Raw genomic sequence first — 57671 nt, forward strand, 5'->3', positions numbered from 1 at the left:
GGAAAATAGACTTTTGAGATCAAGAGTTGTGCCAACATGTACAAAGAAAAAGGGGATAAAGAATCCAAATCCGATGTAATTGAGTTTTTCATGAAGTTTGTGATGTGTGCTAAAAAATGTTGCGATAATCATACCAGCGATAAAGGCTCCTAGTGCGACTTCTAGCTTGAGTGAAACAACAATTGAAACAAAAAGAAAAAATAGCATTGCCCCAAAACGCAAGTCTTGATTATTGGGATTGTTATATGGGACGATGAGAGTTTTAAGTGTGGGAAACCACCAAAAAAGAATCTTCACAAGTTGGAAAATAATAGCAATTGCTAACAAAAATGCCAATAAGACACCAAAGGTTTGAAGCAATTCAAGACTGATTCCATGATTGTAGAAACCATTGATGGCAACGAGCATACAGATGCTAAGAAGCTCGCCAATGACTCCTACTTTGAGGGCAAGATTGAGCCAGATGTGATCCTTGCCATATTCTCTAATCAGTGCCATAATCATCCCAACACCCATGATGGGAAATGTCACAATATAGATAAAGGGTAGCTTTTGAGTGAGAACAATCAAGGCAGAGAGTGAGTAGAGGATACAAAAATAGAGAGCAATCTTTTTGAGCATTCCCTCACGCTTAAGCTGAATAAAGGATTTGAGATTGACTTCTGTTCCGCACAAAAACATCAAAATCAAAAATCCAATTTCTGCAACACTGCGAGCTGCTTCATTTCTCTCAAAGAGTCCAAGATAAACTGCGAGTGAGCCTAGAAGCATCTCAACGACAACAATGGGGAATCTTGAAAGATTGCTGATAAAAGGAGCAATCGCCATGAGCCCCACAATGACTGCAAGTGAAGTGATCGTCATAGATTATTGGCCAAAATGCTGGGGGTATTTGTTTTGGAGGGTTTGAATGATCTTGATCATTTGATCTTGATTGTAGGGAAGATTTTCATCCATCCTATCTAGCTCATGCATATAAAGATCAATCAGTGTTTCAATTTGATTTTTTTTGGCACCTGCAAAATATAAAGCCACGCCCAATAGATCCATCACTTCTAGGGCAAGATCTTGGATTTCTAAATCTTTATTCATTACATTCTCCTTGTTCTAAAATTTGCTCGATTTGACATTTGATATGTGTATAAAAAAAGTTCTCTTTAAATCCATCTATTCGCCCACCAGATGCATTTTTGTGACCCCCTCCACCAAAAAGTTTTGAAGCCATAAGACTGACATCAAGCTTATTATTTGCTCTAAGACTTACATTACCGCGTGCATTGACATCAAGAAAAAAAGAAAAATCTGGATTCCTTGTAAGGAATTGATTCCCCACAACGCTAACATTGCCCAATGTATAAGTCAGGATACCCTTGTGGCCTTGATAGAAAATCGATAATTTGTCTTTTTGATTTTCTAAAAGATGGACAATGTAGTGTGAGAAAATATTATCCATTGTTTGTTTTTGGGGATCTCCATTGAAGGCAAGTTTTTTGAGTCTAAAAAGATCATTATCAAACTTTACATCTCCATCTTCTAAGTGCAGATAGTCCTTGATTTGGGAAAGCATAAAAAATTTAATCAAGCGATTTTCATCTTCAAACATCACACGATTGGGGTCTTTGAGGGAGGCAATCATCCCCATCGCAACTTTTCCAAACTCAAAGCAAAATCCATCCATTTTCCATATATCAACAGAATTCACCATATTGGAAAAATCACTGAGCCATTGTCTTTGGGTTGGATCAAGGAGAGTGTAGCGCTCTATGAGTGTTTCAAATGTGATTTTGCATGCACTTCTTGTGGAATCTAAAAAATACCAATGAAATTTCTGTGCGCTTTCAATCCCACTAATATGATGATCCAAAAGCATGAGTGTTAGCTCAAAGCCCTGCATTTTGAGTTCTGTGATTTGTTCTTGCAAAAACTCTGCTTCACTCAAAGAGAGATTGAGATCGGTAACAAGAAAGAGTAGATGCTTGTCTTTGGATTCTTGTTTGATGAGAGAGATCATTTCTTTGAGGCGGATAAGAATCTCTTTGCCATAATTGGCATTGAAAAATACAATATCTTCAAAAAAATGTTTAGCTACAAACTGAGCTCCGTATCCATCTAGATCGATATGAGAGAGGTGAAAAACTTTCATTATTTATCCCTTAAAATCAATTTCAATAGGTTTATCAATAATCTCAAAATTCACATTGGGATCAAGCTCTGTGTGGCTTAAGACTGTGATCTCGATTTTGAATTGTTCCATCTTGTCATAGAGTGGGCGCCTAAGCTTGCTATCAACCAAGAAAATAACAGGAGAGATGCCATTTTGCATCACCTTAATCATAGATTCCTCAATTGCATCTTTGAGTTTTTGGGTTTCATTGATGGTGAGAAGTAGGGCTGGTGTTGAGCCTTGATCTTTGATTTTTGAAAGTAGTGCTGCTTCTGTATCGTTGCTAAAGATGAGAAGTTTGAGAATCCCATCATCGGATTTGAAGAGATTGGTGATGCTTCGACTTAGTCTTGAGCGCACTTGCTCAACAAGAATGGAGACATTGTTTTGGACAGCATTTGCTAGATCTGTAATAGTTTCAAGAATAGTGAGCATATCTCTGATGGGAATCTTTTCTTTGAGAAGCTCTTGAAGAACTTGACGGATGATTCCTGTAGGAATCTTATTGGCTTCTTCAATAATGGCAGGATAGCTATCGCTGAGGCGAGAGAGAAGTTTTTTGACTTCATCTTTGGTGATAAATTCTGGCGAGTATTGTTTGATGAGCTCTGAGATATGCGTTGAGATGACTGTAGAGGGATCGATGATCGTATAGCCTTGGATGATGGCTTCTTCTTTGTCTTTGGGTTCAATCCACAATGCATCCATTCCAAAAGCAGGTTCTTTTGTAGGTATTCCATCAATTGGAGCTCCTACATAGCCAGTATCCATAGCCAAGAAGTGATCAGGCATCACCTCACCCTCCCCGATCTTAACCCCTTTGAGCAAGAACTCATAACGCGTGGGAGTGAGTTGAAGATTGTCTTTGATTCTAATCTTTGGTACCAAAAATCCAAAATCACTAGCAATTTTTTTGCGAATCCCACGAATTCTCTCGATGAGATCGCCATTTTGTTTAATATCAGCTAGTTTAATGAGTTGATATCCAAGATAAAGTTCCAAAACTTCCACTTTCAGGACATCATTGATGATGGCTTCTTCTTCTTTTTCGATCTCTTCTTCACTTTTTTGTGGGCGAGGCGGTGCTGCATGAGAGGAGATATCATGGATTTTTTTTGTTTCATGTTTGGGAGTATTTTTGTTGAAAAATTGTTTGATAGAAGAGAAGATGCTTTTCTTTTCTCCCTCTCCCATGAGGTAGGCAATCCCAAAAAATACAAAACTCATAAAAAATAAAGAAAGCTTAGGGAAGCCAGGGATGAGCGCACCAAGAAAGAGAATCGAACCCAAAATTGTGACGATTTTTTGATTATTGATGAGCTGTGTGACGAGATCTTTGGCAAAAGTTTCGCCTTCGGTTTGTGTGGTTCGAGTGATGATGATCCCTGTTGCTGTGGAGATGATAAGTGCTGGAATCTGTCCGACAAGTCCATCTCCGATTGTGAGAATTGTGAAAGTAGAAGCGCTATCTGCAATGCTCATGCCATGTTGGAATACACCGATGAGAAAGCCACCAATAATATTGACCAAGGTGATAATGATCCCAGCGATCGCATCTCCTTTGACAAATTTGCTAGCTCCATCCATAGATCCATAGAAATCCGCCTCTTGTGCCAAAGCTTCTCGGCGCTTTTTGGCTTCTTGTTCATTGATAAGTCCAGCATTCATATCTGCATCAATTGCCATTTGTTTCCCAGGCATCGCATCAAGCGTGAATCTTGCTCTCACTTCTGTCACGCGTGTTGAACCATTGGTAACGACCATTAGATTGACAAGAACCAAAATACAAAAGATGATGATTCCAATGACATAATTTCCCCCCACGACAAACTCCCCAAATGCCTTGACGATACTACTCACAGCTTCTGCTCCATTGTGTCCTTCGCTAAGAATCATCCTTGTTGTAGCAACATTGAGTGCAAGGCGATAGAGTGTGACAATAAGCAAAAGAGTAGGGAAGGCTGAAAAATCAGTAGGTTTATGAATATAGAGTCCGATGAGAATGATGAGGATTGAGAGAGCCATTGAAATGCTGAGCATAAAGTCTAGCACTCCGCTAGGAAGTGGCACAATGATGATCATTAGGATCGCAATCACAAAAAATACAACACTTAAATCTTTGGAGGCTAAAATACGAGCCAAACCACGCTGTAGATTGAGCTGGAGTTGTTTGAATCGATCTGTATTTTGTGAAGCCAATCTTTCCTCTTTTATATACATTGAGATCTTGCTAGAAACTGAGAATTTTACATTCTTTTGATGTAGCTTTCAGGTAAAATTCTAGCCCTTCTCAAGGAAAAAATTGAGTTGAGAAATACCAATCTAGGAGGTCAAAATGGCTCAAGATGTGGCGAAAAAAAGAGAGATTATCTCTAAGTTTGCTCGAGATTCTAAGGATACTGGATCAACAGAGGTGCAAGTTGCGCTTTTGAGTGATCGTATCGCAAACCTGACAGAACACCTCAAGTCAAACCCAAAGGATCATTCCAGTCGTTTGGGGCTTTTAAAGCTTGTAGGACAAAGACGAGGATTGCTTAAGTATCTCAAAAGAACACAATATGATCGCTATGCCAAGCTAATCGCTGAGCTTGGGATTAAAGATCGCTAATCTCTTGCCCTCTCTTACTTTTAAGAGAGAGGGTTTGTCTTATCTCTCTAAGTCACCCCCCCCCCCCTTTTTTTTTCTAGTTTTATTTTATTTTTTGATTTCATCAAGCATTAGATTGAAAGCTTGTTTTGTCCCTTCTCTGAGTGTTGTTGCAAGACTAACGACTACAATAGCGATGCTAGCGCAAATAAATGCTGGGACAATTTCATAAATTGGAAAATATGCTTTGAGGAAGTTTTTGTGCAAAATCACAACGACTGCTCCTGTAATGATTCCAGCAACAGCTCCATAGCGTGTCATTCTTGACCAAAATAATGAAAAGAGAATCACGCTTCCAAAACTTGCCCCAAAGCCTGCCCAAGCGTATGCGACGATGGAGAGGACGCTAGAGTTGCGATCAGTTGAGATGATAAAAGCAATCACTGATACAGCCAAAACCCCTAGACGACTTGCAAGCATGATGGATTTTTCTGAAGCTTGCTTGTGGAAGATCATGTGGTAGAAATCTTGAGCAATTGTTGAGCTTGAGACAAGAAGCTGTGAGCTTGCTGTGCTCATGATCGCAGCTAGAATTGCACTCAAAAGGATACCCGCAACCCAAGGGTTAAAGAGTGTTTGACTCATCACAATAAAGATTTTTTCTGGATCATGTAGGGCAAGATTAAATTTATTGACATAGGCGATGCCAAGAAGTCCGATCATACAGGCGCCAATCAATCCCAAAACCATCCAAGAGATTCCAATCGTTGTAGCAAGAGGAATATCTTTGATGGAGCGAATCGACATAAAGCGCACAAGAATATGGGGCTGACCAAAGTATCCCAATCCCCAAGCTAGAGCAGAGATGAGTCCAATAATGGAGATATCAGAGAATAGACTTAGGCGATCATGTTGGGAAAACTGTGTTGCTTTGAAGTCTTCTAAAAGTTGAATTAGTTTAGGGGTATTGTGTGAATCTTGTGCTTTTTGGAGCTCTGCTGTAAAAGTCTGCACTGCTTGGTTGTTGATCTTGAGATCCTTGCTCTCTTTGAGAAGCAAAATGAGCTCATCGATTTTGATTTGGATATCTTGGTGTGGATTAGTTTTGAGATCTTGGATGAGAGAAGGGATGGAATCTTGGAACTTGATTAGTTGTATTTTAGCCTTGTCGGATTGCTTGATATACTTAAGCGCTTCTTGGGTCCCCCCAAGATGTGTGAGCATAACGATTGGGACGACGATTAGGGCAAGCATCATTAAGAGACCTTGAATGAGATCTGTCCAGCAGACCGCTTTATATCCGCCAAAAAATGTATAAATAACAATTACCAGTGTGCCAATCGTCAAGGCGTAGTTGTAATTGAGTCCAAAAACAGCTTCAAAAAGTTTGGCTCCTCCTACAAGTCCACTAGAGATATAAAAAATAAAAAAAATCAAAATCACGATCGCACAAAGTAATCTTAAGATGTGTTTATCATCACTAAATCTTGTTTCAAGATAGTCAGGAATAGTGAGAGAATTGCTCACAACTCCTGTATAGATTCTTAATCTTTTAGCGACAAAAAGCCAGTTGAAAAGAGCTCCAAGTGTCAGACCAATGGCGATGTGAAATTCGATGAGACCCCCGACAAATAAGGCTCCAGGGAGTCCCATGAGCAGCCATCCGCTCATATCCGAAGCTCCCGCAGAAAGAGCTGAGACAACAGGTCCTATCCCCTTATCTCCCAAGAAGTAGTCACTGCTTGTTTCATTTTGTTTGAAAAAATAAAATCCAATGCCAAGCATCACAAGCGTATAACACGCAAAAGTCGTAATAATCGGAACATTTAGGGCAACTGTTTCAAGATTCATTGTTTCCTCCTTTAGTTTAGGGCTCTCTCGCCTAGATTTCCATAGCGATGGAATGAGATGCTTGTCGATTTTTCATTGAAAAAATACAAAAGTTCAAATCGTCCATTGATGATTGGATGATCTCTGATGATAATTTTTGCATATTCTGCGGCCTTAGCATCAATGAGCTCATCTTCTCCCAAAAATCGAATCCTCTCATATTGGATGATAGATTGAGCAAAATCCTGTGTGCTTTCTTGTTTGAATCTCACCTCTGGGAAGAGTTGTTGGGCAAGCTCTATCGCAGTATTTTTAGAATCAAAACTGATGCAAAGCGGAATATTGGTCGTAAGGCTTGCAAGAATGGTTCCAAACAGATCAAGATATGTATCTTCCTGTGAGTATCGATATCCTAGGGAATGAATCTTTTGATAAGAGAAGAGATTGTCTTCTCCCCGCACATGGACAAATTCTCTGCTTGTGCTAAATTCATTTTGATAATGATAGCTATAGCTTTGAAGCATTGCTAAGAGTTTGCTCAAATCTTCCTTTGGACATTTATCCTCTAAGCGTTTTAGACGGCTTTCTAGGATAGAGGGCCAGAGATTGGTATCTTCTGCATCTTGGGAGAGATTGAGGAATTGTGTGATGTAGTTATATGTCCCCACTTTTCGCCCAAATCCCACAGCACTTTTTTTGATCCCACCAAAAGGCTGACGCAAAACAATTGCACCTGTTGAGGGCTTGTTGATATAGATATTACCTGCCTGAATGTTTTGGATGTAGTATTCCCACTCTCTTGTATCAAGAGATTCAAGAGCGCTTGTGAGACCATAGCCTGTAGAGTTGGCAATCCGTATAGCATCCTTCAGATCCTTAGCGCGCATCACGCTAAGAATTGGTGCAAATAGTTCGGTGGTATGCATGAATGACCCCTCTTTGACGCCATATTTGATGCAAGGACGCAATAGATTTGGATTTTCTGATTCAAACTTTGGCTCTAAGACCCAATATTCCCCATCATCCAAAGTCTCAATCGCCCTTTGGATTTTGTCATTGATTCCATTAGCAAGTGTGCCTAGTTTGTTTTTGAAATCAAATGGATTTCCTACAAGGAGGGAATTTGCTGCATCCACAAGCGTTTTTTTGAAATTTTCATCTCTATACACCTCATCCTCAAGAATCAAAAGCGATGTTGCAGAGCATTTCTGTCCAGAGTTTGAAAAAGCAGAGTGAATGATGTTTTTGATCGCAGAATCTCGGTCTGCCATTTTGGTGACGATTGTCGCATTTTTGCCCCCAGTCTCAGCACTTAGAAGAAGCTTGGGATTGTTTTTGAGAATCTCATATGCCGTCTCTTCTCCTCCTGTAAGGACACAAAAATCCACTTTACCTAAAAGATGAGATGAGATATTTTGTCCAGATGATGGGAGATAGATAAGAAAATCTTTATCAAAACCAGCATCCCAAAAACACTCACAGATTTTATATCCTGTGATGGGACTTAGACTTGATGGTTTGAAGATGACTTTATTTCCAGCAGCAAGAGGAGCGGCAATTGTGCCCACAGGGATCCCTATGGGGAAATTCCATGGAGCAATTGTAACCCCTATGCCTTTTGGATTGAAGTGAGTCTTTGGATTTTGTTCTTGTAAGACTTTGAGGGAGTGTGGATAAAACTCAAGAAAATCGATCGCTTCACTCACCTCTGCATCGATTTCTAAAAATGTTTTTCCTACCTCAAGGGCTGCGATTCCGATGAGATCTCCTCGTCGATCACGCATAATTTGAGCTGTTTTTGCTAAGAGATTTGCAAGTTCTTCAAATGAGTAAATTCTGGCATTTTTGGCTAAGTGAAAAGCTTGTGTGATCCCTTCAGTGTTTGCTAGATAGACTTTTCCAATCTCTTGCTGTGTGATTTTGTTTTTGATTGAGATATGTTGATCGTGGGGGAGTTGCTTGTGAGCTGTGGGATAAATAGATAGATTTGAGAGATTCTCAAATTTGCTTTTGATTTCCTGTGCCCATTGCCTATTGGCAGACAAAATAAAATCTGTATCAGGCTCATTGACAAAGTGATGCTGTGTGGAGGGTAGGGGTTGTTTGCATCTGCGATCTTGAGTTCTCCTTGGTTGGTTATCGATTTGATTGATTCCAGCAATTGAATTAAGAAAGATTTCCTTTTGTTTTTTCCAATTGAGATCATTGACTTTTAGATTGAAAAAGTGACGCATAAAATTATCTTGACTTGTATTCTCATCAAGGCGTCGCACGAGGTAGGCAATCGCATTGTTGAAATGCTGCATATCACAAACTGGGGCGTAGAGGATGAGTTTGTGCATTTTGCTTAGCTCCTGACTGGCTTGCATACTCATTCCCTCAAGCATCTCAAATGTGAAGTAATCTTGTGCGCATTTTTCTTGGATCCTATTATAGGCATAGGCGATTTCAAAGAGATTATGGCTTGCAATGCCTATATTGATGTATTTGAAATTATCACCCTCAAGAATGAAATCAAGCATCTTTTTGTAATTAGAATCTGTATCGACTTTGTTTGTGAAAGTTGGGAGCTCCCATCCTCTCTGACTAGCGATTGTCTCTTCTGCTTCCATATTTGCTCCCTTGACAAAGCGAATCTTGATTGGTTTGCCTCCTTTGATCACTCTTTCTTTGGAGAATTGATGCAGGATTTTGAGATAGTGGAGAGAATCTGGGATATAGGCTTGAAGCACGATACCAGCTTGGAGATCTTCAAACTCGCCAATGGCCTCCATAAAAGAAGCGACCGTGAGCTCAAGGTCTCGATATTCTTCCATATCAAGATTGATAAATTTAGGAATTTTTTGTTGGTGAGCTAGGGCGTATAGATCTTTTAGTCTTGAGACAATTTCTTTTTTGGAGTAATCAAAATCGATAATATTGATTTGGCTAAAAATAGTTGTAATCTTGATAGAGATATAGGTGATATCTGGAGATAAAATTGCCTCTTTGTATTTTTGGATTCGGTATGAAGCTTCATCTTCACCAAGCACTTCTTCCCCAATGAAATTGAGATTGATTGTGATGTTTTCTTCTAGGCGTTTATGGATATGAGCTTTAAGTTTGTTTGGATCGGCATCCAAAACCATCGCTTTTGTGTCATTTCGGATTTGTGAGACAAAGAATCCAACGCTAATTTGAGGAAGATATTTGCCAAAAGTTAAAAATAGCAAGAGCAAAACTTTTTCTGAAGGAGAAAAGAAATCAGCGATTCCGTATTTTTGGAGCGTGAACTGAATCAACTCAAAACTTTTGGATGCATCAGAAGAGCGGAAACTTTTGTCTAGTAACTCAATAAGCATGACTTTATTTTGTGGATTTTCTAAGAGTTTTTGCATTTTGTGCTGAAACTTTCTCTCTTCATGTGACATTTTTTGAGAAATTGTATTTTGCAAGTTCTCTGCCATCTGTAGCGATTGTTGAATAATGTTACTCATGGGGACCTCCAAATGTTAAAAATAAACACAAGTTTTACTTATTTTATCAAAAGGTAAAGAAATATTTTTCTTAAAGTGCTAATAAACTGATTTTGTATTTGTAGATTTCATTGGAGAGTTTGGGGTGATTTTGTGATTGTGATGAGTAAATTTTATTTTTGGAGTTGAAGCCAATTACTCTGTATGATTGATTGGATAAAATCAAAGTTTTGAGTTTAAAGGATAGTGTTATGGAAGAGATTGTTGAACAGCGTGTGAGAGAGGCTATTGAAGCTTTTAAAAGAGGCGAGATGCTGATCGTGATGGATGATGAAGATCGTGAAAATGAGGGGGATTTGGTCTATGCTGGGATTTTTAGCACCCCTGAGAAAGTGAATTTTATGGCTAGGGAGGCTAGGGGATTGATCTGTGTCTCTATTACTCAAGAGTTGGCATCATCTCTTGAACTTAATCCCATGGTGAGCTGTAATGATTCTAATCATCATACGGCTTTTACTGTGAGTATCGATGCCAAAGAAGCAACGACTGGAATCTCAGCCTATGAGCGAGATATGACCATTTCTTTGATGTGTAACCCCAATTCAAAACCAAGTGATTTCGTTCGTCCTGGACATATTTTCCCCCTTGTTGCAAAAGAGGGGGGTGTGCTTGTGCGCACTGGACATACTGAGGCGAGTGTTGATTTGTGCAAATTGTCAGGACTTGCTCCAGTTGCTGTGATTTGCGAAATGATGAAAAGTGATGGAAGTATGGCAAGAAGAGGAGATCGCTTTTTGTTTGATTTTGCACAAGAGTATCAGCTTAAGATTCTTTATGTGTCTGATTTGGTGCAGTATCGCCTTCATTTTGAAAATCTTATTTCTTGTGAGCATGAAGAAGAGGTGAGTTTATGTCTCAAGCCATGCAAAAAATATCTTTTCAAGGATCATTTAGATCGTATCTATGAAGTTTTTGCATTTGAGGGTCAAGGAAAGCTTCCTTATGTGCGTTTTCATCATATCAAGCAAGACATTCAGATGATGCAAGAGGATTTTGCTAGCTTTATGAAAGTTTTGAATATGATTGAGGAGGAGGGTGGCTTTTTGGTGTGTTTGTCTGAAAAGTCAGAAGATAAAAGCTTTGGAATCGGAGCTCAGATTTTGAAGCATTTGGGAGTGAGTGATTTTAAGTTATTGAGCTCTAGGCGCGCTATTGATTATAGTGCATTGGGCGGATTTGGTGTCAATATTGTTGAAGTGATATGTATCTAACTAGGAGCAGAATATGAAGAAGTCTCTTTTTTTGTTTCTTGTGCTATTGGTTTGGGGAGTGGCAACACCAAAAGATACATTGGTAGTTGCAATTGAAAATGAGCCTAGTCGTCTCAATCCGATCTTTAGTGAAGATCATGATGTAGCGATGAGTGCGATTTTTTCTGGTCTTGTGCGTTTTGACAAAGATATGAAAGTCTTGCCAGATTTGGCAGTTGCTTGGAGTGTGAGTCAAGATGGTCTGACTTATGTGTTTGATTTGAGAAAGGGGGTGAAATGGCAAGATGGTGCTCCATTTGGTGCAGATGATGTGATATTTACACTTCAAAGTCTTAAAAATCCAAAGATAAATTCACCTCTTGGTGTGAATTTTGAAATGATTCAAAGCATCAAAAAAATAAATGAAAACAAAATCAAAATCAAGCTCTCAAAGCCATTTCCAGCATTTTTAGATGTGATGAGCGTGGGAATCTTGCCCAAGCATTTGCTAGCTAGAGAGGATCTCAATACATCTAGTTTCAATCAATCCCCTATAGGCACAGGTCCTTATAAACTTGTGCAATGGAAAAAGGGGCGATATATGAGTTTGGAGGCAAATCCATTTTTTTATTTGGGCAAAGCCAAAACCACTAAATTGATTTTCAAAACGATTGCAAATCCTAGTATCACATCTGTTGAGCTCAAAAATGGATCAGTAGATGTGGGGCTTGTAGATTTTGAACTTGCTCATTCTTTTGTCCGTGATTCTCGCTTTGGATTTACACTTCTTCCCTCAGCAGATTATCGTGCCTTGATGTTTAATGTCAAAAATCCTCTTTTTAAAGATCCAAAGGTGCGTGTAGCGCTCAATTATGCGATCAATAAAGAAGCAATGCTAAAAACTTTGATCCACTCTCATGGGTTTGTTGCAGATCATCCCTTGCAAGCTTCTTGGGCAAATCCAGCGGTTTATCCAGCCTATAGCTATGATCCCAAGAAAGCTTTGATTTTACTTGAAGAGCTTGGATGGAAAAAAGGAGAGGATGGGTATTTGTATAAAAATCAAAAAGTTTTTGAGTTTGATATCTATACAATGAATAACGATCCTTTGAGAGTTGCATTGGCTTCTGTGATTCAAGGCGATCTTGCCAAGATTGGAATCCGCACAAAAGTTGTAGCAAAACCTAGTGGAAGTTTTGATTATACGCGTGTGGATAGCTTCTTGATTGGATGGGGGAATCCAATTGATCCTGATTTGCATACCTATCGTGTATTTTCAAGTTTGGAAGATACAGATATCAATGCTGGGGGATGGAATTTTGGACATTATGCAAATGCAGAAGTGGATTTGGCACTGAATCAGGCAAGAAATACCCTTAGTCCTGAAAAACGCAAGGAAGCTTATGCACATTTGATCTCTGCACTCTATCAAGATCCTCCTTATATTTTCTTGCTGTATTTGAATTTTCCCTTGGTGTATCGCGCCAATGTCAAGGGGATTGAGCCAAATATTGTGGGACATCATGGTGTAGGTTTTACTTGGAATATTTGGCAGTGGAGCAAATGATTTGCGAGCATTGAGACGCTTAGTCTTTGGATTGTTTGGTCTTTTGGGATTGAGTTTTTTGAGCTTTGTTTTGATTTATTATTCTCAAGGGAGTGTTGCATTTGCCAATGTTTCACAAGGGATGAGCTCTGCGTTGAGATATCAAATTGAAGAAAACCTCAATCTTCATCAACCAATGCTTAAACAATATGAAACTTGGCTGTTTAATGCATTGAGGGGGGATTTTGCAGTTTCTCTTGTGAGTGGAGAGGATGTGCTTAGTATAATCAAAGAGAGATTACCCAATACTTTGATTTTGGGAGGAGTTGCTTTTGGCGGACTTGTGATTCTCTCGCTATTTTTGGGTCTTGCATCACTATTTTCTCCGACTTTAGATCGTTTGATGAGTATTGTTGGATTGGGGTTTGCTGCCTTGCCAGCCTTTTCGATTTCATTATTATTGATTTTATTTTTTAGTGTACTTTGGCCCATATTTCCAAGCTCTGGAGCGAGTGGGATTGGTGTGGAAGAGAATATTTGGGATCGCATACTTCATTTGGTTTTGCCTGTGAGTGCTCTGATCCTCTCGCATTTAGGGATTTTTGTCCAATTTGTGCGCACGACATTAAATGATTCTCTCAATCAAAGTTTTATTCAATTTGGTCTAGCACGAGGTTTGAGTTTCTTTTATATTGCCACTCGTTGGATTTTTAAATATTCTCTCCCACCAATGATTTCTTATTTTGCAGCTTCATTTGTGAGTTTTATGGTGGGTGTGTATGTTGTCGAGGGGGTTTTTAGTTATGGAGGGATTGGATCAAGTCTTATTAATGGGTTAATATTCAAAGACTATCCATTGATTTTGGCAATTTTGACCTTAAGCTTTCTTGCTGTGATGATTGTGAATTTTGTAGCTGATTGTTTGTGTGAGTGGCTAAATCAGGGGCGTGTGTGAGAAAAGTTTTTTTATTTTTGCCCTTTTTTGTGTGTTTGATTTGTGTTTTTATCCCTATCGATGACAATCTCATCTCTCTTGCTCAGAGTAAACTTTCTCCAAGTCTTACTCATTGGTTTGGCACAGATTTATTGGGGAGAGATTTGTTTTGGCGTATCATCGCTTCATTCAAAATTTCTTTTGTGGTGGGATTTGGAGCATCAAGCTTGTCGCTTGTGTTTGCACTTATCTTTGTTGTGTTTTTTTATTTTGTTTGTCCAGCACTTGGATATCGAATCATTGAGCTTTTCTTGGCATTGCCTTCTTTGATTTTTGTTATGTTTGTGCAGAGTTTTTTCCATGGAGGGGTTTTGACGATGATCTTTGTGATCGCGCTTGGACATTGGGCAATGATTGCAAAAGTATTGAGTGATGAAATACACAAAATCCATAAACAAGATTTTTATCAATGCTCCAGAATGCTTGGAATCTCAAAATTTAGAGCGCTTTGGAGTGAGGTTTTACCAGCTTGTCTCAATGTCCTTGTTATTTTGTGGATACTAAATTTTTCCCATGCCATTGGTAATGAAGCGACACTTAGTTTTTTTGGACTTGGGATTGAGCCAAGCAAGGCAAGTCTTGGAAATATTTTGGCAGATTCGGCAAAAGCAATTTTTGTGGGTGGATGGTGGATGATTGTTTTTCCAATTGCGGCTTTGATGTTTATGATTTTGCCTATGCTCTTCTCAGCACACCATTTTCAACGAAAAGAGGGATATTGGAATGCTGGAAATTGAAAATCTAAGTCTAAGTATCCAAGATCAAATCCTACTTGATCATATCACATTCTCTTCCTATGGGAATCTAGGCGTGCTTGGGGAGAGTGGAAGTGGTAAAAGTTCTCTTCTCAAATCTTTGGTTGTTTTGTTTTCATCCTCTTTTCTCCTGCAAGCAAAAACCTTGCGTGTCAATAAATTTAATGTTTTGCACTTGAGGGGAAAAGCATTGCGTAAATTTAGACAAAGAGTTGGTTTTATCTCTGCTGATTTGTATGGAGGATTTTATCCTCTAAGTTCCATTGGCAGTGTATTTGATGCTTTAATGATGTATAGCGATATAGGAGGATCAAAAAGAGATCGCAAAAAATTGGCTTTTGAGATGTTTGAACAAATGGGGTTAGAGCAGCTTGATCGTATCTGGAATAGCTATATCCGTGAACTAAGTGGAGGGATGGCTAAACGGGTGCAAATTGCTCTATGTCTTATATGTGGTGCAAAAATTTTGCTTTGCGATGAAATCACAGCATCTTTGGATGAAGAAAATGCTCAAAAACTAATAGCTCTTTTGAAATCTATGCGTATTCCTTCAGTGTTTGCTACTCATCAAATCTCGCATTTGAAGGCATTGTGTAATGAGGCAATTGTGTTGAAAGATGGGCGATTGATCGCTCATGGTTTGATTGAGACACTGCAAGATTTGCAAAATGATTATGTGCAATCTTTATTTGGAGGAGCGTCGTGCTAAGGGTAGAGAATCTCTGCTTTTCTTATGAAAAGCGATCGGGATTTGGTTTATCAAAGATCTCTACTCCTATTTTGGATCACTTAAGTTTTTCATTGCAGAGTGGAGAAAATATGATGATCTATGGATCAAGTGGGAGTGGGAAAAGCACACTAGGGAAGATTTTGGCTGGATTGATTAGTGCTCAGGCAGGTGAGATTTGGTTGGATGATGAGAGGATTGTCGGACTTTCACCTCTAAAGATTCAATATATCTTTCAAGATCAAAAAACAGCACTTAATCCTCACAAAAATGTCAGACAATTGATTTTGAGTGTTGCTTGGGCTTTGGAAGAGAAAGTTGATTTGCTCCAACTTCTTGATCTTTATGGTTTGGATGAGAAGATTTTGGATCTTAGGGTTTCAGCCTTGAGCAGTGGAGAAGCTCAGCGCATAGGAATCTTAAGAGCTTTGATAGCTAAGCCAAAGATTTTGATTTGTGATGAGGTATTTGCATCCCTAGATCTTGGAGTATTGGAAAAGATCCTCTCAATCCTCAGAAGCTATCAAAAGGAGCATTCTGCAAGCTTTATTTTTATCTCTCATATAAAAGAAGCATTGGGGGGGATGTATCAAAAAATTTTACGATTAGATTAGCGCAATAGAGGATTTTCCAAAAAAAATGGTGTTGGATTGGGTTTGAGTTGGAGAGGGGCGCTAAAATCAAGTGGATTGAGAGATGTGTGGCAGTTGATGCATTGTTGGATCACTTTATGTGCCTCTGAAAGCTCTGGCTTGAGAAGTTTTTGAGCATCATGACAGGCAAAACAGTCTTGCCCACATGCACCCATATCAATTTGAGACATTTTCTCTTCTGTGTGACAGTTTTTGCACTCTTGCATGGGCTGATGTCTAAAATCATGTTTGTAATCAAGGGTTGTATGACAGCTTGCACAATCTCCTTGACAAGCCCAAACTGCAATAATCAAAAGACAAAAAATCCCAAAAAAGCGCATCACCAATCCAAGCTAAAATCATAAAAGCTAAAACCAAGCATAATGGTTGAAGTGTGAATCTTATCCAGCCTTAGCTTATAGGCATATTGATAGCCATAGTTGTAGGATAGATTGATTCCATAGCCTTTGGCTACATCAAAAAATAATCCAAAAGCAGCATCTAGACCATAGGTATTGAATTGATAACCCTGATATTCAAATGGAAAGTGTTTGAGACTCATTCCCAGCTTAATAAATGGGATCACGCGTCCTTCCCAGAGCCTACCTCCGACTTTAACTCCTGTAGAGAGTGCATATAGAGCATTGCTTTTGCCTCCTCCAGCTGCACCATCCAGATAGAATCCTATGAGAGTTGTATGATCTTCCCCAAGAAGCCATCCCATATCAAGAGTGAAAGCAAGGCTATTGAGAGAACGGGTATCAAAAAGTGGATATCGCCAAAAATTGGCATAAGTGAGATGAACACCAAAGGAAGCATAATATGGAGAGGAGACAATCGCTGGATGAAATCGATTTATTTCTTTTGGAGTTTGCTCTTCTATCTTTTCGGATTTATTTTCTGAGGCAAAAGCAATCAAGCAACACAGCATACATCCATAAAAAATTCTCAAGCCTTAAATCCTTTTTTGGCAAATTCAACTATTTTTCCATGAAATCTTGCATAGATCTGAGCAAGGGAGATATTCCAAGAATAGAGTGATTGGATTTTATCCAAAGATTCTATAACGCCTCGCGTGATCCATTCTTGAATCTCATCATATTCTTGTATTTCATATCCATAAAGGCAGAGGAGCTTATAGGTGTATTGATCAACTACCATGACGCTTTGAAGGCATGCATAGTTTAAAATCGCATCTCTTGTCTCACGACCGATCCCTTTTTGATCTAAAAGCCATTGGGAATCAGCGTTGTTTTGAAACATTGCATAAGAATCATAGGTGTGAAGTATATTTTGAGCCAGAAGGATGAGGCGTTTGGCTTTTTGGTTGGCAAATCCACTAGGATATATGAGTGATGCAAGGAATTCTGGGGTGCATTGAGCAAGATTTTGTAGATTTTTCTCATTTTGATGTGGGGTAAAGATCTTGGAGTTTTGGAGATTTTGAAGTGATTTTTGGACATTTTCCCATCGTGTATTTTGTGTGAGAATGGCGCTAATCACCACTTCAAAATCACCATGATTTGGCCACCACCAAGATGGAGAATGATCCAAAAGGTGCAATGAATGAAGATAAGAAAAAAGCTGATAAGAATCTCTCATAGTGGTTTATCCCCCCACCCTCTAAAAGAGAGAAGGGAAGTCTGATCTTTTTAGCTAAGCAATCTTAGGATATTTTGTTGCAAAGCATTGGCTTGTGATAATGCATAGCTACCAGATTGGGCAAGAATGCTGTATTTGTTAAAGTCTGATGACTCAGCAGCAAAATCAACATCTCTAATCTGAGATTCAGCAGCTTTGACATTGACTTGAGTAACAGCGATATTATCCATTGTGCTAGTCATTTGATTTTGCACCGAACCCATATCGGCTCTAACTTTATCAAGTGTTTTTTGAGCAGATTCTGCAATATTCATAACAACCATCGCACCAATAAGAGTTGTCACACCTGCACCAAGTCCTGTTGCACCACTTGCAACCACTGCATTGTAATTACCACCAGCAGCAGATCGAACATTTGCACCAAATTCACCCATAACATCTCTGAGATTTACTGTAGATTCTGCAACTTGCCCTACACCAAATCCGATAGCAGCAAAGTTTGAACCTCCAGAAATCCCAGGAGCTGAAACAACTTGAATGTCTCGTGCATCAAGTCTTGTCAAAGACAATCTTCCATAGTTGCTTGATCCAGCACCAAGTGTTTGACCACCATTGAGTGAAGTGACAGCAGCATTTGGATCTTCAGAAGCTTTGATATAGATTCCGCGACCATCAATACTGCGGAGGTTTAATCGTCCAAGACTATCGACAAAAGCCTCAACTCCAGTATCAGAACTTACTGCATTGATTGCCGCAGCCAATCTTCCATCAGCATCATTATCTTGGATTCCTATAATGTCTCCAAATACAACTCCATTGATTGAAAGTCCCTTGATGTCTCCTGCTTTGATTGCTTTGTCTGAAGTAGATTGAACATTGGCTTGAGCTTTGATTCCAGTTTTATCAGAATTCTTATTGATTGTTTCTGCTAGTGCTCCAAGACCTGTTCCAGCGGAGTGAGAGACAATAACACTCTGAAGTGTAATATCGTTTGCTCCATCAGCTTGTTTGAAGGTCAGAGATACAACACCTGATCCAGAAACATTGGCTCCAGTTTCAACGCGTACTTGTCCAATTTTGTCTGATGTTGTAGCACCAATGGATGCACGGATTGTTTGATTGGAATATGCGCCAACTTGGAATTCTTTGTTTGTAAAGGATCCTGAAAGCAATGAGACTCCATTATAAGTCGTTGTATTTCCAATATTGTCAAGTCCCTGAATCAGTCTTGCAATATCATTTTGGATTGCTCGTCTTGACTGCGTTGATTGACCATCTTGGGCGGCTTGAGTTGCTTTGACCTTGATGGTTTCTAGGATTTTGATTTGCTCATCCATTGCCTTATCTGCAATTTGAATGATTCCAATACCATCATTTGCATTTCGGATTGCTTGACCTAAGCTTGCGGCTTGTGATCTTAGACTGTCAGCGATAACCATACCCGATGCATCATCGGCTGCCTTATTGATTCTGAGACCAGAACTCAACTTTTCTAGTGAGTTTTTAAGCTTACTTTGTGTAAAAACAGATTGAACATGTGCATTCATAGCACCAATGTTTGTATTGACTTGAAAAGCCATGTAAAACTCCTTTTTGTATTTTTGATCTAAACTTCCCTGTTTAGCTTTGGAAAGATCGACAGAGTCTAAAAATCTTTAATTATTTTCTTGACTTATCTAAATCAATTTTTGAGAGTATTTTGCAAAGTATTTAAGAAATACTGAAGAAACAAAAAATAAAGAAAACTAAAAGATAAGAGAAGAGAGAAGAGCTATAGAGTTTTAAAATCTCCATAGTTCATTAGTTTCTCATACCGTTTAGAGAGAAAATCTTTTTGAGATTTGATTTCATTTAAAGCAGTAAGAAAATAATCTTTGATCGCTCTTGCAGCAGCTTGCTTGTTGCGATGAGCACCATTGAGTGGCTCTTCTACAATATCATCAATGAGATTGTAGTGTTTGAGGTCTTGAGCAGTGATTTTCATAGCTTTCATGGCAGATTCGATTTTGCTTGGATCATTCCAAAGGATTGCTGAACATCCCTCGGGAGAAATCACACTGAAGACAGAATAGCTCATCATTGCCAAGCGATCGGCTACAGCGATTGCCAGTGCCCCCCCACTACCTCCTTCACCGATAATGATCGAGATTGTCGGTACTTTGAGGTTGGCAAACTCTTGTAAGTTTTTTGCAATCGCTTCACTCTGTCCTCTTTCTTCTGCACCAATCCCTGGGTAAGCACCAGCAGTATCAACAAGCATTAGTATAGGAATATCAAATTTTTCAGCAAGCTTTGCTGCACGCAATGCTTTTCGATATCCCTCAGGGTTTGGCATACCAAAGTTTCGCTCAAGCTTGTTTTTTGTTCCTCGCCCCTTTTCTTCTCCAATGATCATGGTTTTTTGCCCATCGATATATCCAAGAAAACAAACAATTGCCTTATCGTCATGAAAATGTCTATCTCCATGAATTTCATGCTTTTGATCCAAAATGAGATCAATATAATCCATCGCATAAGGGCGATCTGGATGGCGTGCAATCTGAATCTTTTGATAATCACTCATTTGCGAATAGATTTTTTGGGTTTCTTTTTGGAGAGATTCTTCTAGAATCTCTTGGGCATGAAAATCCCCCTTAATTCTTGCAGATTCAATCTCATCTTGGATATTTTTGAGTTTTTCTTCAAAATCTAAATAAGTAGCCATATTAGATCTTTTTGAAAATTACTACCCCATTGGTGCCACCAAAGCCAAATGAATTGCTCATAACAGCCTGTGGATTGATTTCTCTAGCTTGGTTGGGGATATAGTCAAGATCACACCCTTCATCTGGAGTTTCTTGATTGATAGTGGGTGGCACGATTCCCTCTTCCATAGCCATGATTGAAATCACAGCTTCAATCGCTCCAGCAGCGCCCAAACAGTGACCAATCTGTCCCTTTGTTGAGCTCACCATTGGCACATTATCCTTGCCTCCAAATACATTTTTGAGTGCAAGGGTTTCATAGAAATCATTGTAGTATGTACTTGTTCCATGGGCGTTGATATAGTCAATTTTGATATTGGCCATTTTAAGTGCGGCTTTCATCGCACGATAGGCTCCCTCGCCGTTTGGAGCTGGAGTGGTGATGTGGTTGGCATCTCCACTTTCACCAAATCCAACGATTTCAGCATAAATTTTGGCCCCCCTTTTTTTTGCACTCTCATAATCTTCTAAGACCAATGCACCAGCCCCTTCACCCATAACAAATCCACTACGATCTTTATCGAAAGGGCGACTTGCTTTTTGTGGTTCATCATTACGATCGCACAACGCCTTCATCGCAGCAAACCCACCAATCCCAACTGGACAGATTGAAGATTCTGATCCAATCACAAGCATATGATTTGCTCCTCCAAGCATGATTGTTTTGGTGGCTTCAGCGATTGCATGAGTGCCAGCAGCACAAGCTGTTACGCTTGAGAGATTGGGACCCTTGATCCCAAATTCGATCGATGTGAAGCCCCCAAGCATATTGACAAGAGCTGAGGGGATAAAAAATGGTGTAATTCTCCTAGGACCTTTTTCGTGGCAAGTGATTGAGTTAGTCTCGATATTGGCAAGCCCTCCAATTCCAGAAGCAGAACTTACGCCAAACATTTCTGAGATTTCATCTTGACATTTACCACTCTGATCGATCAATCCACTATCAAGCATCGCTTCTTTGGATGCTTTGAGAGCGATTTGGATAAAACGCGCTGCCTTTTTGACTTCTTTGGGTTCCATGACCTCCTCTGGATTAAAGCCTTCAATCTCTCCAGCAATCTGAACTGGGAAATGATCAGCATCAAATGAAGAAATTCTTCTAATCCCACAGTTTCCTTCAATAATGGATTTAAAAGAACTTTTTTTATCTAATCCCAAAGAATTAATCATACCAAGACCAGTCACAACGACACGACGCATTTTTTCTCCTTCAATTTTGATATCCCTCACTCTAAAGTGAGGGAAGAATTATTTTTTCTCTTCAATATAGGCAACAACATCACCGACTGTTGCCATCTTTTCTGCTACCTCATCAGGAATCTCAATCCCCAACTTTTCTTCCAATGCCATTACAAGCTCAACAACATCCAAAGAATCAGCATTCAAATCATCTACAAATTTAGACTCAAGTTTGACCTCATCGGCACTTACACCAAGTTGCTCTACTACGATTGCTTTAACATCATCAAAAGTTGCCATTTATATCTCCTTACTTATGGTTAAGTTTTTCAATCTCAAGTGAGAATCAAAGCCGCGATTCTAACAAAAATATTTTAAGAATAATGCGTGACTTCAACCTACATATAAAGTCCGCCATTGACTTTAAGTGTTTCTCCGGTGATATAAGAAGCACTATCACTTAGCAAAAAGGCCACTGCCTCAGCGATCTCTTTGGCTTCACCCAATCGCCCAAGTGGAATATTTTGGAGGTAATAATCCTTGATTTCAGGCTTTAGATGCTCTGTCATTTCTGTTTGGATGAAACCAGGGGTGATTGAGTTGAAGCGTACATTACGCGCCGCTCCCTCATAAGCAAATGATTTGGTCATTGCAATCATTCCTCCTTTGCTTGCAGCATAATTAGTCTGACCAGCATTTCCTCGCTCACCGATAATGGAGGCAATATTGACAATAGAACCTTTTCTTTGCTTGCTCATGACCTTTAGGGCCTCTCTGCACCCAATAAAACAAGAGGTGAGATTGGCATCAATCACACTTGTGAAATCTTCTGTTTTCATTCTAAGGGCAAGCTTGTCATTTGTGATTCCAGCATTATTGACAAGATAAGCAAGCTCTCCATCGCTATCTACAATCGCTGAGATTGCATCACTAAAAGCTTGATCATTTGAGGCATCAAAGCAAATTGTAGCAGCTTGCCCCCCAAATGCTTGAATCTCTGCTTGAAGCGCATCAGCAAGTTCGGGTTTGGAGCGATAATTGATCCACACTTTGAGTTTGTAGCCTGCCAAAACTTTAGCTATTTCTGCTCCAATTCCTCGGCTTGAGCCTGTGATGAGTACATTTTTTCCACTAAATTTCATGAAACATTCCTTGTAGAAGATGATTAAAGGTAGGATTGTAACAAGTAAAACCAGAGAAGTGATTGGCTTTGCTAAGAATAGATGATAAATTTATGTAGGTGATCAATTCAATCAAATAAAAGTCATAATCCTGAAAACTCTAAGAGTTTTCAGAGATTTTTTAGAGTCGAGACTCATAGCGTCGCAACATATAGAGACGCTTAAGCATTTTTTTCTTCGCGTTGATCTTTTGTTTTTTGCGCTTTTCTGTATTGGATTCAAAAAATCTTCTTGCTCTGCACTCAGTGACAACTAAGTTGCGGTCAGTTTGTTTTTTGAATTTTCTGTAGCCCTCATCAAAAGATTCGCTCTCGCGCATTTTAATGCCTGGCATAAAATCACCACCAATCATAATGAAATCTTCTCTTATCGTCTTTCTTGATTTGATCTGACCTTATGAGATAAACTCAAATTTGCTCAGATTTAATAAAAGTAAGAACAATAATAGAGAGGTGAGATTTTACATGGATTTTTGATTGTTTTGGCTTGAAAATTTCGTTTAGCTGCTATAATTCCGATTTTTAATCCATAAGTGTCCATAGCTCAGCTGAATAGAGCAACAGGTTGCGGTCCTGTAGGCCGGGGGTTTGAATCCCTCTGGGCACACCATTTATGCTTCTACTCTATTTTTTCCATTATTATCTTGCGTTGTTTGTCTTGTGTTTTTCAATGATGTTTTTGTGTGTTTTTGTAGTTTGTGCATTTTGATAGAATCCAAACTTTTGAATTTACTCAAAGGATAAACAAATGATGAGGAGATTTCAGATCTTTTGTTTGATTGCTGTACTTGCATCTGGACTTCAGGCTTCAAACAAGAGTGTTCAAGTAGTAGAGGGGATAGGCGATATGTTGCAATTTTTGCCAGCAATTGCTGCTATTTATGCCCTTCATATTAAGGATTATGAAGGGCTTAAAGAGCTTGCTATCGGGGTGGGATCCACGCTTGGAACTGTGATTATCTCCAAACAGGCATTGCATGCAATTAGTAAAAAAGATCCAAATCTTGTGAGATTTGCAGAACGCCCCAATCATTCCAATTTTGAAGGATTTCCATCTGGACATACTGCTTCTGCTTTTAGTGCCGTGGGATTTCTCCAGAAGCGCTATGGTTGGAAATTTGGACTTCCTACAGCGATTTTGGCCACTTTTGTGGGATATTCTAGAATCTATGCTAGAAAGCACACTCCATTTCAAGTTGTTGCAGGAGCGATGCTTGGATTTGGAGTGAGCTATCTTGTCGCTTCAAAATATATCGATCCCACCAAGCACAATCTATCTATGGATACACAAACAGACATCAGAGGAAGGAGTCAATACTCCATTAGATATTCTCACTTTTTTTGATTCTTAATTCAAGTAAGAGAGAAGCTATTTGAGGATTTTTGGGAGAGTGATGCCTCTTTGTCCTTGATATTTTCCTGCCTTATCCTTGTAGCTTGTCTCACACATTTCATCTCCTTGTAGAAATAAAACTTGAGCGATTCCCTCATTTGCATAGATTTTTGCAGGCAGGGGAGTAGTATTGCTGATCTCAATTGTGATATGTCCTTCAAATTCTGGCTCAAAGGGTGTGACATTGACAATAATCCCACAACGCGCATAGGTGCTTTTACCTAGACAAATGGCCAATACATCTCTTGGCATCTTGAAATATTCAATCGTCGTGGCAAGTGCAAAAGAATTGGGTGGAACGATACAGATTTCACCTTTGTATTCCACGACATTGGCACAATCAAAATTTTTAGGATCAACAACTGTGCTATTGACATTTGTAAAAATCTTAAACTCATCACTGACACGAATATCATACCCATAGCTACTAAGACCATAGCTCACCACGCCTCTTCCAATTTGTTTTTCACAAAATGGCGAAATCATTGCATGCTCTAAACTCATTTTGCGAATCCATTGATCTGATTTGAGTCCCATTGTTTTGTCCTTATAAAAAAGAAAGATTTTGTTTTATGTTATGATAGCAAACTTGCAATATCAAGCAAATCATGACTAGATGATTCCCTATTTTTGGTGTGTCTAGCTTTTGATTCTTAACTCAATCAGCGAGGATAAAACCATGAATTTTAAAGAAATAGAAAAACTAATTGAGCTCTTTGCGCAAAAAGAAATATCAAAGATTTCTCTCAAGGATGGAGAGTTTGAATTGTGCCTTGAGAAAGCCTCTTTGCAACCATCACTTCCTCAGATTCCTCTTCAGCAGGTTACTACACGCCCAATGGATCAGATCACTACTCCATCTATAGAAGTCACTCAAGAGACTCCAAGTGCTACAAGTGGTGAAAGTGGGTTGTTTATCGAATCCCCAATGGTTGGGACATTTTATCGTTGTCCATCTCCCAATGCTGCTCCTTATGTCAATGTGGGAGATAAGATCAAAAAAGGACAAGTGATTGGAATTGTTGAAGCGATGAAAATCATGAATGAAATTGAAGCAGAATTTGATTGTAAGATTGTTGAGATCGTTGCTAGTGATGCACAGCCCGTGGAGTTTGGCTCAAAGCTGATTAAAGTGGAGAAATTATAAATCCATGGAGACAAAAAAATTACAACGCATTTTGATTGCAAATCGTGGCGAGATTGCTTTGCGAGCGATACGAACGATCCAAGAAATGGGGAAAGAAGCGATTGCGGTTTACTCAAAGGCAGATAAGGATGCTCATTATTTGGATGTTGCAGATGCCAAGATTTGTATAGGGAAAGAGAAATCAAGTGAGAGCTATCTCAATATCCCTGCCATCATTAGTGCTGCTGAGCTGTTTGGTGCGGATGCGATTTTCCCTGGCTATGGATTTTTGAGCGAAAATCAACATTTCGTTGAGATTTGCAAACATCATGACATTGAATTTATTGGTCCAAGTTCTGAAGTCATGGTTTTGATGAGTGATAAATCCAAGGCCAAAGATGTGATGAAACAGGCTGGAGTTCCTGTGATTATGGGGAGTGATGGTGCACTCAAGGATTTGGATGAAGCAAGAGAAGTGGCCAAAGAGATCGGGTATCCCGTGATTATCAAGGCAGCTGCTGGAGGAGGGGGAAGAGGGATGAGAGTGGTTATGTCAGAAGAGCAGCTAGTTAATTCTTATCTTGCTGCTGAGAGTGAGGCTTTGAGTGCTTTTGGTGATGGAACTATCTATATGGAAAAATTCATCAATAAGCCCAAGCATATTGAGGTTCAGATCTTGGCAGATAAGCATGGTAATGTGGTGCATATTGGTGAGCGAGATTGCTCTGCGCAGAGAAGGCAGCAAAAATTGATTGAGGAATCTCCAGCTGTTGTGCTTTCTGAAGAAGTGCGTGAGAGATTGTTGCAGACAGCTATCAAGGCAGCTAAATACATTGGTTATGTTGGTGCTGGGACTTTTGAATTTTTGCTTGATTCCAATAATAAAGACTTTTACTTTATGGAAATGAATACGCGTTTGCAAGTTGAGCATACTGTCAGTGAAATGGTGAGTGGATTGGATTTGGTTGAATGGATGATACGCATTGCCGAAGGAGAGAGATTGCCCAATCAAGAGGAGATTTCTTTCAATGGTCATTCAATCGAATGTCGAATCACTGCTGAGGATCCCAAAACTTTCTTTCCATGTCCAGGTAAGATCACACAGTGGATTGCTCCTGGTGGATCACATGTCAGATTAGATAGTCATGCTTATTGCAACTATGTGGTTCCTATGCATTATGATTCTATGATTGGGAAGCTCATTGTATGGGGGAAAACAAGGGATGAGGCGATTGTGCGTATGAGAAGAGCGCTTAAAGAATTTAAGATTGAAGGGATTAAGACAACGGTTCTTTTTCATATCGCTATGATGGAGAATCAAGATTTCAAACGATCACTTATCTATACAAAATATCTTGAAGAGGCATTTAAGGGATGAAAATCCAATCCCAGCCTCCATACCATCTTCCAAATATCACTTCAAATATAGACAAAACAAACCAGAAGCAAGAAAAATCTGATCAGCTGAATCGCTTTCATAATTCAGCATTTGTTGAGCTTAAAAAACTCAATCAGCAGATCGCTCAACTTCAGGCATTTAATGTCTCATTTTCTAAGATTCAAAAAGAACTTGATGAACTAAAAAATCTCAATATGCAAGTCAAACAATCAGATGCTAGGGTGGATTTGGTGCAGCAACGCCTTCAAAATCTTCAAAGTAGATTGGATCCCTTGTTGCGCGATGCAAGAAAGCAAGATGGACTTTCATCTCTGCCCTCAGTGATCCCTCTTGATCTCAAAAAAGCCTCCAATCAGATCAAGGATCTCAAGCTAAAGATTGATGATGCGCTTAATAAAGCTTCAGACAAAATTGAGCATTTTTTTGAATCTATGGGAGAATTTGCACTGGATGTAGAAAAATTAAAAGATCCGCGTTTGAAGGTAGCCCATAATCAAAAGTGGCTAAATTCATCTTTGCATAATCTCATCGCATGAATCCCTATAGTCGACAATCTCTCAATGAGGCTGATATCCAAGCAGTTTTGGATGTGTTGAAATCTGATTTGTTGACTCAAGGAGAGCAAACAGAATTATTTGAGCAAGAGCTAGCAAGTTATTTGGGTGCGAAATTTGTGCTTGTTTTTAACTCAGCTACATCAGCACTTTTTAGTGCATATCGGGCACTAAATTTAGGAGGTACTGAGGTGATCACTTCACCTTTGAGCTTTGTAGCCACTGCCAATATGCTCCTTGAGAATCAGGCAATTCCTGTGTTTTGTGATATTAAAATTGATGGAAATATTGATGAAAACAAGATTGAATCATTGATTACACCCAAGACGCGTGCGATCGTAAGTGTTGATTATGCAGGAAAGAGTGTTGAGATCGATCAGATTTATAAACTTGCACAAGCTTATGATCTTGCTTTGATCTCGGATAGTTCACATAGTTTTGGAGGTCAATATCAAGGCAGAAAGATTGGAACTCTAGCAGATGTGACAATTTTTAGTTTTCATGCCCTTAAGCCAATGACAACAGGTGAGGGTGGGGCATTGGTTACAGATAGTGAAGAGATTTATCAAAAAGCCAAACTGATTCGCTCTCATGGTGTGGTCAAAAAAACTTTATGGAATAGCGATGTAGCTCATAGTGGCTTTAATTTTAGATTGAGTGAATTTGCCTCTGCCCTTGGAAGATCTCAACTTAAGCGTGTAGATGACTTTATTGCTCAGCGTGAAAAGATTGCTAGATTTTATGATGAAGTATTTTTTGAGAATCCTTACTTTGATTTTTTGCCTATTCCTGTGCATATTAAAAGCTCTAGACATCTCTATCCGATTTTTTTGAAGCAGAAATATTGGTGTGCCAAAGAAAGTATTTTTGCATCCTTATTGGAGCGTGGTTTGGGTGTTCAAGTCCATTATAAGCCTATTCATCTTTTATCTCTGTATCGCTCTTATGTTGCATCACCGCTCTATTGTGCAGAACGCTTTTATCATGCAGAGCTCTCTATTCCTTGCCATCAGTTGATGAGTTTGGAAGATGCTAGAAAGAGTGCAGAGAACATCTTAAATCTATTTAATACACTTTAGGAATTCTTTTTGCTTTTTCTCCAAAAAAGGAGAAAAAATGCAGATTCAAACTTCATATCAACCTTTTTCATATAGTAATCAAGCCCTTCAATCACAATATCTTAAAGATGCTGATATTAGTGACAAGGTAAAGATTCAAGAAGATAAGCAATACAATCAATCCCTGCCTGCTCTGGGAGAAGTTGCGCGGCAAACTTATGGATTATCAGTTTTGGAAAATATGAGTGATGATGAATATCGTGCATTTTTGAGGGCAACTGCTGAGATGACAGAGAGTGAAAAGATTTTTGCAGCTCAATCTCTTTATCGTCTTAATGAGGTGTATGAATCTCGCTTTGAAAAAAATAAAAATCCCTATCAAGCGAACAATCAAGATTTTTTGAAAGCATTTTCTAATGCTCTCCAAGACATAAAGCTCTCATAATATAGAATCTGAGTCCAAAAGATGTTGAATGAGGATTTTTATCCCCAATAGGATCAATAAACTTCCCCCAAAGATTCCAAGGATTTTCTCAGGTAGGGAATTTAGAATTTTGGAGAGATAATAACCAGCCATAACAAGTGCAAAGGTAATGATTCCAATCATCGCTGTACTGTGGAGAATTGGAAGGTTTTGAGCATAGATCATAATCCCCCCAGCAAGAGCATCAATACTTGTCGCGATGCCAAGAAGCAGTAGTGCACCCAAAGACAAAGAAAAATCTTCTTTCTCTTGATTGAGAGAATCTTTGATGATTTTTCCTCCAAGTAAAGTAAAAATCACAAACACAATCCAGTGATCTATATTTTGAGCATATTGTCCAAAGGCAAAACTTGTGCTCTTAAAGAGAAAATATCCTACTAGAGGCATCAAGAATTGAAAAAATCCCATGACAAAGGAGAGTTTCAGTCCTTGATTGATTTTTATTTCTTTGCTAACCAATCCGTAAGAAAATGCAACCAAAAAGGCATCCAAAGCCAAAATACAAGATAAAACAAAAATTTCAAACCATTGCATAAGAGAGCCTTGAATCAAGATGAATTTGAAGAAAATTTTGTAAGAGTTTGCTTCCACCTTGAGAGAGGATGGATTCTGGATGAAACTGCACCCCATAGAGAGGGAAGATTTTGTGTCTCAGTGCCATGATCACTTCATCCTCACTCCAAGCAATCGCTTCTAGCTCATTTGGTAAATTTTGCACAACTAATGAGTGATAGCGCATCACTTCTAGATTCTGAGACAAGCCTTCAAAGAGAGGGTTTGATTTGAAGGTAATTTGTGAAGTTTTGCCATGGATGGGTTGTCTGCCTTGGATGACTTCTCCACCGAAGGCATGCGCGATGCATTGGTGCCCTAGGCAAACTCCCAAAATTGGTTTTTTGATATAGAAGTTCAAAATCACTTCTTGATTGATAGGGGTATCCCTAGGGTGTCTTGGACCTGGGGAAATGATGATATGAGTTGCTTGCTCTAAGATATCCCATACAAGATCTTGAGGGAAAAAGACGCAGATTTCTTGAGACAGTTCTTCTAAGAGATAAATTAGATTGTAGGTAAATGAATCGTGATTGTCAATTAGAGCGATCATGGATTGTTTTGAAAAACCTCTGATAGCCAAAATGCGAGTTCTAGAGATTGAGTTGCATTAAGTCTTGGATCGCATTGAGTGATGTAGTTTTGATAGAGCGCTTCTTGCGTTACGCTCCCACCAATACACTCTGTGACATTTTCACCTGTCATTTCAAGATGAATTCCTCCAGCATAGATTCCAAGATCTAAAGAGAGGGCAAAGAAATGCCTAAGCTCCTCTAGGATACTTTCAAATTGGCGTGTTTTCAGGCCTTGAGATGTCGTTGTATTGCCATGCATTGGATCACTGAGCCAAATCACCTCTTTGCCATATTGCTTTATTTTTTCAACGATAGTGGGAAAATATGTTTGAATATTGTCTTTTCCCATACGCACGATGAGTGCAACTTCTCCTTGGAGATTTTGAGGATTGAGAATATCAAGGAGTTTGAGTAAATCATCAGGAGATGTGCGTGAGCTTATTTTGAGACCTTTTGGGTTTTGAATCCCACGGATAAATTCAATATGTGCAGGAGAACTCAATGTGCGCTCTCCAATCCAGAGAAAGTGGGATGAGCAGTCATAAATCTCTCCACTTAAACTATCTTTGCGACAGAGTGCCTCTTCATAATTGAGAAGTAGAGCCTCATGACTGATAAAAAACTCACAAAAATTACCCATAGATTGGAGATTGATCCCACAACTTTGTGCAAATGCAAAAGCTCTAGAAATGTGATTTGCTAGCTGTTTATAGCGTTTGCTGAGGGGATGGGTATTGGCAAACTCTAGATTATATTGAGGAAAGAGATGAAAATCTGCCATCCCTCCCTTGGAGAAAGCTCGCAAAAGATTGAGTGTCGCAACTGATTGATGATAGGCTTGAATCATTCTTTGTGGATCATGTTCGCGACTTTTGCTATCAAACTCACTTGCATTGATCATATCTCCTCGAAAACTTGGAAGAGATTGTCCATCTCTCTCTTCAAATTCTTGACTTCTTGGTTTGGCAAATTGACCAGCAATTCTTCCAATCTTGATGATTTCTTTGCCACTTGCAAAGCCTAATATGATGCTCATTTGCAATATAAGTTTGTAAAAATCTCGAATAGAGCTAGCACTAAAGCGTGCAAAACTTTCTGCACAATCTCCACCCTGCAAGACAAAAGCCTTTCTTTGAGCAACTTGCTTTAATTTGTCTTTGAGGAGATCGACCTCTTTTGCAAATACAAGGGGTGGATATGAGGCGAGTGTTTCTTCTGTGTTGTATAGATATTGAGTATTTTTATAATTTGGAGACTGTTTGATGGGGTATCGTCTCCAGCTTGCTGGAGACCAATTAGACAAATCGTCTTTCTCTTCTTTCTTTGGCTTCTTGATATCTGCGTTTTGCTTCTTCTGTTTGAGGTGTGAGAGGAGGGATTGAAGCTTTTTTGCCTTCAGCATCAAGTGCAACCATTGTGAAATAAGAGCTATTACAATGAGTGATCTCCTGCGTTTTGATATTTTCAAACTCCACACGGATTCCAACCTCACAGCTTGATGTGCCTGTGTAATTGACAGAAGCATAAAAATGCATCAAAGATCCAATAGGAATTGATTTTTTGAAATGAACTTGATCGACAGCGAGAGTTACGACGCCTACTCCACAATATCGTGTCGCACAAGCATAAGCAACTTGATCTAAAATCTTAAGTAGTTCTCCTCCATGCACAACACCACTAAAATTGGCCATACTGGGTGAGGCAAGGATAGACATTTGCAAGCTTTGTCTATTGTCTTTCATTTTTTGTCCTTGACTTTTTTTGTGATTATAACAATATAATCCCTTCAATCTTTTTATCATCTTTTAGGTGTTAGATGATGTATTTTGAAGGAGGGATTTTGCCAAATCTTTAGCTCCTTTGAGATCAAGTTTGCCTGATCCAAGTAGGGGGATAGAATCCACTTTGAAATAATGTCTAGGTTTGGAGATTGCTGGAAGCGAGGAGTGTTTGATGAGCTGAATCACATGGAGATACTCTTCATCTTTGGGAGTTTGAATTAAGAGGGCGATGATTTCTCCTTTTTTACCATCTTCTAGAGCGACTGCGACGCATTTACACTCATGGATAAGATTAGCTTTTGTGATCATTTGAGTGATTTCTTCTTCGATTCCGCCAAGACTTACCATCTCTCCACCAATTTTGGCAAATCTTGAATAGCGATCGATGATATAGAGGAATCCATCCTCATCTAAATAGCCTTTATCACCTGTTTTATACCATCGCATATGATTGAACTCTACGATCACCTCATGAGTTTTTTGAGGATCATTGAGATATCCGACCATGACTTGATGCCCACCTACAAGCACAAGTCCTTCATGGCGATGAGGAAGTTCTTCCATCGTCGAGGGATCAACAATCTTGAGTGTTGTTCCAGGGAGGGGCATCCCAACGCTTCCAATCTTATTGGCTTGATGGATTTCCTCATTGAGTGCATCAAATTTACAAGGGAGATTGACGCTTACAACAGGAGTCGTTTCTGTTGTTCCATAGCCTTCCAAAATCACACATTGGAATTTATTTTCAAAAGCCATGCGTGTTTCACTTTTGAGTTTTTCTGCTCCAGAGACCACAATCCTTAGGCTTGCAAACATAAGACGATCGACCTTGGGATGTCGAGCATAGATTCCCAAAAATGTTGAAGTTCCACACATAATGCTCACTTGGTGTTTTGCTATGGTTTGAGCGATCCCCAAAGCATCTGTAGGATCAGGATAGGTAATACTTGGAATCCCAGAAAGAAGTGGAAGGAGGGTTGTGGCAGTGAGACCAAAGGCATGAAATGGAGGAAGTGATGAGAGAATAGAGTCGTGATCTTGCACACATAAGACATCTGAGATTTGAGCAATATTGCTCATGATGTTTTGATGATTGAGCATAACACCTTTGGGATTCCCCTCACTTCCGCTGCTAAAGAGAATACATGCAATTGCTTGGGTATTTCTCTCTGGTGAAAATAATTGTTTGAGGATAAAGCTTGGTAGAACAAAGGCCATTGTGAGATAGGAGAGCAGTTTGAGTTTCTGAGATTTAAACTTTTGGACAATTTCTTCCATATAGAGTAACTCAACATCATTGAGCTCAAGATGGATTCCTTTTTCCTTGAGTTTGTCCATAAAGGTTTTGGAAGTCAAGATGCGTTTGATTTTGGCAGATTGAATAGCTAGATTGATTGCCTTGCTTCCTGCTGTAAAGTTGAGATTGATAGCTACCTTGGAAGCAATGAAAATGGAAAGATTGCAAAGTGAGGAAGCAAAAGAGGCTGGGAGCAGGATTCCGATACACTCTTGTGTCGGTGTAAAACCCTCATCGCTTTTATTTTTTGAAGTTTCTCTAAGCATTCTGGAGAGCAAAAGCGATAATCCCAATACTTTGCCAAAGCTAAATTTTCCATTGATTGGATCAATAATGCTTGTTTGAAAGAGATGAGATTTGGCAATCCCAATCCATGTGCGCCCTATAGTGGACATTGCCTGACATTGGCTAGCCCATGCAACAAAAGAGAGATCAAAGATTGCATTTTTGATTTTTTCTTTTGGAGTATGGGAGGGTAGAGCTTTGCCAAAGGCGATGGCGATATTGCGTTTGTTGAGAAATGAATGATTGCGTGCCTTAAAGCTTTCATTGGAGCGTGAAAAACTGCTTCCCCATAATCCGCGAATATAGAAAGGAATAATGAGCGTGTCATCATTGAGGGCGAGTGAAAAATCATGTTTAAATTCATTGAGGTGCCCATGTGTTGAGACTGCACCTTCAGGGAAGAAGCAAACAATTTGTTTTTGAGAGAGTAGGGTATTCATCTTTTGAAGTAATTCGCCATTGGAAGAGTGGGGAATCATACTAAAGTGTTTCAAAAAGAGTTTGACATACCACTTAGACTGTATGGTATGTTCGAGTGCGAAATACACTCTTTGAGGGATTGCCATTTGCACGATGGCCCAATCGATGAAAGACATATGATTTCCAATGAGTAAAACACCTTGATTTTGAGGGATATTGGAAAAATTTTCTACGATGAGGCGATAGCGCTGATTGAATGCAAAGGTAAGAAGGAGGCGTGTCAGAATAAAAGGCTGTTTTTTGAGAAAATAAATCATTCCAGCAATAGAAAGAACACAAGCAATCAAAAATCCAATAGATGCATCAAAATTGCCATAGATCAGCGAGGCAGATAGAAGAAGTGAGATCATCATTCCAAGTGCTTGGAAAAGTTGATAGAGAGCAAGGGACTGACCAAGATTAGAGGATTCTCTTAAGATAGAAGAGAGAAATGGTGTAAAGACAAGCATACATCCCAGTCCCAAAGCAAAAGCTAAAAATAATGAGGTGGTTGGTGAAGGATCAAATGTAAAGAGAGCAAGTGAGAAGGAGATGAAGAAAAATCCAAAGGGAATCACACCAAGTTCAAGATAGTTTTTGGTAAGCAAGAAAGTGAAATATGCTCCACAGATAGCTCCACCTCCAAGAGTTAATGCGATCAAAGATAAATAATGGACATTTTGGGTTTGGACATAATATGGGAAGAGTGTGATGCAGAGTTGAGCGATCCCCCAAAATAGAGCACTAGCCAAGATTGGATTTGCAACAGGAGCGTGAAGCATGAGATTTTTGAAATGCGTTAGATAAGATGAAGAAGATTGAGATATGTTGGGAGTGTGCTGATTGATCTGGGGTAGAGTATGGCTTAGAAAGATCTGCACTATGGCAAGAAAAACAAATAAAATCCCCATCAAATTTGAAGCTTCAAGAATCTCTGAGAGATTATGCGTCTCTAGTGTAAAAAGTTTGAAAACACTCCCAGAGATAAAGAGTCCAGCTAGCATGGCAGCAATTGTGATGGCTTGCGCGATGGCGTTTGCTTGTGCTAGATTGTGTGTTTGAATGAGATCGCGTAGATATCCAAGTTTGCTTGGGAAAAAGAGTGCATTTTGGATGGCCAAAAGAAAAGTGATAAAAAAAGCGGGCCAAAACGCACCCAAGCTATAGCATATGAGAAGCATACTAGAGAGCGTCAAAGAAAACCATGCTGAGAATCTAAGCATTTTGAGTCTATTGTACTGATCGGCAAAGAAACTAGCAGGATAGAAGAGCAAAATGGCAGGTAATAAGATGAGGATGTTTTGAAAGATTCCCAATAAAAAGCGTTGATTACCTTCAAAAATCTGATAAATGCTGCTCAAAATCAAAATTTTATGTCCAAGTTCAATAAATGATCCTATAAAAATCACACCCAAAAAAGTCTTAAATCCTAGAGTTTTTAGTATTTGACGCATTATTTTCCTTGAAATAGACTTAAAAACGCATTCTAACAAAAGCCTCAAGAATCACATAAAGTAGTTTCTAATATGTCAGAATGCCAGATCGCATTTGCGAAAATTTTTACTAGGAGCTAACTAATGTTGAAGAAATTGTGCCTTGTTGCTTTTGCCTTTATTGGATTGTATGCCAAGGGCTTAGAGGGTTATTACCTCACTCATAAAGATGAAAAAGGAAAACAAGTCGTCGTTGAGATTTTTGAACATGGGGGTAAATATCATGCCTATGGGTTTGCAAACACTGATGGAAGCAAAAGTGTGGATCAAAATAATCCTGATGCAAAGCTTAAGGGGAGAAGTATGAATGGAGTTGTTTTTGTTTGGAATCTTGCACCAAAAGGGAATGAGTGGAGTGATGGCAAGATCTATAATGTTGCTAATGGCAAAACTTATGATGCGAGTGTTTGGTTTGATAAGAGTGGGAATCTCGTTGTCAAGGCATCTGTGTGGGGATTTGGGAAAAAGTTTGTTTGGACAAAACTAAGTGAAGAAGAGGCGCAAAAATACTTTGCTACTAAACCTCCTATTGAGCAAGTGATCAAGACAATTCCTTGATTTTCTCAAAAGGGAGTGGATGGGGGGAGGGGGTGTTAAACCCCTTGTGGAGCTTGAGCAGAGATTTGGATATCTTCAATCAAATCTCCTTGCTTTAGGCTATCTAAAACCTCTACACCCTCTATAATCTGTCCAAAAACAGTGTGAGCACCATCAAGATGAGGTTGTGGAGCAAAGCAGATGAAAAATTGACTTCCTCCAGTATCTTTTCCTGCATGAGCCATTGAGAGAGCACCTTTGATATGTTTGTGAGGATTGTTTTGTGTTTCGCATTTGATTGCATATCCTGGCCCACCGCATCCATTCCCTATAGGGCATCCTCCTTGAGCGACAAAGTTTGGAATCACACGGTGAAATTTGAGTCCTTGATAAAATCCATCCTTGGCAAGTGTGGCAAAGTTAATTACAGCCTGTGGAGCATCTTCGCCAAACAATTCAAAAATCATATTGCCCTTAGAGGTTTGGATCATTGCGTATTTTGATGCTTGGATGGCTTCTTGTGTGATTTCATAGATTTTGAGTTCTTTTTCCATTTTTTTCCTTTTTGTGGTAATTTTACAGAATCCTTAATTTTACTTGATTTCAAGCTGCTTGTCGGGGAATAAAATGAGAAAACTTTTGTTATGTGTATGCTTGGGTTTGCTTAGCGCATCAGAGGATAAACTTCAAGAAGCTTATCCCCAAAAACAACTTCCACTCACCAAAGAGCAAAAAATTCTCTTACAAGAATCGCTCAAGCAAGAGCGGAACAATGAAGAAAGCAAAGCCTCTCCTAAAAATAAACCTATGATCAAAGGATCCACGCAACTTCAAAAGACTTCCAAAACAGAGCAACAAAAAAGAGGGGATAAGGCTTCATTTGAGAATCCTTATGAGGGATTTTCTACCAAAGAGCAACAAGAGGAGAATGCAAAGCCAAATTTAAGTTTTGAGAAGAAATGGATCTATGGGACGGCTGTGATTACTACTACTTTTTTGGATGGAAGTATTAAGAGAAGTTATGGAGTTTTATTGCGTGATGGAATGTTTGTCACATCAGCCAATATGGTCTATGATCGCAATGTCTATGCACGGGTGAGCTATGCTATGATGCAAGATGATTCATCTATTCCTTTTATCTGTGTGGCAAGTCTTTCAATCAAGGCATTGGATTTGCAAAAAGGTTTGGCGATATTAGAAACTTCTGCTTTTACTGATATTTATTGCAATCAGCGTAAGAAAAGCTATTACCATGATCGGATTTACTCTCAGTATTGGGTCAATGTCTTTGATGAGGTGCAGCAAAAGCAACAAGCTATTGTTTATGCACCTTACATCACAAAGCTCAATTCTTTTGCAACAGAGCAATACATCTTGCAAGAAAGTCTAGATCAGCTTGCCCAAAAAGAAAACCATGATTTTGAGGGGTATAAGTATGCATACGGCAAGGGGTTTTATACTCATGATGGGAGATTGCTTGGTATCATTGGGGCTAGCAGTGATTCTAAGCCCAAGTTTATCCCCTCAAGAGATATTGCTGATTTTTTATGTGAGTTAAAAGAGAGAAAGATTCTCAAAAACTCTTACTTGCAAGTTTTGTGTCCTTCTTCTAAGAAGAAGGAGTAGTTTTTCTGCGAATGTAGATATTGAGAAGTTCTACCACAAGAGAAAATCCCATCGCAAAATAAACATAAGCTTTGGGGACATGGATATCAAACCCATCTAAAATCAAAACAATTCCCACCATAAACAAGAAAGCCAAAGCAAGAGTTTTGATACTTGGATAAGTATCTACAAAATCCGCAATCCGCTTGCTAGCAAAAAGCATAACACCCACAGCAAACATAATCGCAATAATCATAATTTCTATATTTTGAGCCATTCCTACAGCCGTGATGACAGAATCTAGAGAGAAGACAATATCTAAAATCGCAATTTGGATTAAAACTGTCATAAAGCCTGCTTTAAGTGTGGATGTTTTTTCTTCATGGTGGGTTTGAGTTTGCTCATAAATTTCTATTGCACTTTTATAGATCAAGAAAAGCCCTCCAAGAATCAAGATTAAATCACGCCCAGAGATTTCTATGTTCCATAGAGTAAATAAGGGTTGGGTGAGTTTCATAATCCAAAACAAAGAAACTAAAAGTGCGATCCGTGAAAGCATTGCAAGAGAGAGACCAAAGATCCTTGCTTTGTCTCTTTGGTGTTCTGGAAGCTTATTGACCAAGATGGCTATGAAGATGATGTTGTCAATCCCTAGAACGATTTCTAGGGCTGTGAGTGTGATGAGTGTGACCCATGCCTCAGGCGATGTGATCCATTCAAGCATTGATACTCCTTTTTGTCAAATCAAAAGGGCGTATTCTAACAAAACTTAGTGGAGCCATCCTTTTTTCTTGAAATAGAGGATTGGGACGAGTGTGGAGAGTATCATTAAAAGAATAGAGAGAGGATAGCCAAAGCTCCATTCAAGCTCGGGCATGACTTTAAAATTCATCCCATAAATTGTGCCAATGAGTGTTGGGGGCATCATTGCAACTGTGACAACTGTAAAGAGCTTGATGATTTTGTTTTGTTCGATATTGATTTGATTTGTGAGAAGTCCTTGGATGTTATCTAGTGCATTCATACTGATATTGGCAAATTCGATGAGTGAGTTGATGTCTTTTAGGATAATGATCAGATTTTTTTTGACTTCTGGAGAGGGGCGGATGCTTTTGAGCATCGCAGCAATTGAACGCCTCTTGTCAAAGAGAGAATCGCGCACGGTCATATTTAGCTCTTGAAGCCTTGAGAGCTGATGTAAAACCTCATCATCCATATCATGTGTGAGGATTTTTTTCCTCAAAGCCCTTGTTGATCGAGCAAAATTTTCAAGCATATCCGCATCTTTTTCTACACGGATCTCTAAGATTTTGCTGAAGAGATCAAAGCCATCATTAAACATTTGAGGATTGGCAAGCATGATTCTCTGCACCTCATCAAAAACACGCAGATCAGAATATCTCACGGTAAATAAAATATTGTCATGAAGGATAAAAGTAATACTTTGGTTATCAAAGCGTTTTTCATCACGAAGAGGGATCAGGAAGTAAGTATTGATCGTGATGGATTGAGAATCTTCCCAATACCTCGCACTCTCTTCAATCTCTTCACGCTCCTCTTGTGTGGGAATCTCGATTTTATAAACCTGTGCGATCTCTGAAATCTCTTCATTGCTTGGACGAAAGAGATCAATCCAGAGGATATTGTGCTGTGTTTTTGTGTGAACATCTTGTTTGATAATCGTGGATTGATTTTGCTTCAAAAAGATGTTCATCAAACATTACTCCCTTTGATCCAAAACTTCAAAAGCAGGCAAAACCTTCCCTTCAAGAAGTTCCAAAGACGCTCCACCACCTGTTGAAATAAAGCTCATATTATCTCTTTCACCTGCTCGCTCAACAGCATCAGCAGTATCTCCTCCACCAATGAGGCTAAATGCATAAGTATCAGAAATGCTATGTGCTACATTGAAAGTACCTCTTGAAAATTGAGAGATTTCATAGACACCTAGGGGCCCATTCCAGACGATGGTTTGACTATCTCGAATCACTTGATTGAAAAGCTTAGTGCTTGCTGGACCAATATCTACAGCCATAAAATCCTGTGGGACATCTTGAGCTGGTGTAATTTTGATTTCTTGATGTGTTTTTAAATCATTTGTGCTTACAACATCAACAGGAAGATAGACTTTGACACCTTTTTGTTTGGCTTTTTCTAAAATATGATGAGCCTCATTGATCAGATTTTCTTCGACAAGGGATTTTTGCATATCATATCCTTGTGCTTGAAGAAAGGTATTGCTCATTGCCCCGCCAATGATGATTTTATCTACAAGATCTAAGATGTTATTCAATAGAGCTAGTTTTGAGCTTACCTTACTCCCTCCAACGATCAGCAAGACGGGCTTAAGAGGGTTTGTAAAGGCTTTGGCAAACGAATCGATTTCTTTTTTGAGAAGAAATCCAGCTACTTTTTGAGAAACGAATTGTGCGATCCCATGAGTGCTTGCATGTGCCCTATGACTTGTTCCAAAGGCATCATTGACATAGACATCACATAATTGAGCCAGTTCTTGAGCAAGCAATGGGTCATTTTTCTCTTCCCCAGCATTGAAGCGAATATTTTCTAGCAGGATGATATGCCCGCTTTTGAGTGTAGCTTGGATACTTTTAGCACTATCGATATCATCAGCAAATACGACGGTTTTGCCCAATAAGCGCTCAACACGCTTAAGCACATGCTTGAGTGAAAAATCAGAATCTTTTCCTTTGGGTCTTCCAAGATGGCTCACAAGTATAATGCTTTTTGCCTCACGATCAATGCAGTAATTGATCGTAGGGAGAGCCTCGCGAATCCGCGTATCATCAGAGATGTTAAACTCATGATCCATAGGGACATTGAAATCTACCCGAATTAGAACTCTTTTGTCTTTAATATCAATGTCTCTTACACTTTTTGTTTGTTGCATTCTTTCAATCCCAGCAACTTCCAACATTCCTTGCTCCTTCGTCTCTAAAATTCAAAATTATTGTATCAAATCTTTATTTGGTGGGGATTGGGTTTGGACTTCAAACATATCTCGCAAGCGTTTTTTGCCAAATTCAACCCCTGGTTGATCATAAGTGTTGATATCTAAGATTTTACCCACGCATGAGGTAAGAAGTTCAAAGTAAATAATCAAGATTCCCACACTCTCTTCACATAGATAATCAATATGAATCTGATCTGTGGGGATCCCTTCATCTCGTATTGTTTGCATCGTAGCAATTTGCTGATAGCTAATGAGTTTGGCAAATGATGTGCCATTGACAAAATCTGTAGATTCTAAAAAATCAACTTTGAGATTTGGAATCTTGGGTTCTGAGTAGTTTTTGCGATTGATATTGAGGAAGGTGACAGTTTTATCCATACTGCCTTGGGTGATAAGCTGGAGGAAGGAGTGCTGATCGATACTACCAATGAGTGAGATTGGTGTGAGTCCTACTTTTTTCCCATAAATATCGATTTTTCCAAGGCTCTCAGCCCAAAGCTGTACATACCATGCATTGAAATCTTTAAAAGAGCTTGAGTAAGAAAATAGGACATTATTGGGATAACGATCTCGGCTTTTGGCCAAGAAAATTGCCTTTTTGATGAGATGATCTTCTTGACGATGTAAAAAGCTCATCATAAACTCTTTGGCTCCCTTGAGGATAAGGTTGGTCTCATATCCCAAGATCATTAGAGGCAAGATTCCAACAGAGCTTAGGACAGAAAATCTTCCACCAACATTTTTGTCGATACAAATACAAGAGATCTGATGCTTTGATGCCCATTTGTGTAAAGGAGAATGCTCATCAGTAATCACTGCCAAGTGCTCCTTGTGATCGAGGAGATCGAAGCGTTTGAGGATATATTTCATCAAAGAAGAGGTTTCGATGGTCGTTCCTGATTTGGAAATAATGAGAAAAAGAGAATTAGCACAGGTGACATCTTGGAGGGTTTTGCAAATCTCGATGGGATCTGTGTGTTCTAAGAATTTGAGCTCGATAGGCTTGCGACATGCAAGATGGCAAAGCATCGTATCGATGGCTTTTGTGCCAAGAGAACTTCCTCCAACTCCAATAATGATGAGATATTTGATCTCTTGAAGGAGATCTTGATGGGTGGAGATATAAGTTTGTGCATCTAGGATCGCTTTTTCTTCAAAGGGAAGATTGTAATAACCACTTCTTCCTGCGATCTTTTCTTTGATAATAGCTTCATAAACATAATCAAGGGCATCCTTGGTGGGATGAGGGATTGATCTTGATCCTGTATGCTCTAAGAAACTCTCAAAAGAAACCATGCTGATCCTATTCTATTGAGATTAGATTTGCAGAGATTAGTGAGTGAGGACATAAACACTCATATCTACAAGTCTATGACAGTATCCCATTTCATTATCATACCAAGCCAAAATCTTAGCATGTGTATCCTGAAGAACCATCGTTTTATCAGCAATAATAATGGAGCTAAATTGTGTGCCAATAAAATCGCTTGAGACTCTTTTCTCAAGATCGACATCAATGATGCCATGCATAGAGTTTTCTTTGGCATTTAAGAAAAGATCATTGATCTCTTGAGCACTTGTGCTGGTTGCAAGATTGATGCTGAGATCAACAAGGCTGACATCAGGTGTTGGTACGCGAATGGCAAATCCATTGAGTTTTCCTTGTAGATGGGGCAAAACTAGACCAATTGCTTTAGCTGCTCCTGTGCTTGTAGGAATCATATTTAGAGCCGCAGCTCGTGCTCGACGCAAATCCTTGTGCTTGACATCTAAGAGATTTTGATCATTTGTGTAGCTGTGGATTGTGGTCATTAGGCCATCAATGATCCCAAATTTTTCATCCAAAATTTTAACGATTGGCGCTAGACAATTTGTCGTACATGAAGCATTGGAGATCACAGACTCTCCTTTGTAGTCAAGGTGATTAACACCATAGACAAAGGTTGGAGTTTGATCAGCTGGAGCTGAAATGATTACTTTTTCAATCCCATCATGAAGGTGAAGAGATGATTTGTCAAGAGAATTGAAAGCCCCAGTGCATTCAATCACTCCTTGGATTCCATGTTTTTCAAAGCCAATTGTTTGGGGATCCCTAGAGCTTAGAATCTTGATATTTTTTGAATTCCCCATCGAGATGGTGTTGTCATCTACCTTTTGGACTTGGAAAGTTCTATGAATTGAATCATACTTAAGAAGATGAATGAGTGTGTCAATATCTGTTGTTGTGTTGATTGCACCTAGTTCGATATCATCTCTTGTAGCAATGATTCTGGCAGTGCAAAGTCCAATTCTTCCGCTTCCATTGATTCCGACTTTTAGCATCTAAGACTCCTTATGATTTGAAAATATTTCTTAAAATTAGTGAAAAAATGTAAAAATTGAGCCAGAAGTTTAGTCAAAAATACTCAAAATTGCAATCACTGAGCGTGTTTTAGGACTTTTAGACAAATTAAATAAACAATATTTTGTTAGAATAGATGCATCTTTGGTTTCTGCAAAGATTATTCATTAATTTAAATGCGGAGGTTCGTTATGAACAAATCAGAATTTGTAGAATTAGTAAAAGAGGTGGGTGAGTTTGAAACTAAGAAAGATGCTGAGAAAGCAATCAACGCTTTTGTTGCTGGTGTTGAAGCTGCATTGCTCAAAAAAGAAAGCATTGAACTTGTAGGATTTGGAAAGTTTGAAGTTGCAATGCAAAAGGGAAAAGAAGGAAAGGTTCCTGGAAGCGACAAAACTTACAAGACTGCAGATAAATTTGTGCCTAAATTTAAGCCTGGAAAAAGCCTTAAAGATAGTGTTGCAAACGCTAAGTAATCCCCTAAAAAAGGGGGCATGTCCTCATAGCTCAGCAGGATAGAGCGTATGATTCCTAATCATAAGGTCGGGAGTTCGAACCTCTCTGGGGACACCACATTGTGAATTGATATCCAAAATCCTTGTTTCAATGATGCAAGAGTAATCTTTGCCACGATTTTACACATAGATGAATGATTGTTATCAATCGCTCTAGAACAAGGTGACAAGCTATCTTTCAATAATTCCAAAACATTACCATAAGTTACAATATCTTAAAATATCAGCATTTTTTTGTAAGCCTTTTTCAGATTCCCTTGCTTTTTGGGAAGTATTTCACCTGCAGGCTTATTGTGTGTAGATCGATTAAGCTGTAGATCTTGTGATATATAGTGTAAGGAATATTGAAAGGAGAGAGAATGTCTTTTGAGAAAGAGATTATCGAGAGTTACGCAGATGTGACCGTTGAGCGTAAAAAAAGTCGCCTACCTGCTCGTCTTGATTGGTGGCAGAGTGCGACTGGGTTGTTTTTGGCACTTTTTATGATTGCTCATATGTTTTTTGTTTCAAGTATTTTGATTAGTCCAAAGTTATTTGATTGGATGATTGGAGTGGCAGAACTTGATTTTATTTTTGGACATCGTCAGCCCCTTGTGACTTCATTTGTTGTGTTGGTTGTGTTGGTTGCTTTTATGGCTCATGCTTTTTTAGCACTCAGAAAGTTTCCTATCAATTACAAGCAATTTTTGAAAATGCGCACACATAAAAATCTGATGAAGCATTCTGATACAACTTATTGGTGGATTCAGGTAATGACTGGTTTTGTGCTTTTCTTTTTGGGAAGTGCACATATGTTTGTCATTATGCTCTCACCCAATAGTCCTGATGCACTCAATGGCATCGGCTCTGTGGCTTCATCTTTGCGTTTTGTAGAGCAGCATTTTTGGGTTCTTTATCTTTTCTTGTTGATTGCTGTTGAACTTCATGGCAGTATCGGTCTTTATCGTTTGGCTGTGAAATGGGGATGGTTTGATCATTGGGGTAAAACTCCTGAGGCGACAAGAAAGCTTTTGCAAAAAATTAAAGTTGGAATGACTGCTTTCTTTTTGATTCTTGGTTTTGCAACTTTTGGCGCTTATATTAAATATGGAATTCAGATTTCAAATTCTCAAGAGAGAATTCAAAAAATCAACCCCCATGAAGCAATTGATGAGCTTAATGGTGTGATTTTGGAGGTGGAGTAATGAAAATTGTTTATTCAGATGCATTGATTGTAGGTGGAGGATTGGCTGGTTTAAGATCAGCGATTGGTTGTCGTCAGCTTGGACTTAAAACGATTGTGCTAAGTTTGATCCCTGTGAAGCGTTCTCACTCCGCAGCAGCTCAAGGTGGGATGCAGGCAAGCTTGGGAAACACCGTAAAGGCACGAGGTGATAATGAAGATGTTCATTTTATGGATACGGTGAAAGGAAGTGACTGGGGATGCGATCAGAAGGTGGCAAGAATGTTTGCTGCTACTGCCCCAAAAGCAATCCGCGAACTTGCTGCATGGGGAGTGCCATGGAATCGCGTCAAAGCAGGGGAACGCAGTGCAATTATCAAGGGACAAAAAGAAACCTTTCATGAAGATCAAGAGGCACACGGATTGATCAATGCGCGTGATTTTGGTGGGACTAAGAAATGGCGAGCTTGTTTTACTGGAGATGCGACAGGACACTCGATGCTCTATGCTGTAGCCAATGAAGCGATGAGGCTTGAAACTGAGATTTTAGATCGTAAGGAAATGGTCGCTGTAATTCATCAAGATGGACAATGCTATGGTGTCGTGGCACGAGATTTGGTCACGGGTGAGCTGATTGCCTATGTTGCCAAGGGGACATTGATTGCCACTGGTGGATATGGTCGAATCTATAAGCACACAACAAATGCTGTGATTTGTAATGGTGTTGCAGCAGGAGTTGTGCTTGAAACAGGTATTGCGCGTTTGGGAAATATGGAAGCTGTGCAATTCCATCCTACTCCAATTGTTCCTAGTGGAATCTTGCTGACAGAAGGATGTAGAGGAGATGGGGGGCTTTTGAGAGATGTGGATGGTCATGCATTTATGGCAGATTATGAGCCTGAAAAAAGAGATCTAGCAAGCAGAGATGTTGTTAGTCGAAGAATGCTTGAGCATATCAAAGCAGGTAAGGGGATCAAATCTCCTTATGGTGAGCATTTGTGGCTTGATATTTCGATTTTGGGAGAAGAGCATATCCATAAGAATCTAAGAGATGTATGGGAGATTGCACACTGTTTCAATGGGATTGATTTGGCACAAAAAGGTGTTTATGCACCTGTGCGTCCAATGCAGCACTATTCTATGGGAGGCATCAGAACTAATCCCAAGGGAGAAACAGCACTCAAGGGACTCTTTGCCGCAGGTGAGGCGGCTTGCTGGGATATGCATGGATTTAATCGCTTGGGAGGAAATTCAGTGGCTGAGGCTGTGGTGGCTGGAATGGTTGTGGGAGATTATTTTGCTGAGCATTGTCGTGATGCCCAAATCAAAATCTCAACAGAAACAATTCAAGATTTTCTCAAAAAAGAACAAAAGAAACTTGAAAACATCGTTGCCAATGAAAATGGTGAAAATCCATTTAAGCTCAAAGAAGAAATGCAGAATCTTGTCGAGGAATATATCGGAATTTTTAGGACAGAAGAGGGATTGCAAAAAGCTGTGGATGGATTGGAAGCACTTTGTAAAAGATCGAAAAATGTCTCGATTCGCTACAAAGAGTTGAGTGCAAATCCCGAGCTAGAAGAAGCCTATCGCGTGCAAAAAATGATCAAAATTGCTCTCTGCGTTGCCAAAGGAGCACTAGAGAGACGCGAAAGTCGTGGAGCACATAGTCGCGAGGATTATCCCAAAAGAGATGATGCAAATTGGCTTAAGAGAACATTGGCGTATTGGAAAAATGAAGAAGATACGATGCCAACGCTAGAGTATGAAGATCTGGATATTATGGAGATGGAGATCGCTCCAGCTTATCGTGGATATGGGCCGCAAGGAATGATCATCGAAAATGAAAAAACAGCTATTAGAGCCAAAGAGATTGAAGAAATCACTGAGAGATTGAAGGCAGAAGGCAAGGATCGTTGGGAGATTCAGGATGCTTTGATGCCTTATGAACTCCAAGAGCGCTATAAAGCAAGAATTGAAAGGATAGGAGAACCATTATGAGCAACAGAATCTTGACTTTTAAAATTTTCAAATACAATCCTCAAAGTGCGGTTTCTAAGCCGCATTTTTCTGAATATAAGATTGAAGAATTGGATTCGATGACAATTTTTATCGCACTCAATCAAATTAGAGCAGAGCTTGATCAGTCATTGAGCTTTGATTTTGTATGTCGGGCTGGAATCTGTGGAAGTTGTGGAATGATGATCAATGGTCGCCCACGCCTTGCATGCCGCACACTAACCAAAGAGTTTGAAAATGGTGTGATCACATTGATGCCATTGCCAGCATTTAAACTCATCAAAGATCTCTCAGTGGATACTGGAGCTTGGTTTGAGGGAATGACTAAGCGTGTGGAGAGTTGGATTCATAAGCAAAACAAAGAACAAGTGGATCTCACTAAATTTGAAGAGCGAGTGGAGCCTGAAGTGGCTGAAGAGGTTTTTGAGCTTGATCGATGCATTGAATGCGGGTGCTGTATAGCAGGATGTGGAACCAAAGTTATGAGAGATGACTTTGTGGGTGCAGCAGGGCTTAATCGTGTCGCAAGATTTTATATTGATCCACATGATGATCGCAGTGATGAAGAATGGTTTGAAATCATTGGGGATGATAATGGAGTCTTTGGCTGTATGTCGCTTTTGGCTTGTCAGGATGTTTGTCCAAAAGAGCTTCCTCTTCAAACCAAAATTGCTTATTTGCGTCGTAAAATGGTGCAGTGTAAGTGATCCCCTCAAAAAGAGGGGGTGTTTTTGTTTTTGTATTTTGTCTTGGTGGGATTTTGGAGTGTTGAGGTTTTTTCTTGAAGCCAAGATCGCATAACCTCATCCAAAAAGGGTGAAAGTCGTCTATAGACTTCTTGATGATAGGCATTGATCCATTTGATTTCTTCTTCTGTGAGCAGATCTAGAAGTAGGCAATTTTTCTCAAAGGGATAGAGACTGAGGGGTTCAAATCTTAGAAATTTTCCAAATATTTCATTTTCGCCATCTAGCTGGGTAAGTACCAAGTTTTCAAGACGCACTCCCCATTTCCCCTCTCGATAAATTCCTGGCTCAATAGATGTGATCATCCCTTCATAAATTTTCATTTTCTCTTGAGGTAATGTGTAGTAAGACAGCACTTGGGGACCTTCATGGACATTAAGACAGTATCCGACTCCATGTCCTGTGCCATGCGCATAGTCTAGATGTCGCTTCCATAAGGGTGCGCGCGTGAGGCTATCAAGCATGGGCATTAGGATCCCTTGAGGGAAGATTGTGGAGCTCATAGCGATGTGAGCTTTGAGCACGAGGGTGTAGTCTTGTTTTTGTTCATGCGTGATATGACCGATTGGAAATACTCGTGTGATATCTGTAGTGCCATTGAGGTAGTTTCCACCACTATCTACAAGCAAGAAGCCATGATCTTGGATATAGGAGAAATTTTGTCGAGTTGCACGATAGTGGCATTGTGCACCATTGGCATTAAATCCCGCAATTGTAGGGAAACTATCTTCAAGAAAATAGGCTTGAGATGATCTAAAAGCATGGAGTTTGGTATCGATGTCTAATTCGCTGATTTTCATACCTTGATCAAGAGATGTCTCTAGCCAATACCCAAAGTGACATAAAGCGATCCCATCTTGTTCCATTGCTCTTTTGATATGCTTGATTTGGGCTGGATTTTTGATGGATTTTAGAAATAAGCTTGGATTGTGTGTTTTGATGAGTGTGTTGCTTTGTGAAAGGCAATTGATGAGATGTGTTGTGATGCGACTAGGATCGATGAGGATTTTTGCATCTTGGAGTTGATGAAGGCTGGATGTGATTTTCTCATAATCCTCTAGATGAATATGACTTTCTTGCAGTGTTTTGATGAGATCTTTGTGCAAGGTATTTGGCTGCACAAATAGCGTCGCTTTGTGCAAATCGATCAGCAAATAGCTCATAAAAACAGGATTGTATTGGATGTCTTTCCCTCTGAGATTTGTGATCCATGCAATATCTTCCAAGGAATTGATGAGATGATGAGTGGCGCCAAGGGATTGCATTTTTTCTTGGATAAGTGCTAGCTTCTCCTCCCTGCTTTGGATAGCAAACTCAATGGGATGCTCAAAAATCATTTCTTGCTTTAAAGGTGGGCGTTGGAGCCAAATCTTTGCGATTAGATCACATTGGGTGTTGAGTATGATTCCTTGTTTTGCTAATTCATTCTCTAGAAGCTCTTTTGTCTCTAAGCTTAGAATCTTCCCATCGATTCCGATCACTTGCTTGGCTTGTATGTAAGTGAGTAGGTAATGAATGTAAGTGTTTGCTTTGCTCATTTTTTGTAGAGTGAATCCTGTGTTTTGCAATTGTTGTTCTGCTTGTAGCCAATATCTCCCATCAGTCCAAAGCATTGCTTCATTTTGTGTGATTAGCAAAGTCCCAGCAGATCCGCTAAATCCGCTGATCCACTCGATACTCTTCCAAAACAAGGGGATATATTCTGAGAGATGCGGATCAGAAGTGGGGATGAGGTAAGCATCTATTTTTGCTTTGAGCATTTCTGATCTTATGAGTTTTAGGCGTTCTTGATGGGGATTCATTATTTCCTCCTTTGATAAAGTTTCTCTTCATAGGCAAGGGTCAAAGACCATGATGATCTTGCTGTGTTTGAAATTAAGTCTTGCAAATACAGCATCAAGATAAAGTTGCAATGATCAGTTCATCTGATACTTAGTATTTGGCTCCAACTGCAAGACTGCCTCTCAGTCCCCAGAAATTTTTGGCCAAATCGCTATCGACTTTGAGGGACATGAAAAAAATCTTTTGAGTATAGGAAAAATCAGCACTGATTTTGTAAGCATTGGGATCAAAAGTATAGCGTTGATGGATGATTTGAGTTGGAAAGTCCAAAAAGCTTGCTTGGTTTTGCAAAGAATTGCCCAATAAATGACGAGTATAGAATCCAGAGATTCCAAAGCCAAAAGTCTTCCACTCATATCCCAATCTCAATCCAGCTGAAGCATCCAAAACATCATAATGAGCTCTAGAGTAAGATTTGTGAAAAATCCCACCTGTTTCTTTCCAAACATTTTGATAGACATAAAGATTTTGCATCCAGATAAGAGGTGTGAGGGTGAGGGAATTGCTAAATTTATAAGTTTTGCCAAGTCCAAGATGAGCCAAAGCTAGAGCATTGAGATAATTTCCCTCATTGAAAGAGTGATTAATCTCTCTTTTGGAGGTGTTGTAGCCAAACCCAGCTCCAATCCCACCAAAAATCTCTATAGCACCAAAATCATAGCCCAGACTCAATCCACTAGATAAGACTTGGGAGCTAAGCTTGGCAGATTGATCATTTGTTTGAAAGTTTGAAAAATTCACAAAGCCTGAGAGTGAGATATGGTCTGCAATCTTTTTTCTACCTTGTGCATCAAGAGAGAAAATATAGGATTGGTATTCCACATCTTTTGCATAGCCAAATGAGGGCGTGAAGAGAATCTTATCTTCTTTGGAAGATTCTAATAAAAGGGTGATATCAGATAAGCCTAAGCGTGCTTGATGGCTTAGGATTTCTTTGGTGTTTTGGAGATAGAGATCGCCATCTAGGCTTTTGAGTGTGTCGATGTATTGAGCTTTGGAGGCACTATCAATGAAGGCAAAATAATGTTTATATTTTTGAGCAAGGTTGGGATCTAGGGAGATAGCTTGCAAAGCCTTGTGTAGGTCGCTCTCTATTTCAGGAATAGAGTAAGCATCTTGTTTTTTGCCTATGAGAATCGTAAAAGGATCACGAAGAGAAAAATTGATCGTTTGAGAGGCATCAGATTGGATAGTGATGAGAGAAAAGTTTTGAATCTGATTTTTTAGCGCATCTTCTAGCATGATGGGAATGATTTCTCCATCAATATAAAAGCGACTTTTAAGCGGTGAGTAAAGCAATGTTCCTCCATGGATCGTGTAATGACTAGCTTTGAGTTTGGCGTGATCTTTGATGGTTGTCAAGTTTGCTTTGGCTTTGTTGGAAAGGGTTGCTATCTTTGGAGTTTCTTCTATCCCGAAGTGAATTTCAAGTGTGGCTTGCTGATTTTGTGTGTATCTTCCTTGTATGGTTAGAGTGTCAAAATCAGCATTCCCTGGGCTTAAGATTCCATAGTTGAAGACATCACTTTTGATGATTCCATTGCCTTGGAATCTGCCTTGATGATCGATAAGCACTTTGCTTTCTAAGATTCCTCCACTTCCATCTTTTCTTTTGTTGAGTGCAAGTGTCCCTTGATGGACAAAAGTCATCCCTTTGTAGGTGTTTTTGCCCAAAAGCTCTAGTTTTCCACTTCCTTTTTTGAGTAATCCCACATCAAGATTCCTAGCCTCTTGTGGGAGGGCGTTTTGGGCTTGTGGGTGATGGTATTTACTATCCCATTTTCTTTGGGCAATGTCATTGCTAAAGGCTGTATGATGCCCTTGTGTATCGATGCTGTAGAGCAGAGTTTTTTCTCCATTTTGGCTTGTGTGGATATCTTCTTTATTTAATCGATTGGCATCTAGGAGTGCGATCCCTCCTAGAGCTTTTTGGATATCTAGGATTCCTTGACCAAAGACTTCTTCACGCGAAAGAAGTAAAACGCGATTATTCTCTCCTTCAAGAGCAGGCTGTCTAAAAACTAGATTGATTTCATACTCTCTATATCCTGCATCTCTGAGATCTTGCCTGATTTGATCATTGCTTGGTCGTCCTCCTGTGCGATCGATATAGATAATGGTGTGCCTTGGAGCACCATCGATGAATTCTTTTTTGAGCACGACTTTTGGAGTGATGTAGGTTTTGTTGGCTGTGCTGAGTAAAACATCAGCCACTTGAGCTCCATTGAGGAAGGGGAATTTTTCTAACACAAGTGCAGCAACTCCACTGATGAGGGGAGAAGAGAAAGAGGTTCCATTGCTTTTTCCATATCCTCCTCCAACTCTAGCGACATCGACATTCACACCAGGTGCTGAGAGTCCAAAAAGCTCAATCCCTCTAAAGCCATTGCTAAAATCTGCCAAGGCTTTGCTTCTCAATACAAGCTCTCCAGAATCATTTTTGCTGATATAGCTTGCATCTAATGCCCCTGCTGCAATCCAAGATCTCAGACTTTCATCATAGCGTGGAAGTGTTGCTGTGATAGCTGCTGAGCTCATCCCCTCATTGCCCGTGCTAACGATGCTTAAGATTTTCTTTTCTCTTGCAAGCCTTGTCAGTGAAGAATCATAGCTTTGTCTGCCAACAAATTCCATGACGACCCTAGGGTGATCCAGTCCTTCAATTGTTTGAATCAACTCGCTGCCATTTTCTTTTTTGATGTGGAGTTTGATCACAGGATAGATGGAATATCCCCAGCTGTTATTGATGACCTTGGTGTCTTTGTCTTTAAAATAACCATAAGCATCATATCCATGAAAGGGAAGTCCATAAAACTTGGCATTGTAAGCCACTCCATGGGGATTGTTTCCTATCTTTGCTCCCACAGCCACACTTGCAACCCCTGTGCCATGGATGAGATTGTTTGAATTGATTAGATTGGTGAATTGGTGTTTGAGTGCAGGATGAGTTGTGTCAAATCCTGTATCGATGATCCCAATCTTCACTCCCTTCCCTGTGATGCCCTGATTCCAAGCATTTTGGGCATTGATAAGTTCAAGATTTTGCAAAGAAAAAGCAGGAACAAAACAGATAACTCCCCCAACCAAGCTTTTGAGAGCTGTTTTCATCGTTTTCCTTAGGAGTGGATTTGGGGGATTATAGCTTCTCTACACTTGAGGAAGCAAAAATACTACAAAAATAAAGAGATATTGATCACATACAGTATGGGAAGCATTAAGAAGGGTTTTGCAAAAGAACATCATCAAAAATAAGACATAAAATGTCTCAATCTATTGATTATGCTTTTTGAATCTTAAGAGTGAGGATCAAAAAGATGTATGCACAAATCAAAAAGAGTCTTAGGGGAAGTCGCCTATGTACCAATCTAAGAGATGCATTGGGCTACTCTAGTCTTGGTGATTTTCGCCTAGCATGCACTCAGTTTGAAAAATATGAGAGATTGAGAGAATGGCTAGAGAGTGGGTATGAGGATGAGATCAATAATGCTTTGATGTTTTATTGCAAGATGTTGGAGTATTTTGGCTTTGAGTGGGATGAGGTCAATAATGAAATGAATGAATGCAAGGAATTGCTAGATTCTAGAGGATATTTTGCAAGGACTTTATTTGTAGAGACTGAGCTCAACCCTAAATCCAATGCCTGCTTTTCTACCATCAGTGCATCAGAAATATCGATTTTGAAGCAAGTGAGTGTGGATGCTCATAGATTTGATGGAAAAACACTCAATGAGATATTGAGCGAGTATGGGGTCATCATCCGCAAACACTACAGAGAAAATGAGGGATTTCTTTGGGATTGTGGAGATATTTTGGGGTATCGAGCGGATGTGCTTGGGAAAATGTGTCGATTCAATACTGCAGGAGTGTTTGAAAGATTTTTAAAAAATGGCAATTGGATAGAAGATCACCGCTCGCTTTTTGAGCGAGTAAAGCATAGAGTGCAAAATACAAGCCACAATCAGACTGCTGAACAGCTTGGATTTAGTGAGTTTTGGAGGTTTAAAAAGGGGGCTGAGATATTGAGTGAGTGTGAGAGCTTGGAGGAGTGGATAGGTCGAGGGTTTTATGGCTTGGGGATGAGGGCAGGTGAGTTTTTTGTGAGGTTGGCTAGTGTGTTTTTTGATGAGAGGGAGGAGGCAGAAGAGCTAGTCAAAAAGTGTCGTAGTCTCTCAAGAAGATGTGAGTGTTTTGATGGTGTGATCTTTGTCATCACGCAAAAAAGAGCTAAGGACTTTGTGGAATTCACCTCAGATTATGGGGTGGGAATCCTCAATGAGATGCGAGAGATATATATCGATAGGCGTGTGTTTCGTCAGAAAACTCGCTATGAAATCCTAGAGTGGCTCAAGAGGCAGATCAAGTCTCACTTTGTGCGAAATGATGGGAGGCTTGGAATCTGGGGAGAGATCAAAGGGTATGCAATCAGGATGTATGGGATGGTATATGAGTTTGACACTCAAGGAAGGCTAGTGTGCGAAAGAGAGCCTAGAAAACACAAGAAGATCAAAGGACTCACACAGGGGGTCAAAGAAATTAGAAGTGCTTTTTAAAATCATTATATGATGGTGTGGGGTTTTGGATCTGAGAGAACAAATGGAGCAATGTGATTTTTGTGATTTTGAAGATGGAAAAACCTATGTGCCTTATGTGATTATGGGTGGGATTGTGTTGCAGTAGTGATTCTGGCTGATTAGAATATAAAAAACACTTTAAGGTGAAAATCATAGAGAGTATTTAGAGGAAGGCAAGCAGTGACTGAAAAGAAATATATCAAACATATTGGAAGTAGAGATTTTTATGAAATCAGCCATCCATTTGCAGACAGAAAGGATAAATATCTCAGTGGCAAGCATAACTATAAGTGCATCATTTTGGGGACATTTCCTTCTGAGAAATCTGAAGAAAATGGATTCTTCTATAGCAATCGATCAAATGCATTGTGGAAGATTTTGGGCGAGGTTTGTGGTGAAAAAAATTTTGTTGAAATGAAAGTGGAAGAAAAAGAAAAGTGGCTTGATGGGAAGGGGATTGCCCTCTATGACATTGTTGAGAGCTATGAGGGAAGAAAATGGTTTTCTAATGACATAGCACTCTTTGCTTGTGGAGAGAATCACAAGTATTGCTTGGAATTTCTGTATGACTTTTTGATGAGATTCCCAAAAGCAAAAGTGATGGTGACTTCAAGAGAAGTAGAAAAAAGATTCAAAAGTTATTTTGTTTGCCAAGGGAGAAAGGAAGTCAATAGGACGGAGAAAAATCGATTTTTTGAAAATGTGCAAAATGAGCAAATCATTTATTTGCCTAGTCCAAGCCAAAGTAACAGAAGCTCCACAAAAGAGAGGAAAGAAAAAGATTGGAAAAAGGGACTTGAGCAAGCGAGGATTATCAGATGAGATTCGCTTGTTTTTGATCATCAATCGCTTCCAAATCCACCCTCAATCATCTCTCGCCTCTCATTGTGAATCCTTTGAGCAATCTTAAGATCGATATACCAAAACACTGCATTCACATTCTTTGGAGAGCCATTTTCATCGCTATATTTCTTATCGATTGCCTCATAGATTCCATCACCCTCATCGCAATCTATGGTAACACTTTTTTGAGAAAGTATATCTTGACATATTGGACACTTTATGTCCCATCATAGCTCTTTTGCATAGGCTTTGATTGTGCGTTTGACTTCTTTGCGTAGCCATTCAGGAGAGAGGACCTTGATAAAAGGGATATAGCCATAGATGATAGGCAAAATCTCCATTTCATGGGTCACAGAAACTTCAATAATGATTGATCCATCGCTTTCTTCACCAAGAGATTTTTGCCCTATGAAAGGTTTGCGTAAAAAATATTTTTTCATACTTGGATGGATATGGAGCTGGACATCAAAGGCATCACTAAGACTAAACCAAATAGAGTTTGCCTGCTTGAGATATTCCTCGATCTGGAATGGAATCTCAAAATGAGTGGAGAGAATCTCGATCATTTTAATGCTTTTGAAATGAAACTTTTTGAAAGTATCCTTTTGTCCGCTATCCAAAGCCAAGAGATACCAAAACCCATCAAAAAATGCGAGTTTGATGGGTTTGGCGATGAAGTTTTTCCCCTCATAGACAAACCCCACTTCATTTTTGCTCTTAATCGCTTTTTCTATCATCTTAAAATTCTGCAAGTCCCCTTCATCAAGCTTTTCACTTGGGATATTTGCAAAGATGGGATGATGGATGCCATGAAGTGTGCGTGAGAGGAGGGATTTGGCTTTGGTATAGAGAGTGGAGCCAGAGTTTTTGGCAAGTTCTTCTAGGATCGAGGCGATCAGCTCCTCATCCCCAAAGTCTTGCATCTGAGAATGATCGATCCTCCATTTTCTCCCATCTCTGATCACGCCATACTCACTCAAAACCTCATAGAGATCTCTTTGGATGGTTTTGGTGCTTACGCTTAGTGCCTCTGAAAGCTCTGTGATGCTTAGCCCTAGAGGAGCTTGGAGGAGTTTGTCATAGATTTGTTTGATCCTTTTGGCTTTTGAGTTTTCAAGTCCTAGCATGGATATCCTTGTGTGTTGGAATCAAAGAGTTGATTCTATCGACAAAAGAGTGAGTATGGACAAGATATGTCTTGTTTTTTGATTTAAGATTGATCAAAATGATGAGCAGAAGATAAGGACTCGACTTTGTTGATAAAATTTTTCAATGCTTTAGGGTGAGCGATGTCTTGGAGGGAGTGGGGTGGTAGAATTGCAAATTTTGATTTTAAAAAATTAAGGAGTGAAGATGTATATTGATGAGAGTGTATTGAGAGAATATCTTGAGAACGAGAAGCTTAAGGTGTTATGTGATCAAAAGCAAGACATCGTTAAATTGTGGAAGCAGACAATTAAAGGAATATCATCTCTGCTTGAGCAAGAGAAAGTGTCAGGTGTAAAATATTATGAATATCAAGGTCAAGATACCAATGGTCTAGCTGTTTTGAATAAGATGCTTGAAGAGTTTGGGGGGGACAAAAAATTGTTTAAAGCATATGCTTTTGTTTTTGGTGGTGTTAAATTTAATGATAAAAATGCTCTTCCTGCAGATCCAAAAATAATGAAAATTGCTCACGGAAGAGATGATTTTTTAAATGATATTTTTTCATCTATTTCTAAAAAAAATACCTATAACTTGCTTACCAATAATCATCCTAAAAATTTAGTTTCTTTTTTGAATATTGTTAATGAAAATAAGAATTTTATAGAAAAAATTAAAGAGTCTAGACTTGTTATCTCGCATCCTTGGGATATTATGGAGGATTCGTATAAAGGCAAGGAGAATTTAAGAAGACAACTATCAGAACAACCAACTGAAGAATTTGAGTCGATAAATTTTGAAAAAATTGCCTATCGTTTCCCTCTTAAGTTTCTTTGGATGTGGGCAAATCGAGATAGAGTGATTCACCCCCTAAGTCTTATGGCTTTTAGAGAGTTTTTGAAGAGTGATTTTATGACTGAGATTTTCAATGGACTAAGTCAGAAGGGCAATGAAAATCCTTTATCGAAGATGAATTATGACACTGACAAAAAAATGGGGGATGATGTTTCAAAATATGCAAGGCGGATTACAAATGCTAGGATTGAGTTTTTCCCTAAGCTTTGGGAAACTGTGAGCGTTGCAATCATGAAGGAACTTTATGGAGAAAAGTGGGGGGATGATAATAAGAAGGAAGAAAAATTAGGGGAAGTTTCAAAACTGATTTCACTTTTAACACTAGGAGAAACAGATATGACAAACATCGATGAACTTTTAAAAACTCATAAGCAAATCATTCTTTATGGAGTCCCTGGGACGGGGAAAACTCATAGTGCAAAAGAGTTGATAAAAAAATGGAGCAAAGAAAAGTTTGCAGATGGTGAAAGTGATAAAAAAATCCAAGATGAGATTGATCAATGGCAGTTAAGCAAACTTCTTTCTCCTCAAAAGATAGAGAATGCGGGAAACACGGGGCATAAAGAGAATTGCGAGAATAAACTCAAAAATACAGAAATTGTTTGGGAGATTATGCAATTTCATCCCAATACCACATATCAAGACTTTATCGGAGGAATTGTCCCAAAAACCGATGATAAAGGCACGCTTTCTTATGAGCTTAGAAATGGCAAGTTTAAGCAGTTTTGTGAATGTGCTAGTCAAAATCCCCAAACAAGATTTGTCTTTATCATTGATGAGATCAATCGAGCCAATCTCTCTGAAGTCTTGGGAGAGTTGCTCTATGCACTAGAGTATCGAGGAGAGGGGATCACTATCCCAAATTTTAGTGAGCCTTTTATTATCCCAAACAATGTCTATATCATCGGAACGATGAACAATGTGGATAAAAGTCTTTCTACTTTTGATTTGGCATTGAGGAGAAGGTTTGGATTCTATGAGATTAAGCCTGATCTAGAAATTTTGAATGAAATGCTGAGTTTTAAAGAAGATGAGAAGGGTGAATTAAAATCTTTTATTGACAACATAGAAGACTATATCGCAAGATGCAAAAATCTAAATCAAAAAATAGAAGAAAAATTAGGGGATAAAAACTCGCAAATCGGTCAGGCTTACTTTGGAAAAATCAAACATTTTTTGGGGAAAAAAGAGAATCAAGCTGTGACACCATTTCATTTGCAAAAGCTTTGGGATTATCATCTTGAGCCATTGCTCCGAGAATATGTAGGTTTTGTGGAAGAGGGAGAAAAAATAATTGAAGATTTGAAAAAAACTTGGCTTGACAAAGTGGAAGAGCAATAATGGCTATTGAGTTTGGTAGGACAATTCAAGATTGTTCAATTATTGAGATTGAGAATAATAGTGAGAGAATAGGAAA

53 protein-coding genes and 2 tRNA genes (2 of these 55 cut by a window edge) are annotated in these 57671 nt (G+C 39.2%); 25 read left to right on the top strand and 30 right to left on the bottom strand.

What is annotated here, in order from left to right; translation table 11 throughout:
* The 4 genes in view from T391_RS08045 to flhA are tightly spaced (at most 39 nt apart) and all read right to left on the bottom strand, a layout consistent with a single transcriptional unit that may run on beyond the window.
* On the bottom strand, window positions 1-828 hold the 5' portion of the coding sequence (locus T391_RS08045) for a cation:proton antiporter (protein ID WP_244874352.1). 318 nt of this gene lie to the left of the window's left edge; only the first 828 of its 1146 coding nucleotides appear in the window; its start codon is at window positions 826-828; its stop codon lies beyond the left edge, outside the window.
* A 39-nt stretch (window positions 829-867) separates the two neighbouring features.
* Window positions 868-1092, bottom strand: a complete 225-nt coding sequence (locus T391_RS0104875; protein ID WP_027327386.1) for a hypothetical protein — start codon at window positions 1090-1092, stop codon at window positions 868-870.
* Complete coding sequence (locus T391_RS0104880) at window positions 1085-2143, bottom strand: DHH family phosphoesterase (protein ID WP_027327387.1); 1059 nt, start codon at window positions 2141-2143, stop codon at window positions 1085-1087. The genes T391_RS0104875 and T391_RS0104880 overlap by 8 nt, the downstream gene beginning before the upstream one ends.
* A 3-nt stretch (window positions 2144-2146) precedes the next feature.
* Window positions 2147-4384, bottom strand: coding sequence for a flagellar biosynthesis protein FlhA (flhA, locus tag T391_RS08050; protein ID WP_084340128.1), 2238 nt, complete (start codon window positions 4382-4384; stop codon window positions 2147-2149).
* A 115-nt stretch (window positions 4385-4499) separates the two neighbouring features.
* Here flhA and rpsO point away from each other — a divergent pair, with 115 nt between their 5' ends.
* Window positions 4500-4772, top strand: a complete 273-nt coding sequence (rpsO, locus tag T391_RS0104890; protein ID WP_027327388.1) for a 30S ribosomal protein S15 — start codon at window positions 4500-4502, stop codon at window positions 4770-4772.
* Between the two features lie 87 nt (window positions 4773-4859).
* Here rpsO and T391_RS08795 read toward each other — a convergent pair whose 3' ends face one another.
* Both T391_RS08795 and T391_RS0104900 read right to left on the bottom strand, forming a co-directional pair.
* On the bottom strand, window positions 4860-6602 hold the full coding sequence (locus T391_RS08795; protein WP_027327389.1) for a sodium:solute symporter family transporter: 1743 nt from the start codon (window positions 6600-6602) through the stop codon (window positions 4860-4862).
* An 11-nt stretch (window positions 6603-6613) separates the two neighbouring features.
* Window positions 6614-10048 (bottom strand): bifunctional proline dehydrogenase/L-glutamate gamma-semialdehyde dehydrogenase, encoded by a 3435-nt coding sequence (locus tag T391_RS0104900; protein WP_027327390.1) that lies wholly within the window; start codon window positions 10046-10048, stop codon window positions 6614-6616.
* Window positions 10049-10296: 248 nt separating this feature from the next.
* On the opposite strand from T391_RS0104900, the gene T391_RS0104905 reads away from it, so the two are divergent.
* From T391_RS0104905 to T391_RS0104930, 6 genes are read left to right on the top strand one after another with little or no spacing between them, the layout of a single operon-like run.
* Window positions 10297-11307 carry a bifunctional 3,4-dihydroxy-2-butanone 4-phosphate synthase/GTP cyclohydrolase II gene (locus T391_RS0104905; RefSeq protein ID WP_027327391.1) on the top strand — a complete coding sequence of 337 codons (1011 nt, stop codon included), beginning with the start codon at window positions 10297-10299 and terminating at the stop codon, window positions 11305-11307.
* A 13-nt stretch (window positions 11308-11320) separates the two neighbouring features.
* Window positions 11321-12853, top strand: coding sequence for an ABC transporter substrate-binding protein (locus tag T391_RS0104910; protein WP_034583938.1), 1533 nt, complete (start codon window positions 11321-11323; stop codon window positions 12851-12853).
* 1 nt (window position 12854) lies between these two features.
* Window positions 12855-13787: an ABC transporter permease gene (locus tag T391_RS0104915; protein WP_027327393.1), complete on the top strand. Its 933-nt coding sequence runs from the start codon at window positions 12855-12857 to the stop codon at window positions 13785-13787.
* Complete coding sequence (locus tag T391_RS0104920; RefSeq protein ID WP_027327394.1) at window positions 13784-14563, top strand: ABC transporter permease; 780 nt, start codon at window positions 13784-13786, stop codon at window positions 14561-14563. The genes T391_RS0104915 and T391_RS0104920 overlap by 4 nt, the downstream gene beginning before the upstream one ends.
* Complete coding sequence (locus tag T391_RS08055; protein WP_051420615.1) at window positions 14550-15290, top strand: ATP-binding cassette domain-containing protein; 741 nt, start codon at window positions 14550-14552, stop codon at window positions 15288-15290. The genes T391_RS0104920 and T391_RS08055 overlap by 14 nt, the downstream gene beginning before the upstream one ends.
* Window positions 15284-15922 (top strand): ATP-binding cassette domain-containing protein, encoded by a 639-nt coding sequence (locus T391_RS0104930; RefSeq protein WP_027327395.1) that lies wholly within the window; start codon window positions 15284-15286, stop codon window positions 15920-15922. The genes T391_RS08055 and T391_RS0104930 overlap by 7 nt, the downstream gene beginning before the upstream one ends.
* Here T391_RS0104930 and T391_RS08060 read toward each other — a convergent pair.
* From T391_RS08060 to rpsU, 9 genes are all read right to left on the bottom strand, one after another.
* Window positions 15919-16281 (bottom strand): hypothetical protein, encoded by a 363-nt coding sequence (locus T391_RS08060; RefSeq protein WP_084340130.1) that lies wholly within the window; start codon window positions 16279-16281, stop codon window positions 15919-15921. The genes T391_RS0104930 and T391_RS08060 overlap by 4 nt on opposite strands.
* Entirely contained in the window at window positions 16281-16892 is a 612-nt protein-coding gene (locus T391_RS0104940; RefSeq protein ID WP_027327396.1) for a hypothetical protein, read from the bottom strand. Before T391_RS0104940 ends, T391_RS08060 begins: the two co-directional genes overlap by 1 nt.
* On the bottom strand, window positions 16889-17542 hold the full coding sequence (locus T391_RS0104945; RefSeq protein ID WP_027327397.1) for a 3-methyladenine DNA glycosylase: 654 nt from the start codon (window positions 17540-17542) through the stop codon (window positions 16889-16891). Before T391_RS0104945 ends, T391_RS0104940 begins: the two co-directional genes overlap by 4 nt.
* Before the next feature lie 50 nt (window positions 17543-17592).
* Window positions 17593-19122 carry a flagellin A gene (locus T391_RS0104950; RefSeq protein WP_027327398.1) on the bottom strand — a complete coding sequence of 510 codons (1530 nt, stop codon included), beginning with the start codon at window positions 19120-19122 and terminating at the stop codon, window positions 17593-17595.
* A 191-nt stretch (window positions 19123-19313) separates the two neighbouring features.
* Window positions 19314-20246, bottom strand: a complete 933-nt coding sequence (accA, locus tag T391_RS0104955; protein WP_027327399.1) for an acetyl-CoA carboxylase carboxyl transferase subunit alpha — start codon at window positions 20244-20246, stop codon at window positions 19314-19316.
* Between the two features lies 1 nt (window position 20247).
* Window positions 20248-21486, bottom strand: a complete 1239-nt coding sequence (locus T391_RS0104960; protein ID WP_034583942.1) for a beta-ketoacyl-ACP synthase II — start codon at window positions 21484-21486, stop codon at window positions 20248-20250.
* Window positions 21487-21534: 48 nt separating this feature from the next.
* The gene (gene acpP, locus T391_RS0104965) at window positions 21535-21765 is read right to left on the bottom strand and encodes an acyl carrier protein (RefSeq protein WP_027327401.1); all 231 of its coding nucleotides are present in this window, start codon (window positions 21763-21765) and stop codon (window positions 21535-21537) included.
* Window positions 21766-21863: 98 nt separating this feature from the next.
* Window positions 21864-22607 (bottom strand): 3-oxoacyl-ACP reductase FabG, encoded by a 744-nt coding sequence (gene fabG, locus T391_RS0104970; protein WP_027327402.1) that lies wholly within the window; start codon window positions 22605-22607, stop codon window positions 21864-21866.
* 160 nt (window positions 22608-22767) lie between these two features.
* On the bottom strand, window positions 22768-22980 hold the full coding sequence (gene rpsU, locus T391_RS0104975) for a 30S ribosomal protein S21 (RefSeq protein ID WP_027327403.1): 213 nt from the start codon (window positions 22978-22980) through the stop codon (window positions 22768-22770).
* Window positions 22981-23178: 198 nt separating this feature from the next.
* Between rpsU and T391_RS0104980 the strand changes: the two genes are divergently transcribed.
* Together T391_RS0104980 and T391_RS08065 are read left to right on the top strand one after the other, a co-directional pair.
* A tRNA-Arg gene (locus T391_RS0104980) sits at window positions 23179-23255 on the top strand.
* Window positions 23256-23393: 138 nt separating this feature from the next.
* The gene (locus T391_RS08065; protein WP_051420616.1) at window positions 23394-23990 is read left to right on the top strand and encodes a phosphatase PAP2 family protein; all 597 of its coding nucleotides are present in this window, start codon (window positions 23394-23396) and stop codon (window positions 23988-23990) included.
* A gap of 24 nt (window positions 23991-24014) precedes the next feature.
* Here T391_RS08065 and dcd read toward each other — a convergent pair whose 3' ends face one another.
* Window positions 24015-24575 carry a dCTP deaminase gene (dcd, locus tag T391_RS0104990; protein WP_027327404.1) on the bottom strand — a complete coding sequence of 187 codons (561 nt, stop codon included), beginning with the start codon at window positions 24573-24575 and terminating at the stop codon, window positions 24015-24017.
* A 142-nt stretch (window positions 24576-24717) separates the two neighbouring features.
* Here dcd and accB point away from each other — a divergent pair, with 142 nt between their 5' ends.
* From accB to T391_RS08070, 5 genes are read left to right on the top strand one after another with little or no spacing between them, the layout of a single operon-like run.
* Window positions 24718-25185, top strand: coding sequence for an acetyl-CoA carboxylase biotin carboxyl carrier protein (gene accB, locus T391_RS0104995; protein WP_027327405.1), 468 nt, complete (start codon window positions 24718-24720; stop codon window positions 25183-25185).
* A 4-nt stretch (window positions 25186-25189) separates the two neighbouring features.
* A complete protein-coding gene (locus T391_RS0105000; protein WP_027327406.1) occupies window positions 25190-26542 on the top strand; it encodes an acetyl-CoA carboxylase biotin carboxylase subunit in 1353 nt (450 codons plus the stop codon).
* A complete protein-coding gene (locus T391_RS0105005; RefSeq protein WP_027327407.1) occupies window positions 26539-27099 on the top strand; it encodes a coiled-coil domain-containing protein in 561 nt (186 codons plus the stop codon). The genes T391_RS0105000 and T391_RS0105005 overlap by 4 nt, the downstream gene beginning before the upstream one ends.
* The gene (gene pseC / locus T391_RS0105010; protein WP_027327408.1) at window positions 27096-28196 is read left to right on the top strand and encodes a UDP-4-amino-4,6-dideoxy-N-acetyl-beta-L-altrosamine transaminase; all 1101 of its coding nucleotides are present in this window, start codon (window positions 27096-27098) and stop codon (window positions 28194-28196) included. The genes T391_RS0105005 and pseC overlap by 4 nt, the downstream gene beginning before the upstream one ends.
* A gap of 37 nt (window positions 28197-28233) precedes the next feature.
* Window positions 28234-28620 carry an HP1233 family protein gene (locus tag T391_RS08070; RefSeq protein ID WP_051420617.1) on the top strand — a complete coding sequence of 129 codons (387 nt, stop codon included), beginning with the start codon at window positions 28234-28236 and terminating at the stop codon, window positions 28618-28620.
* On the opposite strand, the gene T391_RS0105020 is transcribed toward T391_RS08070, so the two are convergent.
* The 5 genes from T391_RS0105020 to T391_RS0105040 form a co-directional block, all read right to left on the bottom strand.
* Window positions 28615-29193: a manganese efflux pump MntP gene (locus T391_RS0105020; RefSeq protein ID WP_027327409.1), complete on the bottom strand. Its 579-nt coding sequence runs from the start codon at window positions 29191-29193 to the stop codon at window positions 28615-28617. The two genes, T391_RS08070 and T391_RS0105020, sit on opposite strands and share 6 nt — an antisense overlap.
* Entirely contained in the window at window positions 29180-29764 is a 585-nt protein-coding gene (locus tag T391_RS0105025; RefSeq protein ID WP_027327410.1) for an anthranilate synthase component II, read from the bottom strand. The genes T391_RS0105020 and T391_RS0105025 overlap by 14 nt, the downstream gene beginning before the upstream one ends.
* On the bottom strand, window positions 29761-31089 hold the full coding sequence (locus T391_RS0105030) for a 3-deoxy-7-phosphoheptulonate synthase (protein WP_027327411.1): 1329 nt from the start codon (window positions 31087-31089) through the stop codon (window positions 29761-29763). Before T391_RS0105030 ends, T391_RS0105025 begins: the two co-directional genes overlap by 4 nt.
* Window positions 31082-31528, bottom strand: a complete 447-nt coding sequence (locus tag T391_RS0105035; RefSeq protein WP_027327412.1) for an acyl-CoA thioesterase — start codon at window positions 31526-31528, stop codon at window positions 31082-31084. Before T391_RS0105035 ends, T391_RS0105030 begins: the two co-directional genes overlap by 8 nt.
* A 63-nt stretch (window positions 31529-31591) precedes the next feature.
* Window positions 31592-35062, bottom strand: coding sequence for an MFS transporter (locus T391_RS0105040; protein ID WP_034583946.1), 3471 nt, complete (start codon window positions 35060-35062; stop codon window positions 31592-31594).
* Window positions 35063-35185: 123 nt separating this feature from the next.
* Here T391_RS0105040 and T391_RS0105045 point away from each other — a divergent pair, with 123 nt between their 5' ends.
* Window positions 35186-35659 carry a DUF2147 domain-containing protein gene (locus T391_RS0105045; protein WP_051420618.1) on the top strand — a complete coding sequence of 158 codons (474 nt, stop codon included), beginning with the start codon at window positions 35186-35188 and terminating at the stop codon, window positions 35657-35659.
* A gap of 35 nt (window positions 35660-35694) precedes the next feature.
* On the opposite strand, the gene T391_RS0105050 is transcribed toward T391_RS0105045, so the two are convergent.
* Window positions 35695-36192, bottom strand: a complete 498-nt coding sequence (locus tag T391_RS0105050; RefSeq protein WP_027327415.1) for a peptidylprolyl isomerase — start codon at window positions 36190-36192, stop codon at window positions 35695-35697.
* A 73-nt stretch (window positions 36193-36265) separates the two neighbouring features.
* Between T391_RS0105050 and T391_RS08420 the strand changes: the two genes are divergently transcribed.
* Complete coding sequence (locus T391_RS08420) at window positions 36266-37264, top strand: hypothetical protein (protein ID WP_051420619.1); 999 nt, start codon at window positions 36266-36268, stop codon at window positions 37262-37264.
* Here the strand turns inward: T391_RS08420 and T391_RS0105060 are convergent.
* The 5 genes from T391_RS0105060 to gap are packed head-to-tail and all read right to left on the bottom strand — an operon-like array spanning window position 37248 to window position 42536.
* Window positions 37248-37967: a TerC family protein gene (locus T391_RS0105060; RefSeq protein ID WP_027327416.1), complete on the bottom strand. Its 720-nt coding sequence runs from the start codon at window positions 37965-37967 to the stop codon at window positions 37248-37250. The genes T391_RS08420 and T391_RS0105060 overlap by 17 nt on opposite strands.
* A 45-nt stretch (window positions 37968-38012) precedes the next feature.
* On the bottom strand, window positions 38013-38960 hold the full coding sequence (corA, locus tag T391_RS0105065) for a magnesium/cobalt transporter CorA (RefSeq protein ID WP_027327417.1): 948 nt from the start codon (window positions 38958-38960) through the stop codon (window positions 38013-38015).
* Window positions 38961-38963: 3 nt separating this feature from the next.
* On the bottom strand, window positions 38964-40178 hold the full coding sequence (locus T391_RS0105070) for a phosphoglycerate kinase (RefSeq protein ID WP_027327418.1): 1215 nt from the start codon (window positions 40176-40178) through the stop codon (window positions 38964-38966).
* A gap of 30 nt (window positions 40179-40208) precedes the next feature.
* A complete protein-coding gene (locus T391_RS08080; protein WP_051420620.1) occupies window positions 40209-41510 on the bottom strand; it encodes a glucose-6-phosphate isomerase in 1302 nt (433 codons plus the stop codon).
* 36 nt (window positions 41511-41546) lie between these two features.
* Complete coding sequence (gene gap, locus T391_RS0105080) at window positions 41547-42536, bottom strand: type I glyceraldehyde-3-phosphate dehydrogenase (protein WP_027327419.1); 990 nt, start codon at window positions 42534-42536, stop codon at window positions 41547-41549.
* Between the two features lie 210 nt (window positions 42537-42746).
* Here gap and T391_RS0105085 point away from each other — a divergent pair, with 210 nt between their 5' ends.
* From T391_RS0105085 to T391_RS0105105, 5 genes are all read left to right on the top strand, one after another.
* Entirely contained in the window at window positions 42747-43031 is a 285-nt protein-coding gene (locus T391_RS0105085) for an HU family DNA-binding protein (RefSeq protein WP_027327420.1), read from the top strand.
* Window positions 43032-43051: 20 nt separating this feature from the next.
* Window positions 43052-43128, top strand: a tRNA-Arg gene (locus tag T391_RS0105090).
* A gap of 301 nt (window positions 43129-43429) precedes the next feature.
* Window positions 43430-44254, top strand: a complete 825-nt coding sequence (locus tag T391_RS08085; protein ID WP_034583950.1) for a fumarate reductase cytochrome b subunit — start codon at window positions 43430-43432, stop codon at window positions 44252-44254.
* A complete protein-coding gene (locus T391_RS0105100; RefSeq protein ID WP_027327421.1) occupies window positions 44254-46233 on the top strand; it encodes a fumarate reductase flavoprotein subunit in 1980 nt (659 codons plus the stop codon). The genes T391_RS08085 and T391_RS0105100 overlap by 1 nt, the downstream gene beginning before the upstream one ends.
* The gene (locus T391_RS0105105; RefSeq protein ID WP_027327422.1) at window positions 46230-46958 is read left to right on the top strand and encodes a fumarate reductase iron-sulfur subunit; all 729 of its coding nucleotides are present in this window, start codon (window positions 46230-46232) and stop codon (window positions 46956-46958) included. Before T391_RS0105100 ends, T391_RS0105105 begins: the two co-directional genes overlap by 4 nt.
* A 5-nt stretch (window positions 46959-46963) precedes the next feature.
* On the opposite strand, the gene T391_RS08090 is transcribed toward T391_RS0105105, so the two are convergent.
* Together T391_RS08090 and T391_RS0105115 are read right to left on the bottom strand one after the other, a co-directional pair.
* Window positions 46964-48799 (bottom strand): aminopeptidase P family protein, encoded by a 1836-nt coding sequence (locus T391_RS08090; RefSeq protein WP_051420621.1) that lies wholly within the window; start codon window positions 48797-48799, stop codon window positions 46964-46966.
* 130 nt (window positions 48800-48929) lie between these two features.
* Window positions 48930-51947: a S8 family serine peptidase gene (locus T391_RS0105115; protein WP_027327423.1), complete on the bottom strand. Its 3018-nt coding sequence runs from the start codon at window positions 51945-51947 to the stop codon at window positions 48930-48932.
* A 206-nt stretch (window positions 51948-52153) separates the two neighbouring features.
* Here T391_RS0105115 and T391_RS0105120 point away from each other — a divergent pair, with 206 nt between their 5' ends.
* Together T391_RS0105120 and T391_RS08425 are read left to right on the top strand one after the other, a co-directional pair.
* A complete protein-coding gene (locus tag T391_RS0105120; protein WP_027327424.1) occupies window positions 52154-53389 on the top strand; it encodes a hypothetical protein in 1236 nt (411 codons plus the stop codon).
* A gap of 201 nt (window positions 53390-53590) precedes the next feature.
* Window positions 53591-54232: a uracil-DNA glycosylase family protein gene (locus T391_RS08425; RefSeq protein ID WP_051420622.1), complete on the top strand. Its 642-nt coding sequence runs from the start codon at window positions 53591-53593 to the stop codon at window positions 54230-54232.
* 248 nt (window positions 54233-54480) lie between these two features.
* Here the strand turns inward: T391_RS08425 and T391_RS0105140 are convergent, their stop codons facing one another.
* Window positions 54481-55380 carry a helix-turn-helix transcriptional regulator gene (locus T391_RS0105140; protein ID WP_027327425.1) on the bottom strand — a complete coding sequence of 300 codons (900 nt, stop codon included), beginning with the start codon at window positions 55378-55380 and terminating at the stop codon, window positions 54481-54483.
* 226 nt (window positions 55381-55606) lie between these two features.
* Between T391_RS0105140 and T391_RS08430 the strand changes: the two genes are divergently transcribed.
* Window positions 55607-57595, top strand: a complete 1989-nt coding sequence (locus T391_RS08430) for an McrB family protein (protein ID WP_051420623.1) — start codon at window positions 55607-55609, stop codon at window positions 57593-57595.
* On the top strand, window positions 57595-57671 hold the 5' end (the start) of the coding sequence (locus tag T391_RS0105150) for an McrC family protein (protein ID WP_027327426.1). 1333 nt of this gene lie beyond the right edge of the window; the window shows 77 of its 1410 coding nt (coding positions 1-77); it begins with the start codon at window positions 57595-57597; its stop codon lies beyond the right edge, outside the window. Before T391_RS08430 ends, T391_RS0105150 begins: the two co-directional genes overlap by 1 nt.

The organism is Helicobacter pametensis ATCC 51478, from assembly GCF_000518225.1.
Lineage (GTDB): Bacteria > Campylobacterota > Campylobacteria > Campylobacterales > Helicobacteraceae > Helicobacter_G > Helicobacter_G pametensis.

Bases quoted from the DNA above. Each gene is read 5' to 3' on its own strand.
- T391_RS0104875 (WP_027327386.1), bottom strand. From the start codon at position 1,092: ATGAATAAAGATTTAGAAATCCAAGATCTTGCCCTAGAAGTGATGGAT.
- T391_RS0104880 (WP_027327387.1), bottom strand. From the start codon at position 2,143: ATGAAAGTTTTTCACCTCTCTCATATCGATCTAGATGGATACGGAGCT.
- flhA (WP_084340128.1), bottom strand. From the start codon at position 4,384: ATGTATATAAAAGAGGAAAGATTGGCTTCACAAAATACAGATCGATTC.
- rpsO (WP_027327388.1), top strand. From the start codon at position 4,500: ATGGCTCAAGATGTGGCGAAAAAAAGAGAGATTATCTCTAAGTTTGCT.
- T391_RS08795 (WP_027327389.1), bottom strand. From the start codon at position 6,602: ATGAATCTTGAAACAGTTGCCCTAAATGTTCCGATTATTACGACTTTT.
- T391_RS0104910 (WP_034583938.1), top strand. From the start codon at position 11,321: ATGAAGAAGTCTCTTTTTTTGTTTCTTGTGCTATTGGTTTGGGGAGTG.
- T391_RS08055 (WP_051420615.1), top strand. From the start codon at position 14,550: ATGCTGGAAATTGAAAATCTAAGTCTAAGTATCCAAGATCAAATCCTA.
- T391_RS08060 (WP_084340130.1), bottom strand. From the start codon at position 16,281: ATGCGCTTTTTTGGGATTTTTTGTCTTTTGATTATTGCAGTTTGGGCT.
- T391_RS0104945 (WP_027327397.1), bottom strand. From the start codon at position 17,542: ATGAGAGATTCTTATCAGCTTTTTTCTTATCTTCATTCATTGCACCTT.
- T391_RS0104950 (WP_027327398.1), bottom strand. From the start codon at position 19,122: ATGGCTTTTCAAGTCAATACAAACATTGGTGCTATGAATGCACATGTT.
- accA (WP_027327399.1), bottom strand. From the start codon at position 20,246: ATGGCTACTTATTTAGATTTTGAAGAAAAACTCAAAAATATCCAAGAT.
- T391_RS0104960 (WP_034583942.1), bottom strand. From the start codon at position 21,486: ATGCGTCGTGTCGTTGTGACTGGTCTTGGTATGATTAATTCTTTGGGA.
- acpP (WP_027327401.1), bottom strand. From the start codon at position 21,765: ATGGCAACTTTTGATGATGTTAAAGCAATCGTAGTAGAGCAACTTGGT.
- fabG (WP_027327402.1), bottom strand. From the start codon at position 22,607: ATGAAATTTAGTGGAAAAAATGTACTCATCACAGGCTCAAGCCGAGGA.
- rpsU (WP_027327403.1), bottom strand. From the start codon at position 22,980: ATGCCAGGCATTAAAATGCGCGAGAGCGAATCTTTTGATGAGGGCTAC.
- T391_RS08065 (WP_051420616.1), top strand. From the start codon at position 23,394: ATGATGAGGAGATTTCAGATCTTTTGTTTGATTGCTGTACTTGCATCT.
- dcd (WP_027327404.1), bottom strand. From the start codon at position 24,575: ATGGGACTCAAATCAGATCAATGGATTCGCAAAATGAGTTTAGAGCAT.
- accB (WP_027327405.1), top strand. From the start codon at position 24,718: ATGAATTTTAAAGAAATAGAAAAACTAATTGAGCTCTTTGCGCAAAAA.
- T391_RS0105000 (WP_027327406.1), top strand. From the start codon at position 25,190: ATGGAGACAAAAAAATTACAACGCATTTTGATTGCAAATCGTGGCGAG.
- T391_RS0105005 (WP_027327407.1), top strand. From the start codon at position 26,539: ATGAAAATCCAATCCCAGCCTCCATACCATCTTCCAAATATCACTTCA.
- pseC (WP_027327408.1), top strand. From the start codon at position 27,096: ATGAATCCCTATAGTCGACAATCTCTCAATGAGGCTGATATCCAAGCA.
- T391_RS08070 (WP_051420617.1), top strand. From the start codon at position 28,234: ATGCAGATTCAAACTTCATATCAACCTTTTTCATATAGTAATCAAGCC.
- T391_RS0105020 (WP_027327409.1), bottom strand. From the start codon at position 29,193: ATGCAATGGTTTGAAATTTTTGTTTTATCTTGTATTTTGGCTTTGGAT.
- T391_RS0105025 (WP_027327410.1), bottom strand. From the start codon at position 29,764: ATGATCGCTCTAATTGACAATCACGATTCATTTACCTACAATCTAATT.
- T391_RS0105035 (WP_027327412.1), bottom strand. From the start codon at position 31,528: ATGAAAGACAATAGACAAAGCTTGCAAATGTCTATCCTTGCCTCACCC.
- T391_RS0105040 (WP_034583946.1), bottom strand. From the start codon at position 35,062: ATGCGTCAAATACTAAAAACTCTAGGATTTAAGACTTTTTTGGGTGTG.
- T391_RS0105045 (WP_051420618.1), top strand. From the start codon at position 35,186: ATGTTGAAGAAATTGTGCCTTGTTGCTTTTGCCTTTATTGGATTGTAT.
- T391_RS0105050 (WP_027327415.1), bottom strand. From the start codon at position 36,192: ATGGAAAAAGAACTCAAAATCTATGAAATCACACAAGAAGCCATCCAA.
- T391_RS08420 (WP_051420619.1), top strand. From the start codon at position 36,266: ATGAGAAAACTTTTGTTATGTGTATGCTTGGGTTTGCTTAGCGCATCA.
- T391_RS0105060 (WP_027327416.1), bottom strand. From the start codon at position 37,967: ATGCTTGAATGGATCACATCGCCTGAGGCATGGGTCACACTCATCACA.
- T391_RS0105070 (WP_027327418.1), bottom strand. From the start codon at position 40,178: ATGTTGGAAGTTGCTGGGATTGAAAGAATGCAACAAACAAAAAGTGTA.
- T391_RS08080 (WP_051420620.1), bottom strand. From the start codon at position 41,510: ATGGTTTCTTTTGAGAGTTTCTTAGAGCATACAGGATCAAGATCAATC.
- gap (WP_027327419.1), bottom strand. From the start codon at position 42,536: ATGCTAAAAGTCGGAATCAATGGAAGCGGAAGAATTGGACTTTGCACT.
- T391_RS0105085 (WP_027327420.1), top strand. From the start codon at position 42,747: ATGAACAAATCAGAATTTGTAGAATTAGTAAAAGAGGTGGGTGAGTTT.
- T391_RS08085 (WP_034583950.1), top strand. From the start codon at position 43,430: ATGTCTTTTGAGAAAGAGATTATCGAGAGTTACGCAGATGTGACCGTT.
- T391_RS0105100 (WP_027327421.1), top strand. From the start codon at position 44,254: ATGAAAATTGTTTATTCAGATGCATTGATTGTAGGTGGAGGATTGGCT.
- T391_RS0105105 (WP_027327422.1), top strand. From the start codon at position 46,230: ATGAGCAACAGAATCTTGACTTTTAAAATTTTCAAATACAATCCTCAA.
- T391_RS08090 (WP_051420621.1), bottom strand. From the start codon at position 48,799: ATGAATCCCCATCAAGAACGCCTAAAACTCATAAGATCAGAAATGCTC.
- T391_RS0105115 (WP_027327423.1), bottom strand. From the start codon at position 51,947: ATGAAAACAGCTCTCAAAAGCTTGGTTGGGGGAGTTATCTGTTTTGTT.
- T391_RS0105120 (WP_027327424.1), top strand. From the start codon at position 52,154: ATGTATGCACAAATCAAAAAGAGTCTTAGGGGAAGTCGCCTATGTACC.
- T391_RS0105140 (WP_027327425.1), bottom strand. From the start codon at position 55,380: ATGCTAGGACTTGAAAACTCAAAAGCCAAAAGGATCAAACAAATCTAT.
- T391_RS08430 (WP_051420623.1), top strand. From the start codon at position 55,607: ATGTATATTGATGAGAGTGTATTGAGAGAATATCTTGAGAACGAGAAG.